Source organism: Streptomyces sp. NPDC037389, assembly GCF_040636475.1.
Taxonomy (GTDB): domain Bacteria; phylum Actinomycetota; class Actinomycetes; order Streptomycetales; family Streptomycetaceae; genus Streptomyces; species Streptomyces hesseae.
Genome location: NZ_JBEZUS010000013.1, coordinates 1 through 54,715 on the forward strand (window position 1 = coordinate 1; position 54,715 = coordinate 54,715).

The window sequence follows — 54,715 nt, forward strand, 5'->3', positions numbered from 1 at the left end:
CACGGCCGTGGTCAGCTCACTGACCGCGGTCCCCGACACGGGAACCTCCAACCGGACCGTCATCGAATACGAGACGCTGGGCGCCGTTGCCATGGGGGTACTTCTTCTTTCTGTTTCTGGAACTTGCGGAACGGGAGAGGAGCGATCCGGCGATCAGCCGTGGACGGCCGCGGAGTGGGGGCGGGCGAGGTTGTCCGGGTGGAGGATCTCTTCGAGCCGCTCCGGGGTGAGCAGGCCCTTGGCCAGGACCAGGTCGCGGACGGAGGCGCCGGTGGTCAGGGCCTCCTGGGCGACGGCGGTGGCCTTCTCGTAGCCGATGTGCGGGTTGAGGGCGGTGGCCAGGCCGATGGACTGCCCGACGAGCTGGGCCAGGTGCTCGCGGTTGGCCGTGATGCCGGTGACGCACCGCTCGGCCAGCGTCAGACAGCCGGAGCGCAGGTGGGTGAGGCTCTTGAGGAGGCTGTGCGCGATGACCGGCTCGAAGGCGTTGAGCTGGAGCTGGCCGGACTCGGCGGCCATGGTGACGGTCACGTCGTTGCCGATCACCTCGAAGGCGACCTGGTTGACGACCTCGGGGATCACCGGGTTGACCTTGCCGGGCATGATGCTCGAACCCGCCTGCACGGGCGGCAGGTTGATCTCGGCGAGGCCGGCGCGCGGGCCGCAGGAGAGCAGACGCAGGTCGTTGCAGGTCTTGGAGAGCTTGACGGCGATCCGCTTGAGCACGCCGGACAGCTGGACGAACGCGCCCATGTCCTGGGTGGCCTCGACGAGGTCACCGGCGACGCTCAGCGGGATGCCCGTGATCGCGCCGAGGTGGCGGCAGGCGAGTTCCGGGTAGTCGGGGTGCGCGTTGAGGCCGGTGCCGATGGCGGTGCCGCCGAGGTTGATCTCCCGGAGCAGGGCCCGGGCCTCCTCCAGGCGCGCCCGGTCCTCGGCCAGCATGACGGCGTACGCGGCGAACTCCTGGCCCAGCGTCATGGGCACCGCGTCCTGGAGCTGGGTGCGGCCCATCTTGAGGACGTCCGCGAACTCCTCCGCCTTGGCGGCGAAGGCCTCGCGGAGGGTCTCCATGGCCTCCAGCAGCCGGTCGGCGGCGAGTTGGAGGGAGAGCCGGACGGCGGTGGGGTAGACGTCGTTGGTGCTCTGCCCCGCGTTGACGTCCTCCAGGGGGTGGAGGCGGCGGTAGTCGCCCTTGGCGTGGCCGAGGTGCTCCAGCGCCCGGTTGGCGATGACCTCGTTGGCGTTCATGTTGGTGGAGGTGCCGGCGCCGCCCTGGATCACGTCGACGACGAAGTGGTCGTGGAGGCGGCCCGCGCGGATCTCCTCACAGGCCCGCACGATGGCGTCGGCCTTGTCACCGGCCAGCAGGCCCAGGTCGCGGTTGGCCTGCGCGGCGGCCTGCTTGACGGCGGCCAGGGCGGTGACGAGGTCGGGGTAGACGGCGATCGGGGTGCCCGTGATGGGGAAGTTCTCCACGGCCCGCAGTGTGTGGACGCCGTAGTACGCGTCGGCGGGGACGTCCCGGTCGCCGAGGAGGTCGTGCTCGCTGCGGAACAGGGTGCTGGCGGGTGCGGTGGCGGGGTGGGGGACGGAGGCCGTCATCAGGGTCCGATCGGGTGCGGTGGCGGTGGGGGGAGACGGTAGGGGTGGGGGATCAGGCGTTCGCGTACGACGCCGCGTGCGCGTCGGCGGCCGCGTCGGCGACCGGCGCGGGGGCGCCGAGGGCCCGGCGCAGGGCCCGGTCGCGCCCGGCCGGGTCGGTGGTGGCGAGCGTCGCGGCGAGGACGGCTATGCGGGCCTGGCCGGCGCGCAGGGTGCCGGTCAGCACGGCTCCGCCGGCGACGAGGTCCACGGCGCCGCCGTGGGTGTAGATCTCGGCGACGGAGCCGCTGGGCACGCGCGTGGTCACGGCGACGAGCACACCGCGCGAGGCGGCGTCGGCGACGGCGGCGGCGACCTCGGGGGTGGCGTTGCCCGCGCCGGTCGCGACCAGGACGACGCCCTGGGCGCCCGCGCCGATCGCGGCATTGAAGAGCAGCGGGTCCGCGTCGCAGTGGTGCATCACGACGTCGACCCGGGGCAGCGGCCCGTCCGCCGCCGGCAGCGGGAGGGGCTCCGGCCGCTCGGGCCGCCGGTGAACGACGACGCCGCTGGGGCCCACGTCGGCGATGCGGCTCCCGGACGGGTCGGCGAAGGCGTCGGCGGCCAGGGTCTGGACCTTGATCGTGCCGCGTGCGGCGTGCACCCGGCCGTCGAAGGCGACGAGCACACCGAGGTCGCGGACGGAGACGGCCGTCAGCAGGGCGTCGTGCAGATTGCGCGGCCCGTCGCCGGCGGGGTCCTCCAGGGGCAGCTGGGCGCCGGTGAAGACCACCGGGCGGGGGTCGGTGTGGTGGAGGTCCACGAAGAAGGCGGACTCCTCCAGGGTGTCCGTGCCGTGGGTGACGACGATGCCGTCCACGTCGGGGTCGGCCAGCACCTCGTGCACCGTGCGCAGGAGCGCGAGCTGGTCGGCGGTGGTCAGCCGGGCGCTGTTGACGCTCATCAGGTCCACGACCCGCACGGTCACGCCGTCGGGTACGGCGGCCGTCGCGAGGACGTCCCCGCCCTTGGCGTCGGCGGCGAAGCCCGACCCCTGCCAGCGGCTGGCGATCGTTCCGCCGGTGCTGATGACGACGACCTGTCCCACGTCGGCTCACTTCTGCTCGTTGTTCATCACCGCTGCGCGCGCCGGGGGCGCACGCCGGTTCTGGCTCGGCAACGATATGACGAATCGGGCGCAATCGGTTTGCCATGTCAGGCGCGGTGACGCGCGTAGTGTGGTGGATAATTGCGCAATGGATCAGATCGACAGGAATATCTTGCGCGAGCTCCAGAGCGACGGCCGGCTGACCATCCAGGATCTCGCCCAGCGCGTGGGGCTCACCTCGTCCCCTTGTATGCGCCGTGTCCGCCAGCTGGAACAGGACGGAGTCATCCAGGGCTACCGGGCGATCATCAACCCGGAGGCCGTGGGACGGGGCTTCGAGGTGCTCGTCTCCATCGAGGTCAAGCGCGACCGGGAAGCGGTGGAGGAGTTCGAGGCCGCGCTCCAGGGCATCCCCGACGTGATCGAGGCGTACCGCCTCTTCGGCAGCCCGGGCTGCCTGCTGCGCATCGCGGTCGCCGACATCACCGCCTACGAGCGGCTGTGGATCGAGCGCCTCACCACGCTGTCGGGCATCACCGAGGTCAACTCGCAGATCATCATGAAGCGGGTCAAGGAGCCGCGAGGCCTTCCGGTCGACGGCTGAAGGCGCACATGATGAGCAGTCATACACCGCTCGACGAAAGAGAACCCAGGGGCATGGCTGTCATCCACCGCACCACCCTCACCCCCACCAAGGACGAGTTGCTCACCTCCTGGCTGCCCTCCCGGCCGTGGTACCGCCCCGGAACCGGCGCGCCGCGGCTGAGCCGGGCGGGCGGCTTCCGGCTGGACGACCCGGCAGGGGAGGTCGGGATCGAGTTCATGGTGACGACCGACACGGCGGGCGCGGAGCCGGTCACCTATCTGGTGCCGCTCACCTACCGGGGCGCCCCGCTGGAGGGGGCGGAGGACGTCCTCGTCGGGACCATGGACCACGGTGTGCTGGGCAAGCGCTGGGCCTATGACGGCTGCCACGACCCGGTGTTCACCACCGAGCTCCTCGCCCTGATCGAGGGCCGGGCCCAGGCCCAGGCCCAGAGCGTCAACGACACCCCCGACCACGAGATCGCCCGTTCCTTCACCGGGCAGGGGCCCGTCGCGGCGGCCTTCACCTCCGTCACCGACGACGCGGAGTCCACCGAGCTGACGGGCGCGCCGCAAGGCGCCGTACTCCGCCTGCACCGCGTCCTGAGTCCCGGCGCGGACACCCCGCCCGAGGGTGCGGCCGGTCACGTCGTGGGCTGGTGGCGCCTGGAGGACGGCACCCGCGCCCGGGGCCTCTTCGCCACGCTGCGCACCGCCTCGCGGGACTGAGCCGCGCCGCCCCGTGCCCGGCCCCGGCCGGGTACGGGGCAGTGCGTCAGTCGCAGAGCGGTGCGTCGTCGAGGTCCGCGCCGTCGAGCGCGAGCGTCAATTTCTCGAGGAGCGCGCGCAGTTCCCCGGCCTCCTGGGCGGTGATGCCCGCGGCCGCCGCGATCCGTACCGGCACGAGGGCCGCCTCCTCGCGCAGCGCCGTGCCCGCCGGGGCGAGGCGGACGAGGACGGACCGTTCGTCCTGCGCACTGCGCTCGCGGTGGACGAGCCCGGCCGCCTCCAGGCGCTTGAGGAGCGGGGAGAGCGTCCCGGAGTCCAGGCGCAGGAGCTCGCCCAGCCGCTTCACGGGCAGCTCGGTGTGCTCCCAGAGGGCGAGCATGACCAGGTACTGCGGGTACGTCAGGCCGAGGTCCTTGAGGAGCGTGCGGTAGACGGCGCCGAACGCGCGGGACGCGGCGTTCAAGGAGAAGCAGAGCTGCCGGTCCAGGCGGAGGTAGTCCTCGTGGGGGGCGTTCCCGTGTGTCGGGGCGGTCGGCGGCTTCGTCATGGGCCCAGGGTATCTCGACGGGCATTTAATTGCGCACAACTTAATTGCGCGCTACCGTGATGGTCGTCAGGCGGTCCGGACCGGCCACCGCCGCGATCTTCGAGAGGGATGGTTCCCATGGAAGCCCTGTACACCGCCGTCGCCACCGCCACCCACGGCCGTGAGGGCCGCGCCGTCAGCTCCGACGGCCTCCTCGACGTCCAGCTGGCCCTCCCGGCGCAGCTGGGCGGCAACGGCGCGGGCACGAACCCGGAGCAGCTGTTCGCCGCCGGGTACGCGGCGTGCTTCGCCAGCGCCCTCGGCCTCGTCGGCCGGCAGGCGAAGGTCGACCTCGGCGACGCCGCGGTGACCGCCGAGGTCGGCATCGGCAAGGAGGGCGAGGGCTTCGCGCTGGCGGTCACGCTGCGCGTGGAGCTGCCCGACGGCCTCGACGCCGCGACGGGCCGCAAGCTGGTCGAGCAGGCCCACCAGGTCTGCCCCTACTCCAACGCGACCCGCGGCAACATCCCGGTCGAGCTCGTCGTCGAGTAACGACACGCGCGAGTGACGACACGCGGCTGAAGCGGGCGCCGGCCGGGGCCCGCCGCCGCGGCGTGGGGCAGACTCGATCACGAGCGCCCGCGCCCGGGCGGCCCCCGGGAGAGTCATGCGCGCACCCAGCCCCGAACCCGCCGACGGCGGCGGTCGCGCCGGTCTGGTGCTGGCCATCTGCTGCACGGGGCTGTTCCTGGAGGAGGCCTGCGGCAGGACGCTGCGCGAGGCCGGCGACCGGCCGCGGGTCGCCCCCGTGGTCGTACGCGCGGACGCCGGCCCGGCGCTGGTCGCCTGCGCGCGGCACGACACCGACCTGCTGGTCGTGGGCACCGGCGGACACGGCCCGCTGCACCGGCTCCGGTACGGCTCGGCACGCCGCCACTGCCTCCGCCACGCGGCGTGCCCGGTGCTGGTGGTCGCGGCCGAGGAGAGTGCCTCCGCCTCGTGGGCCGATCGGCCGATGCCGCGCCCCGCCCGGCGTTCGTAGCGTGGACAGCACGGGATCCAGCCCGTTCCGCGACCGGACGCATGGACAAACGCATGGTCGGACGGGCGGAAACGGAGGAGAAATGAACCGCACAGTACGTCGCGTCGTCGTCGGGGTCGACGGATCGGCCAACAGTCTCGCCGCCCTGCGGAAGGCGGCACAGGAGGCCCGGCGCCACCACGCCACGCTCCGCCCCGTCCTCGTCTACTCGTCCCCCATGGGCGACTACATCGACACCCTCTGGCCGCCGGACCCCCGCACGGCCCGGGAGCTCGACCGCGCGGCGTACCGGCGGCTCGTCGACTCCTGCGAGCGCGCCCTCGGCGGTCTGCCCGCCGACGTCCGGTGCGTTCCCACCACCGCCCTCGGGCCGCCGGCACCCCTGCTGGTGCAGGCGTCCGGCGAGGACGGGGACGTCCTCGTCGTGGGCGACGGCGGGCACGGAGCGCTGCACCGCCTGCTGAAGGGCTCGGTGAGCCGCTACTGCCTCCGGCACTGCGACTGCCCGGTGATGGTCGTCCCGCCCGCCGGGGACTGAACGATGAGATTTCGTCATCCTCGGACACCGCACGCCCCAGTTCCCGCACGACCTCCGAATCATTGACCCGGACATGTCGGTCCCGGGGCCGGAGGTGAGCAACCGGGACTGTACGGCCCAACAGATCGTCCCCCAATGGCCCTTGACACGCCGACCGGTGTGACTCAAGTGGCCACAGGGTCCTCCGATGCGCGAGTGGCGAAAATACGCCGTACCCGGACGGCCCCTTTCGACCGGCGCGGCCCCGGCCTGATTCACTCCCCGCCGGAGCGCCGTCACCGCAGGTCACCGAAGTGGGCACCCGCGCTCCGCAGGCCGTTACGGGCCCCTAGACGGAAGGACCTGGGATGTCGACCGCAGCGCTGCCGGACCAGCCGGAGCAGCAGGAGTACACCGGTGGCCGGGCGCAGCTCAGCCTGGGCGTCGCGGCAGCGCGGAACCTCGCGACCACCACCAAGTCCATGCCGCAGATGCAGGGCGTCAGCTCGCGCTGGCTGATCCGCATGCTGCCCTGGACCCAGGTCAGCGGTGGCACCTACCGGGTCAACCGGCGGCTCGTGTACGAGGTCGGGGACGGCCGCGTCACCTTCGTCCAGGAAGGCGCGAACGTCAGGGTCGTCCCCGCCGAGCTCGGCGAGCTGCCCCTGCTGCGCGGCTTCGCCGACATGGGCGTCCTGCGCGCCCTGGCGGACCGCTTCGAACAGCGCGAGTACGAGCCCGGCCAGATCATCGCCTCGGCCGGCCGGCCCACCGACCACGTCTACCTGATCGCGCACGGCAAGGTGGAGAAACTCGGCACCGGCAGGTACGGCGAGGACACCCGCCGGGGCGTGCTGGCCGACGGCGGCTTCTTCGGCGGGCGGACCGTGGCCCCCGAGCCCGGCGACTGGGACTTCACGGCCCGCGCCCTGACCGCGTGCACCGTACTCGCCCTGCCGCGCCACGCGTACGAGGAGGTGGCCGGACGCAGCGAGTCGCTGCGTTCCCACGTCCGGCGTCGCCGTGACGAGGGCGAGCTCCCCCGCAACAAGCGCGGCGAGGCCGACATCGCCCTCGCCGCCGGACACACCGGCGAGCCGGTGCTGCCGGGCACCTTCGTGGACTACGAGCTCGAACCGCGCGAGTACGAGCTGAGCGTCGCCCAGACCGTCCTGCGGGTGCACAGCAGGGTCGCCGACCTCTACAACGACCCCATGAACCAGGTCGAGCAGCAACTGCGCCTGACCATCGAGGCCCTGCGCGAGCGCCAGGAGCACGAGCTCGTCAACAACCGCGAGTTCGGTCTGCTGCACAACGTCGACTACAGCCAGCGCGTCCAGACCCACTCCGGCCCGCCCACCCCGGACGACATGGACGAGCTGCTGAGCATGCGCCGCCAGACCAAGTTCTTCCTCGCGCACCCGAAGGCCATCGCCGCCTTCGGCCGCGAGTGCAACAAGCGCGGGCTCGCCTTCGACACCGCTGACGTCAACGGCCACAGCGTCCCCGCCTGGCGCGGCGTCCCGATCCTGCCCTGCGGCAAGATCCCCGTCTCTGACGAGGGCACCTCCTCGATCCTCGCCATGCGCACCGGCGAGTCCGCGGGAGGCGTGGTCGGCCTGTGGCAGACCGGCATCCCCGACGAGTACGAGCCCGGCCTGAACGTCCGCTTCATGGGCATCAACGACCAGGCCGTCATCTCCTACCTGGTCAGCACCTACTTCTCCGCCGCCGTGCTCGTGCCCGACGCCCTCGGCGTGCTCGAGAACGTCCAGATCGCCGGCGCGCCTTCCTGACACCGCCGCACCCGAGAACGGAGAGGAACGGAGAGAACCGGTGTCGCTGCTGTCCCGTATGTCCGCACCCTCGGCCACCCACGACGTGGCGAGGCTGGTGGCCACACTGCTGTCCCACCAGAGCGGGGCGGCCCCCCTCGTGCCCGGCGCCCGCGCCGCACACGGTGACGTTTCCCGGCGCGCGGCGTCCGCTTCGGCCCGGACGCCGCGGCCGCGGTACGCCGTGCCCACCGGGCCGACCGGCCTCGGCACCTCCGGCCTCCGGATCCCGGCCACCCGGCCCGCCGCCGGGACGACGACCGGGGCGTCCGGCACGTCCGGCACGTCCGGCGCCTCCGGCACCCCCGTGCCCGAGCTGTACTGCCCGCCGCCGCTCCGCGACGACCGGGCCCTCGGCGAAGAGGTCAACGACCGGCTCATCGCGTGGGCCGAGGAGATCGGCATCTACCCGGAGCGGCTCGACCGCGTCCGGAGCACCGACCTCGGGCGGATGACGATGCTCGTCCACCCCCAGACCGACGACCCGGACCGGCTGCTGGCGGCCGCCCGGTGCGCGCTCGCCGAATGGGCCACGGACGACTACTACTGCGACGACGAGACCATGGGCTCCTCCCCGGCCCACCTCGGCGACCACCTGGGGACCGCCCTCGCGGCCGTCGACCCCGCCCATCTTCCCGAGCCCCACGCCTCGGAACTCGACGAGGCCCTGCGCGCGGACCCCGTCCGCGCCGCCCTCCGCTCCGGCTTCGAGCACCTCGCGCGCTACGCCGACCCCAGCCAGCTGGCCCGGGTGCGCCAGGAGATCGGCGGGCTGTTCGTCGGGTACGGGCAGGAGGGCTCCTGGCGCAGCACGGGCAAGATGCCCGCCGTCTGGGAGTACCTCACCCACCGCCGCTTCAACAGCTTCCTGCCCTGCATCGCACTCGTCGACGTGATGGACGGACGCCCGTTGTCCGCCGCCGAGTACGCCGAGCCGCGCGTGCGCCGTGCCGTCACCATGGCGGGCACCGCCAGCACGCTGGTGAACGACCTCTATTCGATGGCCAAGGAGAAGGACGCCACCGGCCTGCACTTCAACCTTCCCGCGGCGATCGTCGCGGAGGAGAAGTGCTCGCTCCGGGAGGCCGTCGAGCGGAGCGCCGCGATCCACGACGAGCTCGTGCGCTCCTTCGAGAGGGAAGCGGCCGCCCTCAGCCTCACCGGCTCCCCGGCCCTGCGCCGCTTCCTGGCCGGCGTATGGGCCTGGCTCGGCGGCAACAAGGCCTGGCACGCGGGCAGCGCCCGCTATGGCACGCCGTAGGCGGCGAGCCGCAGCCCGCACGCCGTATTTGGCAAACCCTGTCTGCAAACCCTTAAGGAGAACACGAGTTGACCACCACGCCCGCCGCCCCCGCAGTCCTGCGCACCGCGTTCCAGAAGGCGGTGGCCGCGTACTGGAACACCAACCAGCAGGACCCGGTCAACCTGCGCCTGGGCGAGGTCGACGACCTCTACCACCACCACTACGGGCTGGGCGATTACGACCCCTCGGTCCTGGAGGGGCCCGCGGAGACCCGGGAGCAGCGGATGATCGAGGAGATGCACCGTCTGGAGACCGCCCAGGCCGACGTCCTCCTCGACCACCTGGGCGCCGTCACCCCCCAGGACCGCCTCCTGGACGGCGGTTCCGGCCGCGGCGGCACCAGCGTCATGGCCCACCAGCGCTTCGGCTGCGCGGTGGACGGCGTGTCGATCTCGGAGTACCAGGTCGGCTTCGCCAACGAGCAGGCGCGCAAGCGCGGTATCGACGACAGCGTGAAGTTCCACTTCCGCAACATGCTCGACACCGGCTTCGAGACCGGTTCCCGCCGGGCGATCTGGACCAACGAGACCACCATGTACGTGGACCTCTTCGAGCTGTTCGGCGAGTTCTCGCGGCTCCTGGAGTTCGGCGGCCGGTACGTGTGCATCACCGGCTGCTCCAACGACGTCCAGGGCCTGCGCTCCAAGGCGGTCAGCCGCATCGACGAGCACTACACCTGCAACATCCACCCCCGCAGCGCGTACTTCAAGGCCCTGGCCGCGAACGGCCTGACGCCGATCAACGTCGTGGACCTCACCCCCGCGACCATCCCCTACTGGGAGCTGCGCGCGAAGTCGGAGGTGGCCACGGGCATCGAGGAGTCGTTCCTCACCGCGTACAAGGAAGGCAGCTTCCACTACCTGCTCATCGCCGCCGACCGCGTCTGACGCGCGTCGGGGCTACTCCTCCGTGAGGGCGCTCCGCACCTCCTTGCCGGCCTCGTCGAGCTGCTTGGAGGTCCTCTCGCGCAGCGCCTTCTCACGGTCCGCTCTCGGCAATCCGCTCAGGAAGAACCTGGCGTCGTCGGAGAGCTGCTGACGCTTGTCGTCCATGTCCTTGTCCTTGACCACGGGAAGTCCCTCCATCCGGCCGGAACGCTCTTCCTCACAGTGGACAGCCTCCGTGCCGAGTCGGCTTCCGGAGGCGTCCAAGTGGATGAACGCCGCCGGCGCGCGATATCGCCCGGTTGGACAGATCGCGCAGCCCATTCCTGCCCGATTCCGGGCAGGAATATGGATGTTCCGCGGTTCCCCGACCTAGGGTGATCGCTCGTGATCGCGCCCGGACGGTGAGGTGCCGGGTGGCGCGACCGCGAGGCCGTCAACCCCGGCGAAAGGACAGCCGCATGCGTCCGCTTCCCACCGGCGCCGAGGCCGTGGTCTTCGACTGCGACGGCCTGCTGGTCGACACCGAACCCTGCTGGACCGTCGCGGAGACGGCCGTCTTCGCGGCGCACGGCCATCCCTTCGGCCCCGAACAGAAGGCCCTGGTCGCCGGCCGCTCGCTGGAGGCCGCCGGCGAGGCCATGGCCCAGTACTTCGGACGTCCTGACTCCGGCGCGGAAATCGCCGCCGGACTCCTCGAAAGGGTCCGCAAGGAGCTTGCCCGGGGAGCCGCGGCCCTCCCCGGGGCGGCGGAGCTCGTGCGTGCCTGCCGGGCGTCCGTCCCCGTCGCCGTGGCCGGCAACAGCCCCCGGGAACTGCTGGACGCGGCACTGTGGTCGGCCGGCCTCGCCGAGTACTTCCCCCACTCGTTCGCCGCCGACGAGGTGCGTTCCCCCAAGCCCGCGCCGGAGCTCTACCTCACGGCGTGCGCGGCACTCGGCGCGGCTCCCACGCGTTCCGTCGCCTTCGAGGACTCGGCGACGGGCATCGCCTCGGCGCGTGCCGCCGGGCTCTACGTCGCGGTCGTGCCGTCCCTCCCGGGGGCCGACCTCGACCACGACTGGCTGGGCGCCGGCCTGGCCGCACCCGAAGTGCAGGACTGGGCCAGGGGCCTGGGGCGGTCCGATCGGCGACCGTGACCCAACTCCCTTGGTGCGCGTCGCTGTTGAGGACGGGGAACACCCACAAGGGGTCAAGCGCGAGCATGTGATCATCAGAGGGGATGAACATATAGCCCTCGGTCGCGTTAGCGGTTTTTCATACGCAAGACTCTCTCTTGCCAGAGCTTTTGCACTGCCTCCCCCCACAACCAAGGAGAAACAGCATGAGCATCCGCAACGCCGCCGCCGTCACCGTGATGGCCGCCGCCGCGATCGGCGCCGGTGCCACCGCCGCCACCGCCGACCAGGCCCACGGCGCCGCCTCCAACTCCCCGGGCGTCGCCGCCGGGAACGTCGCCCAGGTCGCGCCCCGCGTCTCCCCGAACGTCGGCGGCAACGTCATCTCGGTCGTCGGCGTCCTCAACAGCTCCCACGGCAACGCGCTCATCAACAAGTAAGTCACCCACAGCACGTCCTCCCACCTGAGCAGAGGTGGCCGGCACCGTCGCACCCGGACGGCACCGGCCACCTCTGTGGCGTTTGAGGGGCGGGGGCGTCGGCCTCGTCGGCCGCAACGGCGCGGGCAAGACCACCCTCCTGACCGCCCTCGCCGGACAGGCGCGCCCCGCCGCCGGCACCGTCACGCACACCGGCCCCGTCGGTTTCCTGGCCCAGGACTCCCGTACCGCCGATCCCGCCGTCACCGTCACCGACCGCATCCTCTCCGCCCGCGGCCTCGACCGGACCCTGCACCGGCTGCGCGCGGCCGAGACCGCCATGGCCGAGGCCACCGGCCCCGGCGCGCTGGACCGGGCGATGAACGCCTACGCCCGCGCCGAGGCCGCCTTCCAGGCGGCGGGCGGATACGCGGCCGAAGCCGAGGCCGCCCGCGTCGCCGCCGGGGTCGGACTGCCCGACCGCCTCCTGCTCCTGCCGGACGCGGACGAGGACCTGTGGAACGAGGACTACCGGGACCTCGTCTCCCTCGCCTGACACCGCCGACGTCACCCGGGCCACCCGCGCCGTCCACCCGGGCGGCGCGGGCGGCTACCCTTCTCCACCTGACGATCCATCGAACTCGAGTACGGGGGAAGAGAACTGTGCGCGACGCCGTCGTGACGACCGAAGGCGACCGGATCCGCTGGGCCGAACTGCCGGGCCGGGAACCCACACGCGTCTACGTGCACGGCCTGGGTGCCACGTCACCCGCCTACTTCGCGGGCGTCGCGGCCCACCCGCTGCTGGCCGGTCACCGGTCCCTGCTCGTCGACCTGCTCGGTCACGGCATCAGCGACCGGCCGGTCACCTTCGACTACACCCTGGAGGCGCACGCCGACGCGCTCGCGGAGGCGCTGACCGCCGCGGGCGCCGACGGCGCGGAGGTGATCGCGCACAGCATGGGCGGCTCGGTCGCCGTCGTCCTGGCCGCCCGCCACCCGCACCTGGTCTCCCGGCTGGTCCTCGTGGACGCGAACCTCGACCCGATCCCGCCCACACCCGGCGCCGGTGGCAGCCGCGGCATCGCCGCCTGCACGGAGGAGGAGTTCCTGGCCGGCGGCTGGCGGGAGGTCCGCGACCGGGCCGGCGCGCACTGGTGGTCCACCATGCGGCTGGCCGGCCTCGAAGCGCTGCACCGCAGCGCGGTCCACCTCACCCGGGGGAGCGTGCCCACCATGCGCGAACTCCTCATGGAACTCACGATTCCGCGCACCTTTCTGCTGCCGGAGGCGGACGGTCCGCTCCACGGCGCCGACGCGCTCGCCGAGGCCGGGGTGGCCGTGACACCGATTCCGGACTGCGGGCACAACATCATGCTGGACAACCCCGAAGCCTTCGCCCGCGCCACCGCGAACGCGCTGGCGTCGCCGGAGCCTCAGCCCCTGGGAACCCCTGTTCGTTGAGTCACTGCCGGGAGCCGATCGCGGCCCCGGTACGGCCAAGGGGAGAGGGACGAGCGATGACCACCGGGGAGAACGAGGAGAACACGCCGCCCGACGGGCCGCCGGCGGACGGGCGGACCTCGCGCGCCACGCGGAAGAAGCGTTCGGGATGGCGGGAGATACCCCTCCTGATCGGCGCGGCCCTCGTCCTCGCACTCGTGATCAAGACCTTCCTCGTGCAGCCGTTCTCCATCCCCTCCGGCTCGATGGAGAACACCCTCCGGACGGACGACCGGGTCCTGGTCGACAAGCTCACGCCCTGGTTCGGGGCGACACCGCACCGGGGTGAGGTCGTGGTCTTCCGGGACCCGGGCGGCTGGCTGTCCAACCAGCCCCCGCAGCACGGCAACGCCTTTCAGCGAGGAGCGCGAAAAGCGCTGACCTTCATCGGCCTGATGCCCTCGGCGGACGAGAAGGACCTGATCAAGCGGGTGATCGGGGTCGGCGGCGACACGGTGGAGTGCAAGCGCGGGGAGCCGGTGAAGGTCAACGGCAAGCCCCTGGACGAGCCGTACATCCACCCGGGCGCCACCCCGTGCGACGACATGCCGGTCGGTACGGTGAAGGTGCCCAAGGACCATCTGTGGGTGATGGGCGACCACCGCGACGACTCACGGGACTCCCGCGCCCATGCCCACGAGCCGGGCGGCGGGTTCGTGCCCGTGGACGATGTGATCGGCAGGGCCGTCGTCGTCGCCTGGCCCGTCTCCCGGTGGGCCACCCTGCCTGCACCCGACACGTATCGCACCCCGTAAGGGGCGCGGGACAGTGCCGATATGCGACTACCGCCGCGTGGGCGCGACCAGCCCCCACCGGCCCGCGGCGACCGAATCGGCACGCTAGGTCCGGCACGGCGTCAGCAGCACCGGCTTCTCGGGGCCGGTGGCCGTCAGGCACCGCCCGCTGGCCTGACTGCGGATGTCCGGGCCCTGGACGGAGAACCGCTGACCGGCGGAACCGTTGCAGGGACGCATCACCGTCGGCTTGTCGAGACCGGTGGCCGTGAGGCACAGGCCACTGGACTGATTGCGGACGTCCCCTCCCTCCAGGACGAAACGCTGCCCCGGCGCGTTGTTGCAACCCCGCGTCGTCACGGCACCGTCGGCGCCGCCCGGGGACGTCAGGCAGTGCCCGCTGGTCCGTTGCACGATGACGGCGCGCGGGTTGTTCACCACCCACTCCTGGGCCGGGGACGCGGCGATGGCGGAGGCGGGGGTGCCGAGGAACCCGCCACCGGCGAGGGCGAGTGCCATGGTGGCGACGACAGCGCGCGTACGCATGAAGCGACCTTTCAGAACCTGGACGCGGGCATGGACACTGGCACCGTTTCCGGGAACCGGCCCGTGCACACCCCACCTCACTCGTACGGGTACCGGGGTGCGCCGAGGCGCGGTGGGTCAGGTCGCCTCGACGAAGAGCACGGCCAGACCGTCGAGGAGTCGCTGCAGGCCGAACTCGAACAGGGCGTCGAGGTCGAAGTCGTACCCGGTCATGGCGAGGTGCCTGAGCCTCGGGAACCGGTCGGTGGCCAGGATCGCGTGGAGCGCGGGCTCCTGACCGGCCATCCACTCCTCGCTGTCCAGGCCGCTGAGCGCCTCCGCTTCCGCTTCCGTCTCGACGTTGACGGCGGTGCCGCGCACGTAGTTGAACAGCATGAGATGGGCGGTGAACGTGGTCGAGGGGTCGAGACCGCGCCCGTCCAGGGCCGCGAGCGTCCACTCGCTGAACGGCAGCGCGCTGGCCACCATCTGCGGCCGGGTGACCGACAGGGCCGACGCCAGCCAGGGGTGACGGCGGAACATCCCCCACAGCGTCCGGGCGATGAGCTCCAGCCGCTCCCGCCAGCTCCCCGAGGGGTTCTCGGGGAGCGCCCACCGGCGGAACGCCGCGTCCATCATCTCCAGCAACAGGGCTTCCTTGTCGGCCACGTGCCGGTACAGCGACATGGTCGCCACCTCGAGCTCGGCGGCGACCCGCCGCATCGAGGCGGCCGCCAGCCCTTCCACGTCGGCCACCGCGACGGCCACTTCGACGATCCGCTCAAGCGTGAGCGCCTGGTCCGCGGTACTCCTGCGCCGCGCGGGCACCGCCGGGGCGAGGGGCGCGCCCGGGCGGCGCGTGGCGGCCGGCGGCCGGTGGGCGGGAGCCGGCCGTTCCGGGTGCTCCGGCCGCCCGGGTCGTATGCCGGGCTCGACGACCGTTCCGACGCCCGGGACGGCGCGGACCAGACCCTGGTGGCGGAGCTCGGTGAGCACCTTGGTCGCGGTCGCCATGGCGACCCCCCACTCGCGGGTGATCTCGCGGGTCGAGGGCACCCGGTCGCCCGGCGCCAGCTCGCCCGACTCGATCCGCTGCCGCAGTTCGGCGACGATCCGGGTGTAGCGGGGCGCTGCCTGTCGGTTCACCGTTTCCACCTCCGCACTAGTGCACCTCGACGCGCGTCATCCTAGCCTTCGCGCCCGCGCAGCGCCCCGGGAGTGCTCCCGAGCCGCCGGAGCACTAGTGCGCAGGTGAGTAAAGTGCCTGGTCAGATGGGCAATTGGTCCTTGCGTAGTGCGGTGCGTACGTCGTACATTCGGTCTCATGCGGAACACCGACATACTCATCTCCGGTGCCGGTATCGGCGGCACCGCCCTGGCCTACTGGCTTCGCGCGGCGGGCTTCGCCGTCACCGTCGTCGAGCGCGCGCCGGGACCCCGCCCGGGCGGCCAGACCGTGGACCTGCGGGGCGCGGGCCGCACCGTGATCACACGGATGGGCCTGATGGAACAGGCGCGGGCGCTCAGCGTCGACCAGCGCGGACTCGCGTGCGTCAACGGGGCCGGCCGTGTCACCGCCCGGATGCCGGCGGACAGCTTCGGCGGCGAGGGGATCATCTCCGAGATCGAGATCCTGCGCGGTGACCTCGCCCGTCTGCTGTACGACGCCACCGTGCCGGAGACCGAGTACCTCTTCGACGACACGGTCACCGCGCTCGACGAGGACGACGACGGGGTCACCGTCACCTTCGAGAAGGCCGCCCCGCGCCGGTTCGCGCTGGTCGTCGGCGCGGACGGGCTGCACTCCGCCGTCCGTGCCCTGGCCTTCGGGCCGGAGCGGGACTGCGTCCGGCCGCTGAACGTCCACACCGCCTGGTTCACGGTCACCGAGGACCTGGGGCTCGACGGCTGGATGCGGATGTACAACGAGCCCGGCGGACTCGTCGCCTCGGCCCGCCCGGGCCGGCTCCCCGGTGAGATCAAGGCGGGCCTCAGCTTCCGGTCGGAACCCCTCACCTACGACCGGCGTGACGTCTCCGCGCAACAGGACCTGATAGCCCGGCGTTTCGCCGGCGCCGGATGGGAGGTGCCGCGGCTGCTGAAGGCGATGCGCACCGCGCCCGACTTCTTCCTCGACTCCATGGGCCAGGTCCGCCTCGACCGCTGGTCCAGGGGCCGGGAGGTGCTCGTCGGGGACGCCGGCTACTGCGCCACGCCGCTGACGGGCCTGGGCACCAGTCTGGCCCTGGTCGGCGCCTATGTGCTGGCCGGTGAACTCGCCTCCGCCGACGGTGACCACCGGATCGCCTTCCGGAAGTACGACGAGGTCATGCGCCCGTACGTCGGCCGGGCCCAGCAGCTGCCCCCCGGCGGCGCCTCGGGGTACGCGCCCTCCAGCGCGCTGGCCATCGGGCTGCGGAACCTCTCGATGCGCGCGATGAACCACTGGCCGATGAAGAACCTGCTGGCCGCGCAGTTCGCCAAGGCCGGGGATATCGCCCTGCCCGAGTACGGCCGCCTCGCCGGCGCCGGTAGCGGTGCGACCGACAGGGGGTAGGCGGCCGACGGGTCAGTCGCCGGGCGGGGCCGCCTCGACGCGGTGGACGAGCTCGGCGATCAGAGTGGCGATTACCGGCCACAGTTCGCGGGGGAAGTTGTGGCCCAGACCGTCGAAGATCTCGAGCGTGGCGCCGGGGACGGCCGCGGCGGTGGCCCGCCCGCCGCTGACGTCACACATGACGTCCTCCGCGCCGTGGATCACCAGGGTGGGGAGCCGGAGCGACCGCAGACGCTCGGTGCGGTCCCCGGAGGCCAGGACGGCGATGGCCTGGCGCAGCATGCCGACGCGGTCGTGGCCCCGGTCGTAGGCGCGACCGGCCCGTTCGGCCACCCCGGCGTCGTCGGGTTTGTACCCGGGGGAGCCGATCGTCCTCATGGCCCGGACCTGCCAGCCGATGAAGGAGTGACGGTCCTCCGGCGGCGCCCCCAGCCCGCCCAGGACCGCGAAGTCGGGCTGGCCCACGGCCCGGTCGCCGGTGGTGGACATCATCGAGGTCAGCGAACGGATCCGGTCCGGGTGCTCGACGGCGATCATCTGGGCGATCATGCCGCCCAGGGAGGCGCCGACGACATGGGCGCTGCCGAAACCGAGGACGTCGAGCAGCCCGACGGCGTCGGCCGCCATATCCGACAGGGTGTAGGAGGCCGACGAGTAATCCCCGGCCATCGCGGCCTGGACGTCCGGCGGTGGCGCGTCATGGAAATGCGACGACCGGCCGGAGTCCCGGTTGTCGAACCGGACCACTTGCACATCACGGTCGACGAGTTCGGCGCAGAACCCCTCCGGCCAGTGGATCATTTGTGCCCCGCCGCCCATCACCAGCAGTACGAGCGGTGCCTTGGGGTCGCCGAAGCGCTCGTAGGCCACTTCGATGGCTGACGGGCCGACATTCAGAGCTTTCTCTTCACTCACAGCCGCAACGTCTCCTCGGTCGAGTGGAGACATGAACATACCTGCATTTAAGGCAACTGAAAATATGAACGGGTGGAATTTTTACAAAATGGACAATAGTGAAGGAAAGTTATAGGCAGAATTCGGGGAGGGGATTTCCGTCGACGCTCTTCCGGGATACGGGCCCCGGTTGCGGATGCCGCGGACGGGGAGTGAGCTGGAGGGACAAGGGCGCCCCCAGGAGGTGGCGATCATGGGCAGGGCGAAGGCCGGGGCCGGACGGGCATGACCGGCACGAGATACGCGTGTCTGCCGGGCGTTCCCTCATGGGTGGGCCTGGCCACGCGGGACCTGGACGGGGCGAAGGACTTCTACGGGCCGCTGCTGGGCTGGCGGTTCCAGGCCGTGCCCGGTCGGCGGGGCTCCTACGCCCACGCGCTGGCGGGGGAGACGGTGGTCGCCGGCATCAACGCGACCGCCCACGAATGGGAGCTCCCCGTCACCTGGACCACCTACTTCGGCACGGAGAGCGCCGACGCCGCCGCCAGTCGCGTACAGGAACGCGGCGGCACCGTCGCCGTCGGGCCGCTGTCGGCCGACGAAGGACGCCTCGCGCTCGCGGCCGATCCGGCCGGGGCCTCCTTCGGCGTGCTGGAGTGCCAGGCCGAGCCCGGGCGGCTCCGGCCGTCCGGCGTGGGAGGAAACGCCGTATGGGTGGAGCTGCGCACCCGGGACGCGTTCGAGGCGGCGATGTTCTACGGAGGCGTCTTCGACTGGGACCGCAGGCCCTCCCCGCCCTACACCGTCCGGTGGGAGGAGGACCGCGTCATCCTCGACATCGACGACCGGACGGTGGCGACGTTGTACGGCGGAGCCGTGGAGGGGACGGTCGATCCCCGGCTGCGGCCCCGGTGGCATGTGTTCTTCTCCGTCGCCGACGTCGCCGCCGCGGTGGAGACGGCGGAAAAACTGGGCGGGCAGGCCATCGGCGAGCCCAGCCCGACCCACTTCGGCCGTACGGCCACGCTGCGCGACCCGGAGGGCGGCCTGTTCTGCGTGGTCAGCGGCCACGACTGAGCGGTACGACGCCCACCGCCCGCTCCGTCAGACTGCCCAGATACAGACGGCCGTCGTGCTCGCACACACTGGTCACCATGCGGAAGTCCCTGCCGGGGCGTTGGAGGTCGTGCACCAGGCGGCCGGAGGAGTCCAGGGCGATCACCCAGGCGGTGGCCGCCGGGCCCGGCCGGAGCGCGTCCGGCAGCGCCCATGCCGCCCGGCGCAGCGCGGGGTGGGTACGGTGCAGCAGATCGAGCGCCGGCTGCCGCGGAGCGGCCATGGCCACCCAGATCAGCCCGCCGGGACCGGTGGAAAGGTTGTCCGGAAAACCGGGCAGGCCGTCGGCGAAGACATCGCGCCGGCCCGCCCCGGGACCGGTGAGCCACAGCCGCGTCAGCCGGTACGCACCGGTCTCGGCGACCACGAGGAACGAGCCGTCGGGCGCGAGAGCCACACCGTTGGCGAACTGGAGCCCGTCGAACACCACTTCCGCCGTGTCCGCGCCCGGCTCGTACCGGATGAGCCGGCCGGTACCGGAGTGCTCCAGCAGATCACCCATCCAATGACGCAGCGGGAAGCGGCCGCTGGCGTCGGTGACGTACACGGCGCCGTCCGGCGCCACGACCGCGTTGCTGCACACACGGAGAGGACGGCCCGCCGCCTCCCGCAGGAGCGTCTCGACGCGGCCGGAGGCGGGATCCACCCGTAGCAGCCCGCGCTCGGCGTCGCACACCAGCAGCCGGCCGTCCGGCAGCGGGCACAGGCCCAGCGGCCGCCCGCCCGTGTCGGCGATCGCGCTCGCACGGTGCCCGGCCGGGTCCAGACGCAGGATCCGCCCGTCCGCGACACCCGTCAGGATCCGCCCCTCGGCGTCGACCCGTACGTCCTCCGGCCCCGTACCGTCGAGCGGAACACGGTGGACGGGCGGCAGCGGAATACGGCTGTACGCGGCCCGGGCCCGCGCGGGGCGGCGCGGAGGCCGCCAGACGACGGGCCGCAGAGCGGGCTTTCCCCGGGTCGTTCCCCGGGTCGTTCCCTGGGCTTGTCCCTCGTGCATGGCGAACCTTTCCGTCCTTTCCGTACAGGTGAGCCGGGACGCTACCCAGAGCGGCGCGGACGAGCCACCGCCGACGGGACCGGGCATCCGCATCCGGCCACGGACGACCCGTCAGACCGCCTTGTCGAACAGCGTCTCCGCCTCGGCCAGCGCCGACGCCAAGGTCTCGGGATCCGGCCGCAGCCCGCCGGCGATCGCGTCGACGCCTCGCAGCCCCGCCCGCTGGAGGAGCCGCTTCTCGTTGGTGACCCACTCGCCGCGCGCCGCCAGTACCGCGTGCGCCGTTTCCATGGCGGCGGTGGCCACCGCGCCCGCGGTCTCCGTGACCTGCCCGCGCGGGATGTACGCGGCCTTGGCGTACTGGAGCGTCAGGGCCGCCCGGCCGCGCCACACCCGTGGTGCGGCCTCGCGCAGCGCCTCCGGGTACGCGGGCCGGGGCAGGGCACCGCGCAGCACGCGATTGAGGGCGAGTTCGGCGACCACGAGGTAGCTGGGGATGCCCGCGAGGTGGAACATCAGCGGCTCCCAGTGGAAACGGCCCTGTCGTGACTCGTCGAGTTCGTGTTCCACCACGTCGAGATCGCGGTAGTGGACGTCGACGCGCCGGCCCTCGACGGTGAGCCAGGCCCCTCCGTTGAAGACACCGCCGCCCCAGTCGCCGACGCCGGACACCTCGCCGTCCCACCCGCCGGCGCGGGCGAGGGCACGCAGGTCGTCCGGGTCGAAGGCGCCCCGGTAGTACAGGGCCAGGTCCCAGTCGCTGTCCGGGGTTCCGGTGCCCTGGGCGCGCGAGCCGCCGAGCGTGACGGCTCGTACGGAGGGCAGGGCGGCGAGCCGGTCGGCGGCGAGGTCGAGGAACGTGTCGTCGGTCATGGGGTTCCGATCGTGTGAAGTGATCGTGCGAAGTGGCGGAGGGGCCGGTTCCGGGCCTTGTCGGAGGGTGGTCCTATGCTCTCGGCGGAGGTACGGAATGACGATTGAACGGCCGGGACGGCCCGGTGACCTGCCGTCGGCGGAACTGCTGTGGGCGAGGTGGGCGCTGGTCGCCGTCCTCGAGGCGTCGACGGAGCAGGAGGGGCGGGGCGTCCACCGCACCGGGCACTGGATCGACGACGAGGGGTTGCACCTCGACGACTGCGGCTGCACGTGGTGGACGTTCGCGCGGATGGGCGAGGGGCGGTTCGTGCTCTTCGGCGAGGACGAGTCGAGCGAAGTGAAGTGGCACGAACCGGCCGTCGACATGCTGGCCGGGGCCCCGGACTGGCTCCCGTACGGGGAGCTGCGCGACCGGCTCCGGGGGTACGAGCTCGGCTGCGTGTACTGGTACGAGAACGGTTCCTGGGCCCGCGCGCCGTACCCCGACGGCCTCGGCGACGACGGGCTCGACTGCGGCATGAGCCGTTTCACGGACCGGCGCGAGGTGCTGGACCTGCTGGCCGACGACTGCGACCGCGGCCCGGTGCCGGACGCCGACGCCGAGACGCTCCTCCGGGCCGCCGAGGAGTACCGCCTCGCGCCGCGGTCGCTGGAGGAGCTGGTGGCCGCCGGCGACCCGGGGGAGTGGGACCTGCCCGCCATGCGGCGGGCCCTGGCCCTCGCGGGACTGACCGGAGAGGACGCTCCCGTTCGGGCGGCCCTGTCCTGAACGCCGGTACGCGCCGGCGGTCGCTCAGGCGCCGGCCGTCTCATCCCGGACCTCCTCCGCCGTCGTCTCCCGGAGCTCGCCGTCCAGGCGCAGCCAGCGTGTCACGCCGATGGACTCGAGGAACGGGATGTCGTGGCCGGCCACGATCAGCGCTCCCTCGTACGACTCCAGGGCTGTGGCCAGTTGGCGGACGCTCGCCATGTCCAGGTTGTTGGTCGGCTCGTCGAGGAGCAGCAGCTGGGGGGCGGGCTCGGCGAGCATCAGGGCCGCCAGGGTGGCCCGGAAGCGCTCGCCGCCCGAGAGGGTCGCGACCCGCTGTCCGGCCCGGTCGCCCTTGAACAGGAAGCGGGCCAGGCGGGCCCGGATCCTGTTGTCGCCGGCTTCCGGGGCGAACCGCGCCACGTTCTCGGCGATGGTGGCCTCCTCGTCGAGCACGTCGAGGCGCTGCGGCAGGAACCGCAGCGGCACATGGGCCGCGGCCTCGCCCGAGAGCGCTTCCAGCTCTCCCGCGAGGGTGCGCAGGAGCGTCGTCTTGCCCGCGCCGTTGCGGCCGACGAGCGCGATCCGCTCGGGGCCGCGCAGCTCGAACTCGCCCTCCACCCGGGCCCCGTACGCGAGGACGAGGTCGCGCAGGGTCAGGACGGACCGGCCCGGCGGCACCGCGGTGTGCGGGAGGTCGACGCGGATCTCGTCGTCGTCGCGCACGGCCTCCACCGCCTCGTCGAGCCGTTCCCTCGCCTGGGCGAGCCTCTCCTCGTGGAGGATGCGGTGCTTGCCCGCGGCGACCTGGGCCTGCCGTTTGCGCTCTCCCATGACGACCTTGGGTTCGCGTTTGGAGTCCCACATCTTCTGCCCGTACCGCTTGCGGCGGGCCAGCTTGACCTGGGCGTCGGCCAGTTCGCGCCGCTGCTTGCGCAGATCGGCCCCGGCCACCCGGACCATCCGCTCGGCCGCCTCCTGCTCGGCGGCCAGCGCCTCCTGGTACGCCGAGAAGTTGCCCCCGTACCAGGTGACCTCGCCTCCCCGTAGATCGGCGATCTGGTCGACGCGGTCGAGGAGTTCACGGTCGTGGCTGACCACGACCATGACGACCGGCCACGCGTCGACGGCGGCGTACAGCCGTCGGCGCGCGTACAGGTCGAGGTTGTTGGTGGGCTCGTCGAGGAGGAGGACGTCGGGGCGCCCCAGCAGCAGTGCCGCCAGGCGCAGCAGCACCGACTCCCCGCCGGAGAGCTCGCCGAGGGTGCGGTCCAGGCCGATGCGGCCCAGGCCCAGTCCGTCGAGCGCCGCGAGAGCGCGTTCCTCGACGTCCCAGTCGTCGCCTACCGTGGTGAAGTGCTCCTCGCGCGCGTCGCCCGCCTCGATGGCGTGGAGCGCCGCGCGCGTGGCGGCTATGCCGAGGGCCTCGTCGACGCGGAGCGCGGTGCCGAGCGTGACGTTCTGCGGCAGGTACCCGATGTCACCGGTGACGCGCACGGCGCCCTCGACCGGGGTGAGTTCCCCGGCGATCAGCCTCAGCAGCGTCGACTTGCCCGAGCCGTTGAGGCCGACGACCCCGGACCTGCCCGGGCCGAAGGAGACCTGGAGGCCGTCGAAGACGGCGGTGCCGTCCGGCCAGGCGTAGGAAAGCGAAGTGCAGGTGATGAAGGAAGACGAAACGGTCATGCGGGCCTCCGGCGGTCGCTGGAAAAGGTGGTGAGGGGCGACGCGTGGGGACACCAGGAGGCGACCAGGGCCGGCGGGGGAACGGTCGAGGAACCCGGGACCGGCGGGGGGACGGCTCAAGCGTCGAGGTCGCACACGGAACGCGGGCAGCGGCGGCACTGTGGCGGCGCGGCTGCGTGGCGCGGTGTCTCCGGACCTCAGACGAGCAACGTCCTACTCCGATCGGCGGCAACAAGGAACAGGAGCAACGTACGGGGAACCGGTGGAGGCGGCAACGGAATTACGGAGGAGGCGGCTCGCCACCGTGGGGGCGTCAAGCTTGAGTCAATTACTTGCGTAAGCATGCAAGTAACGCGCTATGCTGCTCCACGTTCGCGATGGTTCGACGTCGAAAGACGCCCTTGCCGCGTTCGTCACGGCGCCCGCGTGCGCCCCGGCCGGGAGGAGGCGAGAGACATGGACGGCAGTAGCCACAGTCCGGGTCACAGTAGGCCCCGCATCCGTATGTCCTCGTTGACCTCCGGTACGCGGTAACCACCTTCCCTGCGCGCGCCACGCGCCACAGCCTCGCAGTCGGTACCCGTGCGGCGATCCGCCGCCTCGGGCCCTCGTGCTGCCCGCTCGCAGGGAGGATCGCTGCCGCGTGCCCCAAATCTCCCCCGGACGGGGGACCGGGAGGCTGTCATGACCGATCTGACCACCGCCACCGCAGGCACCGCCACCACTGCCACCACCACGGGCACCACCACCGTGGGCATCACCACACCGACCGTCCCCGCACCGCGCACCGCCGTGCTCGACGACGCCCACATAGGCGACATCCGCGGCGCCCTCGGCACCATCAAAAGCGACGACACGGCATCCCGCCGGGGTCTGTCCGCCAAGCTGAAGACACTCCTCGCGATCATCGGGCCGGGCCTGATCGTGATGGTCGGCGACAACGACGCCGGCGCCTTCGGCACCTACAGCCAGGCCGGGCAGAACTACGGCACCAGCCTGCTGTGGACGCTGCTCCTGCTCATACCCGTCCTCTACGTCAACCAGGAAATGGTGCTGCGCCTGGGCGCGGTGACCGGCGTCGGGCACGCGCGGCTGATCCTGGAGAGGTTCGGCAGGTTCTGGGGCGCGTTCTCCGTCATCGACCTCTTCCTCCTCAACGCGCTGACGATCGTCACCGAGTTCATCGGCATCACCCTGGCCGTCGGCTACCTCGGGCTGCCGAAGGTGCCGAGCGTCCTGCTGGCCGCCGTGATCGTCGTCGCCGCCGCGTCGACCGGCTCGTTCCGCCGGTTCGAGCGCACCGCGATCCTCCTGTGCGCGGGCTCGCTGCTGCTGATCCCCATCTACTTCATCGTCCACCCGCCGGCCGGACAGATGGCACACGACTTCGTCGTGCCGGGCATGCCGCACCACGGCCGGCTCTCCGACGTCATGCTGCTGATCATCGCGATCGTTGGCACCACCGTCGCCCCCTGGCAGCTGTTCTTCCAGCAGTCGTACGTCATCGACAAGCGCATCACCCCCCGCTTCATGCGCTACGAGAAGGCCGACCTGTGGCTCGGCATCGGCATCGTCGTCATCGGCGCCGCCGCCATGATGGGCTTCTGTGCCGCCGCGTTCGCCGGTCACGCCGAATCCGGGGGCTTCACCGACGCCGCCGGTGTCGCCGACGGACTGGAGAAGTACGCGGGCAGGACGGCGGGCGTGCTGTTCGCGGTCGCGCTGCTCGACGCCTCGATCATCGGTGCCAGCGCCGTCTCCCTGTCGACGGCCTATGCCATCGGCGACGTCATGGGGCTCAAGCACTCGCTGCACCGCGGCATCCGGGGTGCCAAGGGGTTCTACGCGGTCTTCGCCGGCCTGATCCTCACCGCCGCCGTCGTCGTGGTCATCCCCGGCTCACCGCTGGGCCTGCTCACCGAGGGGGTCCAGACCCTCGCCGGTGTCCTGCTCCCCTCCGCCTCGGTCTTCCTGCTCCTGCTCTGCAACGACAAGTCCGTCCTGGGCCCCTGGGTCAACGGGCGCGCGACCAACATCTTCACGTCCGTCGTCGTCGCCGTCCTCGTCACCCTGTCCGTCATCCTGACCGCCGCCGTCGTCTTCCCCGACATCACCTCGGAGGCGATCCTCGACATCATGGGCATCTGCGGCGTCGCCGGCATCCTCGCCCTCGGCTACGCCGAGACGCGCCGCCGCCGCAAGGGCTGGGCCCTGGCCGGGCCCGTCGACCGCGCGGGCAAGGAGAACTGGCGGATGCCGCCGCTGGACGAACTGCCCAGGCCCATCGTCTCCACCGGCCGCAAGGTCGGCCTCACCGCCCTGCGCGTCTATCTGCTCGCCGCGATGATCCTGGTGATCGTCCGCATCGCGCAGCTCGCCCTCGGCCACTGAGGCCCCGCGTATGTCTCCGGGGCGGCGTGGCCCGTCCGCCGCCCCGGAGACCCCGGTCCCGCTCCTTCGCCCCGGACGGCCCCGAGCCAACGAGGCCGTCCGGCGCCCCCGTTCACCGCGATCGGCCCGAAAGGTGCGTCATGAGACTGCTGCCCCGTTCCCCCTCCCGTCGCCCCCTGCCGCCGCGACCGGCGACGACCACCGGCACCCTCCACGCCCGGTGCGACCGGCGCGTGGAGAACAAGGTCCGCGCCCTGTGCGTCCTCGGACTCTCCGGCCCCGGCGCCCGGCTGAGCAGCCTCCACATCGTCGACCCGGACGACACCGCCGACGTCGTCGTGACCGTCCGGCTGACCTTCGCGGAGGGCGCCCCGGCGCTCGTCGCCCTGGAACGCCTGGTGGAGCAACTGTCGCGGGAACCCGGCGTGCGCGACCTCCACTGGCGCCTCGACACCCCGGGCGAAAGCGGTGATCTTCCCCCTCGCCGGTGAACACGAGGGCCTCTAGACTCCTCGCATGGACGCGCATGGTTCACCCGACGTCGGCCCGGCGTTCGAGCAGGCGGTCTCCGTGCTGAAGGCCGTGGCCGACCCGACGCGTTTCCATGTGCTGTGGGCGCTGGCCCAACGGGAGCACTCCGTGGGGCAGCTGGCCGAGATGGCGGGTGCCCATGTGGCCGCGGTCTCGCAGCACCTGGCCCGGCTGAGGGCCGCGGGCCTGGTCGTATCGCGCCGTGAGGGCACGCGCATCTTCTACCGCGTCGCCGGTGACCATGTACGGACCCTGCTGGAGGGCGCGATGCTGGTCGCCCGGGCCGGACCGGCGGCCGGAGCCGAAGAGGTTCCGGCCCCCGCGGAGACCGCCCCCGCGCGCGAGACCGCCCTGGCGAAGCGCGCGGTACGCCGCCTGCGGCCGCGGGCGACGGGCGGCTGAGCACGGGTCCGGGCACCGGCCCGGCCGCGCTCCCGGGCGACCGCGTTCAGCCGGCCGGTGGCGCGGGGTCGCCGAGTCCGGCGGCGCCTTCGTCGAGCGCGTACTGCTCGGGACCGGCGTCATAGGAGTACAGCTCGGCGTAACGGCCCCAGTCGGTGGCCGTCTCGAGCTGCTGGACGACCTGTTCGCTGGTGTAGTGGTGGGCGAGCAGGTCGCGGAAGAAACCGGCGCGCAGCCTGCCGTCGCCGCGCTGAAGACTCGTCAGGATCAGCCGGACCAGCGGCGCGGTCTCCAGGACGGCCCGGGCGAAGATCCTCTTGGCCTCCTGGACGTCCGCCTCCGCGAAGCCCCGGCCTGCGGGGGTGAGCATCAGGTCGCCGTCGCGGACGACGGCGAAGCCGAGCAGGTCCAGGGCGTCGACCAGGGGCAGCAGGTCGTCTATCTCCAGGCCGAGGTCCTCGGCCAGGTCGGCGAGGTCGCAGCGGTCGCCGTGCCGGGCCAGGATCCCGGCGAGACCGGAGAGCCCGTCGACGCCGGCCCTCGGCAGCGGGGTGGTGGCGACGGTGCGTTTCGCGGGTCCGCCCGCCTCGTGCCCGGCCCGCCCCAGCAGGGCGGGGGCGGTGGCCTTCTCACGCCCCGTCATGACGCGGTAGACGCCGTCGACGAGGGCCTCGAACCCGGGCGCGCCCCGGTCCCGGGGGTGGTCCATGGGCACGTCGAAGGCGGCCTTGAGGGAGCCGGGGCGGGAACCGAGCACCACGACGCGGTCGGCCATCAGCACGGCCTCCTCGATGTTGTGGGTGACCAGCACGACGGCGCGGGTGGGGAACTGGCCCGAGGCCCACAGCTCCATCAGCTCGCCGCGCAGGTTCTCGGCGGTGAGCACGTCCAGGGCGGAGAACGGCTCGTCCATCATCAGGACGTCCGGCTCGACGACCAGGGCGCGGGCGAAGCCGACGCGCTGCCGCATGCCGCCCGACAGCTCCTTGGGGTAGGCCGACTCGAAGCCGTCGAGCCCGATGAGGTCGATGGCCTGGAGCGCGGCGGTCGCCCGGGCGCGGGCGGGCATCCCACGGGCTTCCAGGCCGAGTTCGACGTTCTGCTGGACGGTGAGCCAGGGCAGCAGCGCGAAGGTCTGGAAGACCATGGCGGTGCCGGGGTTGGCGCCGTCCAGGGCCCTGCCGCGATAGGTGACGGTGCCGGAGCTGGCGGGTATCAGGCCCGCCAGACAGCGCAGCAGGGTGGACTTCCCGGAGCCGGACCGCCCGAGCAGGGCGACGATCTCCCCGGCCCGTACCTCCAGGTCGATGCCGGCCAGGACGGGCAGCTCGCCGTCGGCCCCGGCGTAGGACTTGGTCAGCCCCCGGGCGGCGAGCAGCACCTCGCCGTCGGCGGGTCTGGCGTCGGATGCCATGGCGAGGCTCCTTTCCAAAGGGGATTCGTCGGGGTCAGAGCGAGTAGCGGGTCTCGGCGAGGCGGTAGAGCCTGCGCCACAGCAGCCGGTTGAGGCCGACGACGTACACGGCCATCACCGCGATGCCCGCGATCAGATGCGGGTAGTCGCCATCCGACGTGGCCCGGGAGATATAGGCGCCCAGGCCGGTGGCGCTCAGTGTGGTGCCGCCGAAGGTGACGGTCTCGGAGACGATCGAGGCGTTCCAGGCGCCGCCGGAGGCGGTGATCCCACCGGTGACGAAGGAGGGGAGGATGCCCGGGATGATCAGGCGTCTCCACCGCTGCCGGCCGTGGACGCCCAGGTCGTCCATGGCCTCGCGCAGATCGGTGGGGATGGCGGACGCCCCGGCGATGGTGTTGAACAGGATGTACCACTGGGCGCCCAGCGCCATCAGCAGCATGCCGCCGACGTTCAGCGGCAGCCCCGTCCTGAGGAAGAACCAGGTCGCCAGCGGAAAGAGGAAGTTGGCGGGGAAGCTCGCCAGGACCTGCACCACCGGCTGGGCGATCCGGGCCAGCCGCGGCGAGAAGCCGATCCGTACGCCGATGGGCACCCAGACGAGCGTCGCCACCGCCACCAGCACCACGACGCGCGCCAGCGTCGCCAGGCCGAGCAGGAACGGCTCCCCGAAGACGCCCAGGCCGGTGCGGTCCCGGAGATACCAGAGAAGATCGGCCAGCCCCCAGGCGATCAGCCCACCCGCCACCACGGCGAAGAGCAGATCGCCGCCGCGCCGGCGGCCGGCCGTCAGCGGCCGGTCGTCGACGCCGAGGATCCGCCCGGCCCGCCCCAGCAGTTCGGCCACCGGCCGGAGCAGCCGCCCCAGCAGGGCCGGCCAGGACGAGCGGCGTACGAAGTCCAGCACCAGCGACCGCTGGACATCGGCCGCCTCGGACTGCTCGTTCTTGAACCGCTCCGTCCACGCGGTCAGCGGCCGCCAGAAGAAGAAGTTCACCCCGACGACCATGACGGCCATGGTGACCACCGCCCAGCCGACCTTGCCCAGGTCGCCGTCGGCGATGGCCGTGCCCGCGAACGACCCCACCCCCGGCAGGGCCTGCTTGTGGCCGGAGACGCTGATGGCCTCGGACGCCACGAGGAAGAACCAGCCGCCGCCGAAGCTCATCATCCCGTTCCACACCAGCCCGATCGCCCCGGCGGGCAGCTCCACCTTCCAGAACCGCATCCAGCGGGTGAACCGGAACGACCGGGACACCTCGTCGAGCTCACGGGGGAGGGTGATGAGCGAGTGGTAGAAGCCGAAGGCCATGTTCCACGCCTGCGATGTGAAGATCGCGAAGATCGACGCACACTCCAGAGCGGGCGTGGAACCGGGGAAGAGCGAGACGAAACCGGCCACCGCCACGGTCAGGAAGCCCAGCACCGGCACGGACTGGAGGATGTCCAGCGCCGGGATCAGCACCCGCTCCAGCCGCCGGCTGTGCGCCGCCGCGTACGCGTAGCCCAGGGCGAAGGCCACCGAGACCGCCAGCGCGGCGAACATCCGCAGCAGGCTCCGCGCCGCGTAATAGGGCAGCTCCGCCGGGGAGGTGTCCACCTTCACCACGTGGGCCGGGTCGAAGGAGACGGTGGCCTTCTCGCCGACGCGCAGCAGGAGGTACATCCCCACCAGCACCGCCGCCGCGACCGCGACGTCCACCCAGGACGGCCTCCACGGCCGGCCCGCCGCGCGGGCGGGCGACGACGCCCGCGACACGGTGGAGCGCGACGGAAACGTCATGGGAGAACCCCCGGAACACGGCAGCTTGCGGTCCGACGATAGGACAGCCGTGGCGGGATCAGTGCTCCGGGGCGGCCTCGGGGGCAGTTCCGGCGGTCGTTTCCGGGGCCGCGAGCAGGCTCCGCACCTCGGCGGCGATCACCTCGGGCTCGGCCGTCGGGACCATGTGGTCGGCCCGCCGGGCGAGGACGTGCCGCCCGCGCGGCGACTGCCGGGCCCGGTGGGCGTGGGAGGCGTTGACGGACGCCCGGGCCCTCGCGCTCATACCGGGGGTGCGCCGCGTGGCGGAGATGACCGTCAGCGGGATGTCGCCGAGGGCCGGCGGGTGCTCCAGCAGGTACCGCAAGTCGGCCTCGATTGCCGCCTGTTCGGCGCCCATGGCGCGCACCGCCGCGACGCCGAAGGCCTCCGCGCGCATGTCGGCCGCGGCGTCCGGCGGCAGGGCGGCGGTGACCTTGCGGAAGAGGAGCCCGAACACCTTGAGGCGCGCCAGTAGCAGGGCCACCCGCAGACGGGTCTTCTCCAGCCTGCGGATGGACTGGTCGAGGAGCAGCTCGCACGCCTCGTCGGTGGGGTCGACGAGCAGCAGCCCGGCGATCCGCTCGGGCCGGTCCGCGGCGGCGAGGCGGACGACCGGCCCGCCCCAGCTGTGCCCGACGAGCACGAAGGGTCCCGGGCCGAGGTGGTCGAGGAGATCGCCCAGATCGTCGGTGAGCCGCCGCAGGTCGCGCGCTCCCGACGGGTCGGGGGCGCTGCGGCCGAGGCCGCTCCGGTCGTAGACCACGGTGCGCGCCGAGCGGGCCACGTCCCGCTGGACGAGTGCCCAGTACGAGCGGGTCGCCGCCAGTCCGCCTTCGAACACCACCGTCACCGGGCCGGTGCCGGCGGGGCCCGTGTGCTCCATGTAGAAGAGTTCGCGGCCGTCGCGGGTGCGCGCGGTACCGGGTGTGCCCTGGCTGTGCTGTCGCTGCATGCTGTCCGTCCTCACAAGCGGATCCGGCGAGCCGTTCGACCGAAAGAGAGCTTAGGCTAACCTAAGTTCACCTTCGGTGGGTGGCTCGGGTGCGTCCAAGAGCGAACGGTCCGTCGGCGCCGAAGACCAGCTCGGCGAAGCGTTCGCCGATGCGGCGGTGGCCCGCGGAGTCCGGGTGGAGCCGGTCGGGGAGCGGGAGCTCGGCGAAGTCCGCCTCGCCGTAGAGGGCGCGGCCGTCGAGGTAGTGGAGATTCGGGTCGTCGGCCGCCCGTCGCGCGGTGATCCGCGCGAGCTCGGCGCGGACGACGGCGAGGGTCAGCCGCCCGGAGGCGCGGTCCTCGGGGTCGCCGAGGGCCCGGAACACCACCTTTCCGTCGTCGGATTCCGGCACGACGGGCCCCGGGGTGTCCTCCTGGATGGGGCAGAGGACGGGGGAGACGACCAGCAGTGGTGTGCAGGGGTGCCCTTCGCGGACGGTGTCGAGGAAACCGTGGACCGCCGGGCCGAAGGCGCGCAGGCGCATCGCGTCGGAGTTGACCGGATTGATGCCGACCTTGAGGCTGATCAGGTCGGCGGGGGTGTCACGCATGGTCCGCGCGGTGAACGGGTCGAGCAGGGCGTTGCCGCTCAGACCGAGGTTGACGAGTTCCGCGTCGCCGGCGGAGGCGGCCAGCGCCGGCCAGGTCGCCGTGGGGCTCTCGGCGTTGGGGCCGTGGCTGATCGAGCTGCCGTGGTGCAGCCACACCCTGCGGCCGCGGTCCGGCGCGGCCTCGACCGGGGCGTCGGTGCGCAGGGCGATCAGCTCGGTCATCTCCGCCTGTGGCAACCAGATCTCGATGTCCTTGTCGTAGGCGGGCAGTCCGGCGAACCGTACGGTGCCGGCCGGTCCGGGCCGGAGCGTCATGGCCCAGGTGGTCGTGTCGACGCTGAGGAGGTTGCCGCCCGGGACGGTGGCCCGCCCGCCGGGCCGGCCGTCGACGAGCAGGTCGTACACGCCGGCCGGGAGGGGCGGAGTGCCCTGGAAGACGGTCCTGGTGGGCAGGACGTCCAGCTCGACGGCCGTGGCGGCGGTCCGGAAGACCAGCCGCACTCCGGAGGGCTGGGCCTCGACCAGCGACAGGAACGGATCGGGGAACTGCTTTCGCGCCCAGGCGGGCAGCCGGTGCGGCCGTACACCGGCCGCGGTGTGCTCCAGGTCGAGCGCGCCGCGCAGGACGCGGGAGTCGAGGGGAGTGGAGATCCAGTCGGTCACGGGGACTCCCTGATGGGGGAGGGGGTGGGATGGCCGCTACTGGCATGAAGTGGTGGGTCGGAGATCGAAACCGACCTTGACCGTGCCCGGATTTGAGAATTTTTCGCTCGTTCGGGCAACGCTGCCCATTACGGTTCGTAATGTTGGCGTATCGAAGTGATGGCCCGGTAGCGTCCGTGGAAACGAGGGAGCCCTGATGGCCGTCAAGCAGTGCCGGAGCCTCTTTTCTTGTTCGCTTCGATCCCGGAGGGCGTCATGCCTCCTGACCACATGCCGCGACGAGCCGTTCACGGCGCGGCGCGGCACTCGACCGACGGTAACACCCCGCGCTCCGGCGTCGCCGGAGTCCGGGAAGTCCGTGACCTGACGGTGGACCTCCAGGCAAGCGCGTTCGTGGCGTTGGTGGTGACCGGACACGTGCTCATCTTCTCGCCCGACGCCCTGCCCGCCGCTGCGGCGGCCGTGCTCACGGCGCTGCCGTACGCGGGCCGCTCCTTCCTCCGGTACCGGCGGCTGAGTGCGGTATGAGCAATATGTGAGACACCATCAGCCGCCCGGGCCGGCGGGAGGGGACGCACGGTCCGGGCGGCACCGCGCACCGCCATCGGCGCCGCCCGTGACAGAACTCCACAGGACAGCACCCCGAAAGGGCTACCCCCCAGATGACCAACGGCGCGGACAGTACGGCGATCTGCCGCAACCCGGCGTGCTCCGACCCCGTACCCTCCACCCGGCACGGCAGGCCCCGGATATATTGCAGCGACGCCTGCCGAAGGGCGTATTACCGCATCAGCCCCGCACGCCGAGTCTCCCCCGACGCCGAGCGCCACGACCGGTACGTCCAGCAGATCCTCGACGAACTCTGGCAGCGGATCGACCGGCTGCGCGACCTCGCCCACGCCGACCGCACCGGACTCACCGGAGCCGACTCCCCGCGCTCCCAGGCCCTCGCCCTCCTCAAGGGCAGCGCGGAGGCCTGCAAGGACCTCCAGGACCTGGACGCCGCCATCGTCCAGCAGGCCCGCGACCGGGGCGTCAAGGTCGCCGACATCGCGGCGGCCCGCAACATCTCCGCCGACAAGGCCGGCCGCGACTGGCCCGCCGACAGCATCGACCGCCGGATGAATCAGCGTCAGCAACGCCGCAGCGTCGTCCACCGCCCGCCCGGCTCCCCGGACGCCGCGAACGAGCCCCTGCACCTCCCCGGCCGCTACCTTCCCGGGGAAGGACTCGGCCCGGGCCTCTCCGGATACGGCCGCGACTCCACCGAAGGCCCCCCGCCCACGGGCGGAACGTGCCCGTACGCGGCCGACCGCCGCCCGGCTCGCCGCCCCCGCCGCGCCTCCGCGTCCCTCATGGGCCCCGCGGTGTGCCGGGGATGCCGTAACGTGACACCGTTTTGACGCCGGACATGAGGGAGTCCCGCCATGAGGGAGCTGTATCCGCCGATCGAGCCGCACGACAAGGGCATGCTCGACGTGGGTGACGGCAACCTCGTGTACTGGGAGGCCTGTGGCGACCCGGAAGGCCGGCCCGCGCTCGTCGTGCACGGCGGCCCGGGCTCCGGATGCGGCCCGGGGGCACGCCGGTACTTCGATCCGGACCGGTACCGCGTCGTGCTGTTCGACCAGCGAGGATGCGGCCGCAGCACCCCGCACGCCGCCGACCCCGCGACCGACATGCGGCACAACACCACCGAGCATCTCATCGCCGACATGGAACGGCTCCGCCGGCACCTCGGCATCGACCGCTGGCTGCTGTACGGCGGCTCATGGGGGTCGACGCTCATCCTGGCCTACGCCCAGCGGTACCCCGAGCGGGTCTCGGAGATCGTCATCTCCAGTGTCACCACCACCCGTCGCTCGGAGATCGACTGGCTCTACCGGGGCGCCGCCCGGTTCTTCCCCGAGGCGTGGGAACGCTTCCTCGCCGGCGCCCCGGGCACCCCGCGCGACGGGGACGTCGTCGGGGCGTACGCACGGCTGATGGAGCACCCCGACACCGCGATACGCGAGAAGGCGACGGCCGACTGGTGCGCGTGGGAGGACGCGGTCCTGTCGGGGGAGACGCGAGGCACCGCCGCCCGCCCCTACGGCGACCGGCCGCCCGGGGCGCGGATCGCGCTGGTGCGCATCTGCTCCCACTACTTCTCCCACGGCGCGTGGCTGGAGGAGGGCGCGCTGCTGCGCGACGCGCACCGACTGGCCGGAATCCCGGGCGTCCTGATCCACGGCCGGCTCGACCTGGCCGGCCCCCTCGCCACGGCCTGGGAACTCGCCCGGGCCTGGCCCGGCGCGGAGCTGACCGTCGTCGACGACGCGGGCCACCTGGGCGGCGCCACGACGAGCGACCACGTGCTCACGGCCCTCGACCGGTTCGCCGCGACCGACCGGGCCTGACCTTATGGGAGCGGCCGCCGGACGCGGCTACGCGTCGAGGCGCCCCGCCTCGTCGGCGCGCGCGGGCCCGGTGATGAGGGGGAGGGTCAGCGCCGAGTCCGTGTGCAGCGTGACCACGACCGGTACGAACACGGAGGCGTCGAGCGGCGACTCGCCGGTGCCCGGGTCGCGGGCGTAGCGGGGGTGGGCGCCCGCGCCGATCTGCCAGCGGAGGCGGTGCCCGGCGGGGAAGCGGTGGGCGGTGGCGCTCATCGGCACGGTGACCTCGGCGGACGTGTGCCCGGTGGTCCGTATCCGGGCGACCCCGTCGCAGACGTTCACGGAACGGCCTTGCGCGTCCACGTCGCACAGGCGGGTGAAGACGACGGTGTGCCCCGTGTCCGAGGAGACGGTCAGCCGTGCGGAGACCGGGCCGAGGACGTCCAGGGGCTCCGTCAGCGGTGGACCGGTGAAGGTCAGGACGTCGTCCCGGGCTTCGAGGGCGCCGTTGTCGCGGGGGCCGGCGGTGGGGGAGAGGAGAGGGCCGCCGAGGGACGGGGTGGGCGCGGCAGGGTCGTAGCGGAAGGACGCCAGCGGCGCGGAGTCCGTGGGGGCCCGGCCGATGAGCCGGCCGCCCGGGGAGGGGAACCATGACGCGGCGGCCGTGGACGGCGGCCAGGCGTCGAGATCGCGCCAGGCGTCCTCGCCGCCGACGTGCACGCGCACGGGTGCGGGCCGCAGGCCGGAGCGGTCGGCGCACAGGTGGGCGCGCAGCCAGGCCAGGGTCTCGGTGAACACCTCGGTCCAGCCCTGCCGGAACGCGGAGTTGTGCGTCCAGGGGCCGACGAGCAGGGCGGTCTCGCACCCGGCCCGGCGCAGCCGCGCGTACTGCTCGAAGGACTGGTCGGCCAGGACGTCGTGCCACCCCGCGATCAGACCGGTGGGCACGCTCAGCCGGTCCAGGACCTCGCCCAGGCGCGCGCCCGACCAGTACGGGTCGTCGGCGTCCGGATGCGTCAACGCGTCGTCCAGCCAGGACGCTTCGTCCCCGAGGGCGGGTATGTACGCGCCGCGCAGTGGCTGGGCGGTGGTGACGCGGCGCGTATGGCGCTGGAGCCGCAGCACGGCCTTGACGAAGGGGACGGGGCCCCGGTGCTGGTGGGTCATGCCGAGGCAGGTGATGAGGGCGTTCTCCAGGTGGAGCGCGCCGTGGGCGTGGAAATAGGCATGGGGGTCGTGGAGGCCCGACTGCACCACCATCGCCTTGAGCTCCGGCGGCGGGTCCAGGGCGAGGGCCCACTGGGTGTAGCCCAGGTAGCTGGGGCCGACCGTGCCCAGTGTTCCGTCGAACCAGGGACGTTCCCGTAGCCACGCCACCGTGGCCAGGCCGTCCGCCGCCTCGTTGCGCCACAGGTGGAACCGGCCGCCCGAACCGCCGGTGCCGCGACAGCTCTGGATCACGACGTGGAAGCCCTGTTCGGCGAGGGGCACGCCGTACAGGGACGACCACGGCAGGCCCCTGCCATAGGGGGATCGCACGAGGACGGTGGGGAAGTCGCCCTCGGCGCGGGGGAAGTAATGGTCCGTGAGCAACGGGCTGCCGTCGGCGGCCGGGACCACCAGGCCCGGCTCCCATCCGGCCCGGTACCGCCCGGCCGGGAGACGCCGCGAGGTCGCCCTCATCATCCGTGAGGACAGCGGAGGCCGTCCGGTGGGCGGCGTCCAGGCAGGCCTCGGAACGGTGGTGTGCGCGGGTGTTGTCATCGCTCCCCCTCGGAATGATTGCCGTGGATATGCTTCTCGTACGTTGTACCAGAATGGAGCCCGTGCCCGGACACCCGGGCCCGGCCAGGGCTTTCGCGAGGGCTGCCGGACCGGCCCGGCGGGGCGGCCGGACGCGTGGCCAGGGGCGTAGGGTGAGGGTGCCTCCGCAAAGCGGCGGCGACCATGGGAGCGGGGAGGCGTTTGTGAGCATGGACCAGCAGTGGGACGTGGTCTCGGGAGTCGGCGTCACGGCGCTGGCGGTGGCGGCCGCCCGGGCCGTCGAGACCAGCCGTCCCGACGCCCTGATCGAGGATCCGTACGCGCTCGGCTTCGTCGAGGCGGCGGGGGCGCCGGTGGAGATGCCGACGACCCAGGCCGAAGCGGCGGCGTTCGACGACCAGGGGTACTGGTCGGAGGTGAGCACCTACGTCGCCGTGCGGACCAGGGCCTTCGACGACTATTTCCGGCGGGCCGCCGAAGCCGGTGTCACCCAGGCGGTGTTGCTGGCCTCGGGGCTGGACGCCCGGGCGTTCCGGCTCCCCTGGCCCGAGGGCGCCGTCATTCACGAGATCGACCAGCCCCTCGTCCTGGACTTCAAACTGCGGGTCCTGCGCGAGCACGGGGCGACCGCCGGGGGCGTCCACCGGCCGGTGGGAGCGGACCTCCGGGAGGACTGGCCGGCGGCGCTGGAAGCGGCGGGCTTCGACCGCGCGCGGCCCACCGCCTGGCTCGCCGAGGGCCTGCTGCCCTACCTCCCCCCGGAGGCCGAGGAAAGGCTCTTCCAGGAGATCCACCGGCTCTCCGCCCCCGGAAGCCGGCTCGCGGTGGAGATCATCGGCAATATGTCGGGGGCCCTGACGTACACCTCGGCGGACGACAGCGTCCGCACCCTGGGCGTCAACGCCCTCGACCTGATCCACACCGAACAACGGCCCGCGCCGGCGGACCACTTGACCGGCCTCGGCTGGAGCGCGCGCAGCGTGGCGGCCACCGAGGCCGCCGCGGACTACGAGCGCCCGCTGTCACCCTCGCTCGCCGAACGGGACGCGCACTACGTCTTCGCGCACCGGCCGTAGACCCGACACGTTTACCCTGCTTGCCCAGCACATATTTCAAGGATTCGAAGGAGCGGCATGTCTGTTTTCGATGTGGAGATCGACGCCCTGACCGGCGGCCCGGCCGACCTCGCCCAGTACCAGGGCAAGGCCGTCCTGCTGGTGAACGTCGCCTCCCGGTGCGGCCTGACCCCGCAGTACGCCGCACTGGAGAAGCTCCAGCAGCAGTACGCCTCGCGCGGTTTCACCGTCCTGGGCGTGCCCTGCAACCAGTTCATGGGGCAGGAGCCCGGCACCCCGGAGGAGATCGTCAACTTCTGCTCCGCCACCTACGGTGTCACCTTCCCCATGACGGAGAAGACCGACGTCAACGGTGAGGGACGCCACGCCCTGTACGCCGGGCTCGTCGGCACCGCGGACGCCGAGGGACACACCGGGGACATCCGCTGGAACTTCGAGAAGTTCCTCATCGCCCCCGACGGCACGGTCGCCGCCCGTTTCTCGCCCCGGACCGAGCCGGACGCGGCCGAGGTCACCACCGCCATCGAAGCGGTCCTGCCCGCCTGAGCCGCCCCTGTTCACCGCCCACGCGATCGTCACCGCCCGGGCCCGGGCCCGGGGCCCCGAGGGCCCCGCACCCGGGTGATCGCCAGCAGCGCCATGTCATCGGTGATACGGCCGCCCGTGTGATGGCCGACATCGGCCAGCAGGGTGTCGAGCAGGTCCTCCGGGCCCGAGAACGCGTGCCCGGTCAGGGCCGCGACGGGGTCGTAGAAGGCCCCTGAACGGTTCTTGGCCTCGGTGAGGCCGTCCGTGTACAGCAGCAGACAGGACCCCGGCGGGAACGGCACCGTATCGGTCACGCCCTCGCCGGGGCCCAGCTCCGACAGGCACAGGGGCAGAGCCGGAACGGAAGGCTCCGCGCCGCGCACCTCACCCGTGGGGCGCAGCACCAACGGCGGCGGGTGGCCGCGGTTGAACAGGCGCAGTTCGTCACCGGAGTGGGGAATCTCCGCGAGTACACCGGTGACGAACCCCTCCGCGCGCTCGAGCCCCGCCCGTCGCGCCGCCTCCCGGATCAGCCCCCTCTCCAGCCTGGCCGCGATGTCGGCGAGCGTGGGCTCCTCCTCGGCGGCCTCCCGGAACACCCCCAGCGCCACGTCCACCGCCTTGACCGCCCCCATGCCCTTGCCCCGCACGTCGCCGACCAGACAGCGCACGCCGTACGGGGTGTCCTGCACGCCGTACAGATCGCCACCGATCTGCGCCTCCTTCACGGCCGACTGGTAGCGCACGGCGATCCGCAGCGATCCGATGGAGGTCGGCGGGTGGGGGAGCACGGCACGCTGCACGGCGAGAGCGACCTCCCGCGCCGACTCCAGCCGTACGTTCCGGTAGTGCATCAGGCGGTTGACGACGACGGCGAACGCCGACACGGTCGTCACCGTGGCCAGCTCGCTCCACCCGCTGGCATCCCCGATGAAGCCGAAATGGGCGAGCAGGGCGAAGTCGGCGGCGATGGCGCCGATGCCCGCCAGGATCGTCGCGCGCAGTGACAGCAGCGCGGCGGCCGACATCGGCGCGGCGGTGTAGAAGGCCTCGGCGCTGAACCGGGGAGGGGTGTTGTAGTCGAGTGCGGCACCACCGATCAGCAGGAGGAGGGGCAGCGACTGGGGGTGGCGCAGAAACCACCGCAGCGCCTCCGTGCGCCCCGCGCTCGGTGCCTTCACGTGGCCGCTCCGCTCTCCCACGAGTACGAGCCGTACGTCACGCTCCAGCATCCTCGGGTCCGATCATGGCTGCCAGCCGTGGGGCGGCCGTATGGGGGCGCGTCCGGGGTGTGCCGTCGCGGTCACGTCGCCGGGGCGTACCCGCGGCTGCGCACGAGGTCGTGGGTGAGCCGGGTGAAGGCCTCCGCCGCCGCGCTGCGGTAGGTGCCCTCGCGGGTGAGCAGGGCGACGGTGCGCGTGGGCAGGGGAGGGACGAGGGGGACGGGGGCCAGGTGCGGGTGGTCGTGGGTGATGGCGTCCGGGAGGACGGTGGCCAGGGGAGTGCGCTGGACGATCTCGGTGAGGGCCTGGATCGAGTTGGCCTCCACGGCGATACGGGGGTGGACGCGGTGGTGGGTGAAGTAGGCGTCGATATGGCCCCGGGTCGCGAAATCGCTGCTGAGCAGGGCAAGGTGACGGTTATTCAGTTCCCCGGCCGGCATGGGTGCGGGGGGAGCGGCGGGCGCGCCGCCGGTGACGAGGACGAGGGTTTCGGTGAACAGGGGAGCGGCGGTGACACCGGGCAGATGGGAGCCGGTGAAGGCGATGCCCAGATCGATGTCGTCGGCGAGCAGCGCGGACTCGATCCGGTCCTGGGGCGCCTCCGTCACGGACAGGGTGATACCGGGATGGCGGGCGTGGAGTCCGGCGGTGAGCGGGCCGACGAGATAGGCGGTGAAGGTGGGGGTGACGCCCAGGCGGAGGTGGCCCCGGGAGAGGTCGTGCACATCGTGCACGGCGCGTTCGGCGGCGGCGAGATCGCGTAGCGCCCGCCGGGCGTGGTGCAGATAGGCCTCACCCGCGTCGGTGGGTCGCACGGTGCGGCCGGTGCGGTCCAGCAGCTGCACGCCCAGCGTGCGCTCCAGCTGTTTGACCTGCTGGGAGAGGGTGGGCTGGGAGATGTGCAGCTCCTCGGCGGCACGGGTGAAGTTGCCGTGCTCGGCGACGGCGAGCAGATAGCGCAGGTGGCGGAGTTCCAGGGCCATGGGAACAACTATAGATGTGGCCAATGGAAGTCATGGTCAATGACTCTTGGACTCTATAGGTGCAGGTCGTGCATGGTGGATCCCGTCGGCCCCACGGGGTCGGCCACACCGAAGGGAGTGACCCATGCCAGACCTCGTCGAAGGCGTCGCGCGTTTCCAGCGGAACGTCTTCCCGGCCAAGGCGGAGCTGTTCGCCCACCTGGCCGCGCACCACACACCGCACACGTTGTTCATCGGCTGCTCAGACGCCCGCGTCGTACCCGAGCTGATCACCGGCTGCGAGCCGGGCGAACTGTTCGTCGTCCGCACCGCCGGAAACCTCGTACCCGCCCACACTCCCGGCACCGACGGGGTCGCGGCCGGCATCGAGTACGCGGTCGCCGTCCTGGGCGTCTCCGACATCGTCGTGTGCGGGCACTCCGCGTGCGGCGCGATGACCGCCCTCGCCCAGGGCCAAGACCTGAGCGCCGTCCCGGCGGTCGCCGACTGGCTCCGGCACGCCGACGCCTCCCGGGCCCGTACGACCGCCCCGGCGGCCTCGGCGGCCCCGGACGTGGACGCGCTGGTGCGCGAGAACGTCCGCGCCCAGCTCGCGAACCTGGCCACTCACCCGTCGGTCGCCCGCGCCCTGGCCGCCAAGGCCGTCACCCTGCACGGCTGGGTCTTCGACATCGCCACCGGCCGCGTCGAAGCACTCGAGACCACGGGCTCCGGCAGCGCCCTCGCGGCCTGACCCGGGCCCCGCACACGGCCCCACCCGCAGCGCACACATCGCGCCGCGCCGGGGACCGTCACCCACCCCAAGATCCCGCCGTTCCGCCGCGCCCCGTGCGTACGGACCGGCACACCCCGAAAAGGAGCCCTCTCATGGTGCACGCCCAGTTCGACCCCACCGCCCGTCAGGCCCTGGCCAACGCCGCTGTCGAGGCCAAGACCCGCAAGAACCTCACCTGGCAGCGGATCGCCGACGCCGCCGGCCTGTCGGTCGCCTTCGTCACCGCCGCCGTGCTCGGCCAGCACGCCCTGCCGGAGCGGTCCGCGAAGGCCGTGGCCGAGCTGCTGGGCCTCGACGAGGACGCGGTGATGCTGCTCCAGACCGTCCCCACGCGCGGCTCGATCCCCGGCGGCATCCCCACCGACCCGACGATCTACCGCTTCCACGAGATGCTCCAGGTCTACGGCACCACCCTCAAGGCCCTGGTCCACGAGCAGTTCGGTGACGGCATCATCTCCGCGATCAACTTCAAGCTGGACGTGAAGAAGGTCGCCGACCCCGAGGGCGGCGAGCGCGCCGTCATCACCCTGGACGGCAAGTACCTGCCGACCAAGCCCTTCTGACCCGGCCTCTTCCCCAGTGACGTCCTCCCCAAGGAGCCCCATGGACTTCGCACAACGCACCATCGACCTCGCCCGCCGGAACGTCGCCGAGGGCGGCCGCCCCTTCGCGACCGTCATCGTCAAGGACGGTGAGATCCTCGCCGAGAGCGCCAACAAGGTGGCGCAGACCAACGACCCCACCGCGCACGCCGAGATCCTCGCCGTCCGCGAGGCCTGTACGAAGCTCGGCACCGAGCACCTGACCGGCACCACCATCTATGTGCTGGCCCACCCCTGCCCGATGTGCCTGGGCTCGCTGTACTACTGCTCGCCGGACGAGGTCGTCTTCCTGACGACCCGCGACGCCTACGAGCCGTACTACGTCGACGACCGCAAGTACTTCGAGCTGAGCACCTTCTACGACGAGTTCGCCAAGAGCTGGGACGAGCGCCGGCTGCCCCTGCGGTACGAGCCCCGCGAGGACGCGGTGGAGGTCTACCGCTCCTGGCACGAGCGCAACGACGGCCAGAGCCGCCGGTAGAGCCGCCTGGCCGATAGAGCGCCTATGCGACGTCAGGGGCCCCGATGGGCCCCTGACGGAGGGGCTTCTCGACCCAGGCGACGTCCCAGTACGTGCCGAACTTGCGCCCCACTTCGTGGAGGACGCCCGCCGGGCGGAAGCCGAAGCGCTCGTGGAGCCGCATCGACGCCTCGTTGGGCTGGGTGATGCCCGCGTAGGCGCGGTGGACGTCCTCCGCGGCCAGGGCCTCGAAGAGCGCGTGGTACAGCATGCCGCCGAGGCCGCGTCCGGTGTGTTCCGGAGCGAGGTAGACACTCGTCTCGACCGACGTCTCGTAGGCCTGCTTGGCACGGAACGGGCCGCTGGTGGCATACCCCAGCACGGTGCCGGATTCCTCGGCGACCAGCAGCCTGTGACGCCCGGTGGCGGGGTGGTCGGCCAGCCACTGCCGCCGCTCCTCGACGGTGACGGGCTCGATGTCGAAAGTGACGGGGGTGCTGGTCACATAGTGGTTGTAGATGTCGGTGAGCTGCTTCAGATGACTTTCGGTCCCCGGCCGGATCCGCGTTCCGGCCGTCACCGCGGTGCTCTGGTCCATATGTCGCTCCGTTCTGGAGGGAGGGACTGTACTCGAGGTGTGTTACAGGAAAGAGGGCGGCGCCGCGACGGTCGAGTTCGGCGAAGACCGGCTCGGCGGAGTGGGGTGTGACTGGTCCGCGGTGTCGGTCTTCCCATGGCCTCGGGCAGGTCGAGACACTCGTCGGTCCACGCGCATGGGTGTCCGTCCGTTCGCCGCTGAGGGTGGTTTCCGGGAAAGCCCGCACACGGCCGCACAGGCCGTGGAACTCTCGCTAGCCAAGAAATCACCGGCGATGTCACGGAGGTTCCTATGTTCAGCTCCAAGCGCGCGAGCCGCATCCGCGCGCTGGCCCTCACCGCGCTCACGGCCGGCCTGCTGTGCGGCGGCATGACCACAAGCGCCGGCGCGGCCGACGGGTCCTCGACGTCCACCGACGGCGCGGGGAAGAACCGTGAGGTCCAGCCCGGGGACCGCGTGCTCGCCGGGCTCACGCACACGGTCACCGGACTGATGGGCGATCCCACCGCGATCACCCGGATCCTGCCCGCCCCCGGGGCCCTCGGCGGCTGACGCGGGCGGGGGAGGGGCCCACCGCGACGCGGTGGGCCCCTCCCCCGGCATTCGGTGCCACGTATTTCCGCCATATTTCACGCCGGCCGGAACCTCACCGGTCATTGCCCCGATGTTCGAAGGTAAACGGCCATGTCCGAGATGGCTTGATTACCGATTCGCAGACGATTCCCGGCCCTGGAGGTTGTGTCCCGCCGATCCGGAGACCCAGGAGCACAAGCGAGTGCGGCCATGACCGCTGTCATCACCCCGCAAGAACTCCACACACGCGCTATCAGAAGACCTTCGGCCGGGCCGGTGGCTGTCTGCCGAGAAACCCGCTGGCGATCGACGAATTCCATGGGGGCATCGCCCGGCGGGCAGCGACGGTCCGACGGTCTTCGCGCGATCGCAGATCGCCCGCGCCTACTGAGGCGCGAACCACGGCGAGACGGCCGCACCGGGATCCGGTGCGGCCGTCATGGCTGTCAGGGCCCGGTACGCGCGGCGGCCCGCTCCCGGAGGGCGGCGGCAGCGCGTTCGCACCAGTCGCGGTTGCCCTGCTCGAAGGCGAGACCGCGCAGACACGTCAGATAGGGGCCGACGCGCTCGCCGTGACGCAGGAACTCCTCCTCGTCGCGATCGCCCCGCATCGCGCGCAGCAGCTCTCCGAACAGGTCGATCCTGGCCCGGGCGAACGCGGCGCGCTCGGCGAGCCGCTCGATCAGGGCCCGGCTGTCGACGTGATCGGCGGCCTGGACCTTGACGAGAAGGTCGTCACGGATGAAGGACGGCTTGGTGGCGGTGGCCGTGAAGCGCTCCAGCTCGGCGGCGCCGGCGTCCGTGACCCGGAACAGGCGCTTGGTGGGCCGGGTGTCCTGGACCACCTCGCGCCCCGTGATCAGCCCCTCCTTCTCCAGCCGCGCCAGCTCGGCGTACAGCTGCTGGGGCTGGGCGTGCCAGAAGTTCGCCACACCGAGGTCGAACACCTTCGTCAGCTGGTACCCGCTGAGCTCCTCGTCGAGCAGGGCCGCCAGGACCGCGTGCCGCAACGCCACCGGATCGCCTCCTTGTTCCGTCCGCCTCTTTCCACCGGCGTCCCCGCATGCTACTACTCATGAACCTGATTACTCATCAACATGGGTATCGCACCCGGTATCGAGGAGGAGCAGTGACCACCGCAGACCGCTTCCGCGTCGCCGTCGACAATCGTGACCTCGCCGCGCTGGACGACCTGTTCACGGACGACATCCGCTTCTACAGCCCCGTGAAGTTCCGCCCGTTCGAGGGCAAGCCGACGGTGCTCGCCCTGTTCAAGGTCCTCCTGCGCACCTTCGAGGACTTCCGCTACGTCGGCCATTACGCCGGTGAGGCGGAGACGAGCGCCGACGGGACGACCCGCCCCTCCGCGGTCCTGCTCTTCCGGGCCACCGTGGAGGGCAAACAGATCCACGGCATCGACCTGCTGCACTTCGACGACGACGGCAGGATCGGGGAGTTCACGGTCATGGTCCGTCCGCGCTCGGCCGTCCACACCATGGGCGAGGCGGTCCTGGCGGGGCTGGTGGCCGACGGCGTGGTCCCGGCGCCCACCGGTCAGTGAGTGAACTCGACCGAGACCCGCGGGGCGAGCGACACCAGGAAGTCCCGCGCGTCGGACAGTTCCCCCGGGGAAGCCGCCCCGGCCGTCCTCGCCCGCCCGTCGAGGACACGGTGGACCGCCTTCCACCGCCAGGGGCGCGCTGACGGCGTAGATGTCCCGGCCCCGGGCCGGGGCGCGGCGTCCGGTGCCGCCGGACCGTACGACCGTCTCGGACGCTGCGCGCGCACCGTATCCACCGCGCCCAGGAGCTCCCGGAGACCACCGACGACAGCGTCGAGGCCATCGCCGAGGCCACCGGCATGGGCACGGCCGCCTCACTGCGCCGGCACTTCAACCGGACGGTCGGCGCCCCCCGGACGCCTGTCGCCGCGCATTCCGCGGCAAACGACCGCACGACCGGGTGCGAAACGAACTGTCTGGTTGAAAGTGGTACTTACTTTCTGTCGCCCTCCGAGGAGCGCGGGGCGGCCCGACAGGGGAGACTGGAGGTGTGCCGTAGTCCCGGGAGCGCGCGGGAGGAGGAAGGGTAGGGGAGCATGTCCGACGACGTGATGGGTGACGAGGTCTACCAGCCGGCCCGTTCGGACCGCCGGGACAACCCCGGTGACCTGGACCTTCAGAACGCCCTCGACGGTGACCTCCTCGACGAGGTGCTCGACGAGGGCTACTCGCCCCCCGAGAAGCCCCTCGGCGTGGGCCACCACGGCACCACGGCCCGGGAGCAGCGGGAGCGCGAGAGTCTCGACCAGCGGCTCGCCGAGGAGGTCCCCGACATCGCGATGCCCGACGGGGACGGCATCGGCGATCAGCCCGGCGGCGACGGCGAGCCGATCGACGACGAGGTCGGTGACGCGCGGGCCGGGCGGCTCACCGCCACCATCGACGCCATGCCGCCCCGGCGCAACGACGTCTTCGCCCGGGACGTGGGCATCGACGGCGGCGCGGCCTCCGCGGAGGAGGCGGCGATGCACATCGTGCCCGACGAGCCCGTGATCGAGTTCGGCGAGGACATCGGGGCATGAGCCGCCGGCGCGCTAGATCGTGAAGCCGGGCAGCAGCGAGATCTGGTGCAGCACCCCGTCACCGCCACCCAGCTGCGGGAAGGCCTTCATCAGCTCCGGCTGGGCGCACAGGTCCAGCAGGGTCTCCTTGGGCTTCGAGCCCAGGTCGTAGTACCCGAACGTGGGGCCCGCGTTCTTCCCGTCACCGACGGGCGTAGAGACCAGCAGGCCGGCCACGGGGGAGAGGACGCCCTGCATGGCGGCGACGAACCCGCGTTCGAGGCCGTAGCGCACGGACTCCGGTCCCGGCTCGTCGTCCGCCGGGGTCCGGTAGAGCTTGTCGAGCAGTGCCAGCACGTAGCAGTAGGCGGCGTCGGAGAGCTGCGCCAGCGTCCGCACCGGCCCGGTGAAGTCCGTCGCCTTCGGGTCCGTCACCACCGGCCAGACGGCTTCTTCCCCGCTGTCGATGGTGTACTTCTGCTTTCCGGAGTCGTCGTACACGACACCGATGCCGTCCACGTGATCGCGGACGCGGGTGAACTTCTGATAGTGGGAGTCCTCTTGCTCGTCCGGGGCGCCCTCGCCCTGCTCGACGATGATGTAGAGGGCGTCCAGAGCGCTGCCCTGGTCCACGACCGGGAGGGGCTTGGGCGGCCCGCCCCACTGGTTCCAGTACCCGCGCCGGTACTGCTGCTGCCAACGGGTGTTCTCCAGCCCCCACTCGATCTGACCGCTCAGCGCGACGATGCCCTTGCCGATCGCTTCGTACAGCTCGCCGAGCGTGTGGTACTCGTCGGAGGGCTTTCGGGCCTGCTGCTGCCTGCTCTCGGGGAGTTCGACCTCCATGAACCCCTCGACGGCGGCCGTCGAGATGCGCTGCGTGTGCAGCGTCAGCGGCGGAACGCGGTGGAGCATGTCACCGGGGTAGACGGGGATGGTGTCCTTGTCGTAGAAGCGGAACTCCTTCCCGCCGACCGTCTCGCACTTGGTCGCGACCATCACGTTGCGCACCAGGGCCATGTGCAGCATCTCCTCGATGGCGATGCCGATGAGGGTGCGCTGCGCCGACGCGCCCTGGGCCCACTGCGAGTAGCCGGAGGTCTTGATGGAGTAGGCGGCGTAGAGGTAGGGCGGAATGGTGGACAGCTCGATGCGCGCCGCGTCGGCCAGGTGCTGGGCCAGTTCGTCGAGGGTGGTGATGCCGTCGCCCGTCCGGACGGCCGAGCGGGTGGTCAGGTGGGGCATGTGTTCCTCCGATTCGGACGGAGCGCTGTCAGTCGGCCTGCGGGGACCGGTGCGCGGTCAGGTCGTGGACGACGACGGTGCCGTCGCGGCGGGTGAGCGAGAGGCGGACCGGTTCGGCCTCGGGCGGCTCCGGCTCCTCGCCGCGCCGGACGGCGGCCGCGTAGCGGTGGACGGGAAACCGGGCCTCGAAGAACCGTGCGCGGGAACCAGTGCCGGCGTCGGTGTCGGGTGCGTCGAAGGTGGCCGCGAAGTCCCGTTCGAACCGGGCCAGGTCGATCAGAAGGTCGACCCAGGACCCGGGCGGTGTGTCACCCGCGATGGCGTCCGGCCGGGTGCGGGCCAGGTGACCGGGAAAGCCGGCGCCGAGATCGTCCAGGGTGGGGGAGCGGGACGGATGCGCGTCCAGGTACTCCATGGCGAACCCGTCGAAGAGCTCGCGCCCCAGGAGGTGCACCATCGCGGGGTACTGGCCGCGCATGCACCCCAGCAGCCGGAGCCGGTAGCCCCGGTAGTAGACGCGGAAGCGCTCCTCGGCCGACATACGGCCCGACGCGGTGATCACCTCCTCCACGTGCGCCGCCCCGCCGGGTGCCAGCAGGGCGGTTTGCATCCACTGCTGGATCGCGTCGAGCGATCGCGGTACGTCAGCCACGACGGCCGCCCTCCGGGGTGGCGCGTTCCGTCGCCAGGGCCCTGGCCTTGTCGAGTTCGGCCTGGAGGACGGGGAAGGGTGGCAGGCTGTCGTCCCGTTCGATGACCGTGGCGGCGCCCCCGGTGAGCGCCACGGCGAGCCGGTAGAGGTCCCAGACCGGGTCGGGCACCTCGGCGTCGTGGGTGTCGACCAGGTGGGTGCCGTAGTCCGTGTGCCCGGCCAGGTGCATCTGCGTCACCCGGTCGTGCGGGAGGGCCTTGAGGTACACCTCGGGGTCGTAGCCGTGGTTGACGGCGGAGACGTGGACGTTGTTGACGTCGAGGAGCAGCCCGCAGTCCGCTTCCTCGGCCAGCCGGCTGAGGAACTCCCACTCGGTGAGGGTGGAGGCGCGGAACTCGACGTAGCTGCTGGGGTTCTCCAGGACGAGCGGGCGTTCCAGCGCCTCCTGCACGGTGCGGGCGCGGCGTACGACGTGCCGCAGTGATTCCTCGGTGAAGGGCAGCGGCAGCAGGTCGTGGGTGTGCACGCCGAGCACCCCGGTCCAGCACACGTGGTCCGACACCCACGGGGTGTCCACCGCGTCCGCCAGTCGCTTCAGCCGGCGCAGGTAGCCGAGGTCGAGCGGGTCGGTGCTGCCGATGGACAGCGACACCCCGTGCAGGACGATCGGGTAGTGCTCGGCGATCTCGTCCAGGACGCGACGGCGGTCGGTGCCGGGGCGGAGGTAGTTCTCGGAGATGATCTCGAAGAAGTCGACGGGCGGCCGGTGCGCGCGGATGTAGGGGATGTGCGGCCCCCGCAGCCCGAGCCCGAACCCCAGGTGGGGGGTCGGGCGTCGGGCCGCGGCGTCCGTCCGCGTCGCCGTGCCGGCTGCCTCTCCCGGCTCTATCGCTGCCCCTCGGGCGACAGGACCGTCACATGGAACTCGCACTGGGCGGACGCGTCGGGGTCCGTGGCGGTGACGGTCACCCATTGGTCGCCGGTGGCCGTGTGCCCGGCGTGGAGCGGGACGGCCGTGGCGGTCCCCTGGTCGTCGCTGGTGACCGTGCACGTGGCGCTCTGCTGCCCGCCGTCCGGCTTGAAGTACAGCAGGGTGGCGGCTTCGGCGGGGATGGTGAAGGTGATCGACGCGTCGGGGAGGTGTCGGCCGGCGCTGTTGCGGGCGATGGCTTGCAGGTCCGGGAACCGTACGCCCTCGTGCCGGCGAGGGTTGTCGGCGGAGGCGCGGAACAGGACGGTGACCTGGGCGGATGCCCCGGGCGTCGGGGTGGTGAGGTGGTCGTAGTCGGGGATGCGGTCGTCCGGGATGCCCTGCCCGGGGGAGGGGCCGAACGCCTTGCCCGCCGCGTACATGCGTGCCTCGAAGAGGCGGCGCGCCTGCTGCCAGACGCTCCTGCCCTTCATCGGGCCGCCGGAGAAGACGCGGCTCTCGTTGATGGGGCTGGCGCAGCTGCCGTTGTAGCGGCAGGCCTGTTCGCCGGGGTGGAACTGCTCGAAGTCGTCCCCGGCGTAACCGCATCCGCCCTGTCCGCGGCAGGCTCCCTCGCCGTGGCACACGTGTTGCACGGTGGCGCACCGGCCGGTGCCGGCCATGGTGGCGCTCTTGTCGACGTCCTGGCCCGCGCAGGAGTTGAGGCCCATGCAGACGTGGAGTTCCTCGCCCGTGGTCGGTTGGCCGCAGCCGTTCGTTTCCATTGGCCGTCTCCTTTCCCGTCCGCTCTCAGGCCTTGCCGATGCTGCCGGTGGTGCGGGCGATCTTGGCGTTGACCTTGATCGGATCGCCCTTCTCCATGTCGCCGGTGGTGTTGTCCCGCACGAGGAACTCGCCGATGGCCCCCTTCTGGAAGAGCAGGCACATGCTGGAGCCGCCGTAGCTGAAGTAGCCGAGCTGGTCGCCCTTGGTGACCCGGTCACCGGGGCGCACGGTGAGCGTGACCGAGGAGATCTCGGTCATGCCCAGGGGCATGACGCACACCATGCCGATCGGCGCGGGGGCCTCGATGAACACCAGCCCCCGGGTGTTGACCGAGGCGCCGTAGACCTGCGACTGCGTACCGGCGTTGGGCTCGTCCACCCCTTCCAGCTCCGTGAACATCAGGGCCTCGACGACACGGGCGCTGCGGACGACGCCGGTGACGGGCGCGTGCCAGCGGTGGTAGTCGCCGCCGGAGAGGAACGACTGGAAGACGTCGCCGCCGATGAACGAGTCGGTCAGATCGCTGCCGTCGAGCATGTCGGCGAGGGAGTAGAGCTGCCCCTTGGCCCAGAACTGTTCGTCGCGGTGCTGGATGTTCCGCCGGATCCGCACCACCTTGCCGTCGTTCGCCGCCACCACGATGCGCGGGTCGTCCTTGCCGTCGACGGGCCGGGCGCCGTCCTTGAGCTCGCGGCGGAAGAACGCGTTGTAGGAGGGGAACCCGCCGTGGGGGTCGTCCGGGTCGATCCGGAACTGGTCGAGGCCGAGTTCGGCCCAGGCGGCCGGCGACAGCCAGCCGTCCGTGCGGTTGAGCACCTCCTGGCTGTCGTCGCTGTCGAGGTGCGCGCACCACTCGCGCAGGATGCCGAGCAGCGCCCTGTTGAACCCCTGGTCGCGGAAGACCGCGTACCCGGCGTCCGTCATCATCATGTAGACGAACAGGGACGACATGGGGAAGAAGTTGCGGTCCGGGTCGCCCTGAGGGTGGTACTCGGGAGTGGACGTGACGATACAGTCCAGGTGATCGAGCAGGTCGGGGATGTCGTTCACCTTGTGCTTGGCGTCGGGGTGGAGCTCGTCGGCCTTTTCGATCATCCGGCTCACATACATGCGGACGATCCCGTCCCGCTCGATCAGCCGGGCCAGGTCGTCGACGGAACGGCGCCGTACGATCGCGTTCCGGGCGCGCTTCTCGTGGACGCCGCGGCTGAAGCCCTCCAGCCACGCGTCGAGCGCCGCCCGGTTCTTCGGCAGATAGCCGGCGGCCCGGCCGAACGAATTCTGATAGCGGGTTTCGAGCTGCTGTGCGGTGAAGGTCGTACCGGTGTCACGGGGCATGGATGCCTCCTCCTTCGGCTGCGGCGGCCCAGGTTCCCGGTTCCGCCGGTACGGCTCAACCCCGCGCTGTGGGCATGGCGCAGGGAACAGGACACCGCCGTCGTGGCGTGAACCGTCGTGCCGGAGGAGCGTCGCCGTGCGTCGAGCGGGGCCGCGGCGCGGGAGAGCGCGGAGGGGGCGGGGACACGCGCGGAGAAGGAGTCAGCCACGGGTGCCGCAGCTTGGCCTATTCTCAACTACCTTGAAAAAACCTCCAGTCGACGTGAAAACAGTGAGGGCGGGGTCCGTTCGGACCCCGCCCTCACTGTTCGCCGTCGGCTACATCAGGCCGCCGCGGTCGCCGGCACGGCGTCGTCGGCCGGCTCGGTGGGGCGGGGGACACGGTGGAGGCCCTTGCGGTCGTAGAACCGGGTGACACCGAAGCCGAAGAGCAGGGCGACGACCAGGGCGGCGCCCATGGAGATCCAGGCGCGGGTCAGACCGGCGTCGGCCTGGGCGCCGTAGTAGAGGATGGAGCGCATGCCGCCGGTGATCTGCCGGAGCGGCTCGAACTCGGAGAGCCAACGGAAGAACCCGGGCAGCGCCTCCAGCGGCACGGTCGCGCCGGAGGAGGGGACGGCCATGGCGACGAAGACGATGGCCGAGAGCAGCATGCCGGGTACGCCGAACGCGGCGAGGAGCGTCAGGGCGCTGATGCCGACGACGGCGATCGTGGCCACGGAGTAGACCCACAGCAGGCCGAGGTGGGAGGCGTCCATGCCGAGGATGCCGACGGTGGCGCCCTCGACGATGGAGCCCATCACCACCGAGAAGGCGAGCATGAGGATCGAGCCGATGGCCAGCGTGCGCACGCGGCTGGTGTGCTGGAGGGGGTTGCGCAGGCGGAAGGGGCCGAAGTCGGAGTGGAGGTAGCCGAGCGCGGTGTCGACCTGGTTGGTGATCGCGTTGGCGCCGAGCATGCCGCAGACGACCAGGACCAGCGCGTAGTAGAAGGCGCTCAGACCCATGGCGCTGTGCGTGCCGAGCGGGTGGCCGTCGGCGACCTGGACGGACACGGGGTCGGCGAGCATCAGCTTGGCGGCCGGGGCGAGCGGGGCCTTCTGGGCGGCGGCGCGGTCGAGGAGCTGCTTGCCGAGCTGCGCGGAGGCGGCGTGCGCGGCCTTCTGCGTGGCCTGGCTGGCCATGGAGGAGCCGAAGCTGCCCGCCGACTGGTTGGTGAGCACCGACAGGGCCGGACGGACCGGCTGGGCCTGCTGCTGCGGGCTGGTCAGCCCGGTCACCGCGGCGGTGAAGTTCTGCGGAACGACGATCGCGCCGTAGAGCTTGCCCTGGCCGAGCTTCTTGTCGGCCTCCTGGCGGCTGAGGACCTGCCAGTCGAAGCTGTCGTTGCCCGCGGTGGACTTCTTGATACCGGAGACGACCTGCTCGCCGAAGTTCAGGTGCTTGCCGTTGGCGTCGAGTCCCTTGTCGCTGTTGACGAGGGCGACGGGAAGGTCGCGCAGGTTGCCCTTGGGGTTGACGTTGCCGCCCACGTACAGCAGGGCGAACAAGGCGGAGACCACCGCGAGGATGAGGCCCGAGCCGATCCACAGCCGTGGGCTGCGGAGCACGGACGAGGACGGGAGGGAAGACATGATCGCTCCGGGGTGATGACGCAGAGTAGCTAGATATCGAAGGTATCCAGGCGCTAGATAGTGGCAGTATCTAACAGGGGTGTCCAATCGTTGAATGCGGATACCCGGTTCGCACCACCAGCGAGGAAGCCGCATGAAGATCTCGGAGCTCAGCCGCAGAGCCGGCGTGCCGGTCGCCAGCATCAAGTACTTCCGGCGCGAAGGCTTGCTGCCCGCCGGCCGGGCGACGGCCGCGAGGCTGGCCGAGTACGGGGAGGAGCACGTCCAGCGACTGCGGCTGATCAAGGCGCTGACCACGCTCGGAGGACTGTCCATCGCCGCCACCCGGGACGTGCTGGCGGCCGTCGGCGAGGCCCACACCACCGACGGGAAGATGGGTGCGATCAGCTACGCCCTGCCGGTGCCCGTCGCCGGGTCGCTCGTCGCCGACTCCGGTCAGGAGGCGGCGGACCAGGCGGCCGCCGAAGCGGAGGTGGCGGACCTGATCGCGGCCATGGGCTGGCAGACGCCCGACACCTCCCCGCATGTACAGGGGCTGACCGAGGCGCTGAAGGCGCTCGGGCGGGTCGACGCGGACTACCGGCCGGGCGAGCTCGCCGCCTACGCGGCGCTGGCCAACTCCATCGCCCGTCTGGACCTCGAGCGGGCGGCCACCTTCGGTGACGATCCGGAGGCCGTGGCCGAACGGGCGGTCATCGTCTTCGCCCTCTCCGCCCCGGTGCTGGAGCTGCTGCGCCGGCTCGCGCAGGAGGACCAGGTCCGCCGCCGCGTAGCGGAGCGCGGCGAGCTCGGCGAATAGCTTTTCTTGAACGTTCAACGACGTCGGCCCAGAGTGAGAGGCGGTCAGGGCTAGCGGTCGGTCGGCGAAGAACGCGGCGGCCGCACCCGGGGCATGAGGGTGCGGCCCTTTCCGCGTCCCGGGAATGCGACACAACCAACACTGGTTACGCCTATGTCATCGATGTGACGTACCGAGTGGAGGACGATCCCCCCATGACCACGACGACACCCACCACCTCCGGCGCGACCGAGCTGCCCTCGCGCGCCGCGCGCCTGCTGGGCCGCCCCCTCTCCCTGGGCGATGTCACCCTGGCCAACCGCATGGTGATGGCACCTATGACGCGACGCTTCTCGCCGGGCGGCGTGCCGGGTGAGGACGTCGCCGCGTATTACGCCCGGCGGGCGGCCGGCGGCGTGGGCCTGATCATCACCGAAGGCACGTACGTGGCCCGCGACGCCGCCGCGGCCTACGACAGCGTGCCCCACTTCCACGGCGAGGAGGCCCTGGCGGGCTGGGCCCGGGTGGCCGAGTGGGTGCACGAGGCCGGCGGCCGCATCATGCCCCAGCTGTGGCACACCGGCGTGGCGCGCCCCGACGGCGCCGCACCGCTGGGCGTACCGGCCGACACCCCGTCCGGGACCGACCTCGACGGCCGCCCGCACGGCAAGGAGATGACGCAGGCCGACATCGACGCGGTGGTCGGAGCCTTCGCGCGGGCCGCCGCCGATGCCGAACGCGCCGGTTTCGACGGCGTCGAGCTCCACGGCGCCCACGGCTACCTGATCGACACCTTCCTCTGGCGCGGCACCAACAAGCGCACCGACGCCTACGGCGGCGACCAGGCCTCCCGCGCCCGCTTCGCGTCCGAGATCGTCGCTGCGGTGCGCGCCGCCGTCTCGCCCGGCTTCCCCGTCGTCCTCCGCCTCTCGCAGTGGAAGGCCGAACACTACGACGCCCGGATCGCCGAGACCCCGCAGGAGCTCGAGCGGCTGCTCGCCCCTCTCGCGGCGGCGGGCGTGGACGCCTTCCACGCCTCCACCCGGCGCTACTGGCTGCCCGAATTCGAGGACAGCGACCTGAACTTCGCGGGCTGGACGAAGAAGCTCACCGGCAAGCCCACCATCACCGTCGGCTCGGTGGGCCTGGACCAGGAGTTCAGGGGCGTGCGCAGCGGCGGACCCGACCACGCGGGAGTGACCGGCATCGAGCCGCTCCTGGACCGCCTCGAGCGCGACGAGTTCGACGCCGTCGCCATCGGCCGGGCCCTCATCTCCGACGCCGAGTGGCCCGCCAAGGCCCTCACGGACCGGCTCCACGAGGCCGTTCCCTACGACGTGGCGCAGCTCGGCACACTGGTCTGACCCGGCGCCCCCGGCGCACCGGCTTCCCGGAAGGACGGTTCACACGATGACCTGGCCCGCGACGGCACGTTACGGCCTGGAAGCGGCTCCCGGCGGCCTCGGCTTCGTCCAGGACCTGCTCAACACGGCCGCCGTCGAGGCGCCCGGCTCCGTGGACCTCCTCGCCGCCCCCGACGACGCGCGGGCGTGGGCCGACGCGGCCGTCGCGCGGTGGGCGGCCGTCACCGGGCAGCCGGTGCCCCCGGTGCGCCTCGACGCCGAGGAGGCCGAGAAGCTGCGGGCGTTCCGTGACGACCTGCGGCGGCTGATCACGGAAGGTGCCGGGGACGGGCCCGGTGCGGGCCTCCGCGCGGCGGTCCCGCACCGCGGCTCGGCGGCGCTGCGGCTCGGTGAGGACGGCGTCGTCCGCCTGGAGCCGTGCGGCTCGGGCCGGCGGCTCCTGGCCGCCCTC

57 protein-coding genes and 3 pseudogenes (1 of these 60 cut by a window edge) are annotated in these 54,715 nt (G+C 71.9%); 34 read left to right on the forward strand and 26 right to left on the reverse strand.

Translation table 11 applies throughout. The features are described from left to right. Positions 1-153: 153 nt before the first annotated feature. Positions 154-1,605, reverse strand: a complete 1,452-nt coding sequence (gene aspA / locus AB0E98_RS25970; RefSeq protein ID WP_361706883.1) for an aspartate ammonia-lyase — start codon at positions 1,603-1,605, stop codon at positions 154-156. A gap of 52 nt (positions 1,606-1,657) precedes the next feature. Beyond that, positions 1,658-2,692, reverse strand: a complete 1,035-nt coding sequence (locus tag AB0E98_RS25975; RefSeq protein ID WP_361706885.1) for an asparaginase — start codon at positions 2,690-2,692, stop codon at positions 1,658-1,660. A gap of 148 nt (positions 2,693-2,840) precedes the next feature. Here AB0E98_RS25975 and AB0E98_RS25980 point away from each other — a divergent pair, with 148 nt between their 5' ends. Together AB0E98_RS25980 and AB0E98_RS25985 are read left to right on the forward strand one after the other, a co-directional pair. Next, positions 2,841-3,296: an Lrp/AsnC family transcriptional regulator gene (locus tag AB0E98_RS25980; RefSeq protein ID WP_361706887.1), complete on the forward strand. Its 456-nt coding sequence runs from the start codon at positions 2,841-2,843 to the stop codon at positions 3,294-3,296. 53 nt (positions 3,297-3,349) lie between these two features. After that, positions 3,350-4,006: a 1,4-alpha-glucan branching protein gene (locus AB0E98_RS25985; protein ID WP_361706889.1), complete on the forward strand. Its 657-nt coding sequence runs from the start codon at positions 3,350-3,352 to the stop codon at positions 4,004-4,006. Positions 4,007-4,052: 46 nt separating this feature from the next. On the opposite strand, the gene AB0E98_RS25990 is transcribed toward AB0E98_RS25985, so the two are convergent. Further along, positions 4,053-4,553 carry a MarR family transcriptional regulator gene (locus AB0E98_RS25990; RefSeq protein WP_361706892.1) on the reverse strand — a complete coding sequence of 167 codons (501 nt, stop codon included), beginning with the start codon at positions 4,551-4,553 and terminating at the stop codon, positions 4,053-4,055. A 117-nt stretch (positions 4,554-4,670) separates the two neighbouring features. Between AB0E98_RS25990 and AB0E98_RS25995 the strand changes: the two genes are divergently transcribed. From AB0E98_RS25995 to AB0E98_RS26020, 6 genes are all read left to right on the forward strand, one after another. After that, on the forward strand, positions 4,671-5,084 hold the full coding sequence (locus tag AB0E98_RS25995) for an organic hydroperoxide resistance protein (protein WP_311610216.1): 414 nt from the start codon (positions 4,671-4,673) through the stop codon (positions 5,082-5,084). Between the two features lie 115 nt (positions 5,085-5,199). Further along, entirely contained in the window at positions 5,200-5,574 is a 375-nt protein-coding gene (locus AB0E98_RS26000; protein ID WP_361706894.1) for a universal stress protein, read from the forward strand. An 82-nt stretch (positions 5,575-5,656) separates the two neighbouring features. Continuing rightward, entirely contained in the window at positions 5,657-6,112 is a 456-nt protein-coding gene (locus tag AB0E98_RS26005; protein ID WP_361706897.1) for a universal stress protein, read from the forward strand. A gap of 347 nt (positions 6,113-6,459) precedes the next feature. Further along, the gene (locus AB0E98_RS26010) at positions 6,460-7,887 is read left to right on the forward strand and encodes a family 2B encapsulin nanocompartment shell protein (protein WP_361706899.1); all 1,428 of its coding nucleotides are present in this window, start codon (positions 6,460-6,462) and stop codon (positions 7,885-7,887) included. Positions 7,888-7,927: 40 nt separating this feature from the next. Next, positions 7,928-9,187: a family 2 encapsulin nanocompartment cargo protein terpene cyclase gene (locus tag AB0E98_RS26015; protein ID WP_361706901.1), complete on the forward strand. Its 1,260-nt coding sequence runs from the start codon at positions 7,928-7,930 to the stop codon at positions 9,185-9,187. A 68-nt stretch (positions 9,188-9,255) separates the two neighbouring features. Next, a complete protein-coding gene (locus AB0E98_RS26020) occupies positions 9,256-10,116 on the forward strand; it encodes a geranyl diphosphate 2-C-methyltransferase (protein ID WP_361706904.1) in 861 nt (286 codons plus the stop codon). A gap of 12 nt (positions 10,117-10,128) precedes the next feature. Here the strand turns inward: AB0E98_RS26020 and AB0E98_RS26025 are convergent, their stop codons facing one another. Beyond that, complete coding sequence (locus AB0E98_RS26025; protein ID WP_361706907.1) at positions 10,129-10,299, reverse strand: hypothetical protein; 171 nt, start codon at positions 10,297-10,299, stop codon at positions 10,129-10,131. Positions 10,300-10,574: 275 nt separating this feature from the next. Here AB0E98_RS26025 and AB0E98_RS26030 point away from each other — a divergent pair, with 275 nt between their 5' ends. The 5 genes and pseudogenes from AB0E98_RS26030 to lepB all read left to right on the forward strand — a co-directional run bounded on the left by AB0E98_RS26030 (position 10,575) and on the right by lepB (position 13,908). After that, positions 10,575-11,252, forward strand: coding sequence for an HAD family phosphatase (locus tag AB0E98_RS26030; protein WP_361706909.1), 678 nt, complete (start codon positions 10,575-10,577; stop codon positions 11,250-11,252). 185 nt (positions 11,253-11,437) lie between these two features. Continuing rightward, positions 11,438-11,671, forward strand: coding sequence for a chaplin (locus AB0E98_RS26035; protein ID WP_361706911.1), 234 nt, complete (start codon positions 11,438-11,440; stop codon positions 11,669-11,671). A gap of 73 nt (positions 11,672-11,744) precedes the next feature. Further along, positions 11,745-12,140 (forward strand): annotated as a pseudogene (locus tag AB0E98_RS26040) (ATP-binding cassette domain-containing protein); the annotation flags it as partial. A gap of 173 nt (positions 12,141-12,313) precedes the next feature. Further along, complete coding sequence (locus AB0E98_RS26045; RefSeq protein WP_361706913.1) at positions 12,314-13,114, forward strand: alpha/beta hydrolase; 801 nt, start codon at positions 12,314-12,316, stop codon at positions 13,112-13,114. A gap of 56 nt (positions 13,115-13,170) precedes the next feature. Next, complete coding sequence (gene lepB / locus AB0E98_RS26050; protein ID WP_361706915.1) at positions 13,171-13,908, forward strand: signal peptidase I; 738 nt, start codon at positions 13,171-13,173, stop codon at positions 13,906-13,908. Positions 13,909-13,992: 84 nt separating this feature from the next. Here lepB and AB0E98_RS26055 read toward each other — a convergent pair whose 3' ends face one another. After that, positions 13,993-14,433 (reverse strand): RICIN domain-containing protein, encoded by a 441-nt coding sequence (locus AB0E98_RS26055; RefSeq protein WP_361706918.1) that lies wholly within the window; start codon positions 14,431-14,433, stop codon positions 13,993-13,995. Positions 14,434-14,550: 117 nt separating this feature from the next. Then, positions 14,551-15,558 carry a TetR/AcrR family transcriptional regulator C-terminal domain-containing protein gene (locus tag AB0E98_RS26060; RefSeq protein ID WP_361706920.1) on the reverse strand — a complete coding sequence of 336 codons (1,008 nt, stop codon included), beginning with the start codon at positions 15,556-15,558 and terminating at the stop codon, positions 14,551-14,553. A 178-nt stretch (positions 15,559-15,736) separates the two neighbouring features. Between AB0E98_RS26060 and AB0E98_RS26065 the strand changes: the two genes are divergently transcribed. Then, complete coding sequence (locus AB0E98_RS26065; RefSeq protein WP_361706923.1) at positions 15,737-16,969, forward strand: FAD-dependent monooxygenase; 1,233 nt, start codon at positions 15,737-15,739, stop codon at positions 16,967-16,969. A gap of 12 nt (positions 16,970-16,981) precedes the next feature. Here the strand turns inward: AB0E98_RS26065 and AB0E98_RS26070 are convergent, their stop codons facing one another. After that, entirely contained in the window at positions 16,982-17,884 is a 903-nt protein-coding gene (locus tag AB0E98_RS26070; RefSeq protein WP_361706926.1) for an alpha/beta hydrolase, read from the reverse strand. Positions 17,885-18,148: 264 nt separating this feature from the next. On the opposite strand from AB0E98_RS26070, the gene AB0E98_RS26075 reads away from it, so the two are divergent. Further along, positions 18,149-18,940, forward strand: coding sequence for a VOC family protein (locus tag AB0E98_RS26075; protein ID WP_361706929.1), 792 nt, complete (start codon positions 18,149-18,151; stop codon positions 18,938-18,940). On the opposite strand, the gene AB0E98_RS26080 is transcribed toward AB0E98_RS26075, so the two are convergent. Together AB0E98_RS26080 and AB0E98_RS26085 are read right to left on the reverse strand one after the other, a co-directional pair. Further along, entirely contained in the window at positions 18,924-19,979 is a 1,056-nt protein-coding gene (locus AB0E98_RS26080) for an SMP-30/gluconolactonase/LRE family protein (RefSeq protein ID WP_361706932.1), read from the reverse strand. The two genes, AB0E98_RS26075 and AB0E98_RS26080, sit on opposite strands and share 17 nt — an antisense overlap. A gap of 111 nt (positions 19,980-20,090) precedes the next feature. Further along, positions 20,091-20,852 (reverse strand): nucleotidyltransferase domain-containing protein, encoded by a 762-nt coding sequence (locus tag AB0E98_RS26085; protein ID WP_361706934.1) that lies wholly within the window; start codon positions 20,850-20,852, stop codon positions 20,091-20,093. 97 nt (positions 20,853-20,949) lie between these two features. Here AB0E98_RS26085 and AB0E98_RS26090 point away from each other — a divergent pair, with 97 nt between their 5' ends. Further along, positions 20,950-21,624 carry a hypothetical protein gene (locus AB0E98_RS26090; RefSeq protein WP_361706936.1) on the forward strand — a complete coding sequence of 225 codons (675 nt, stop codon included), beginning with the start codon at positions 20,950-20,952 and terminating at the stop codon, positions 21,622-21,624. A 24-nt stretch (positions 21,625-21,648) separates the two neighbouring features. Here AB0E98_RS26090 and AB0E98_RS26095 read toward each other — a convergent pair whose 3' ends face one another. Continuing rightward, entirely contained in the window at positions 21,649-23,289 is a 1,641-nt protein-coding gene (locus AB0E98_RS26095) for an ABC-F family ATP-binding cassette domain-containing protein (RefSeq protein WP_361706939.1), read from the reverse strand. Positions 23,290-23,973: 684 nt separating this feature from the next. Here AB0E98_RS26095 and AB0E98_RS26100 point away from each other — a divergent pair. The 3 genes from AB0E98_RS26100 to AB0E98_RS26110 all read left to right on the forward strand — a co-directional run bounded on the left by AB0E98_RS26100 (position 23,974) and on the right by AB0E98_RS26110 (position 26,613). Next, on the forward strand, positions 23,974-25,680 hold the full coding sequence (locus tag AB0E98_RS26100; protein WP_361706941.1) for an NRAMP family divalent metal transporter: 1,707 nt from the start codon (positions 23,974-23,976) through the stop codon (positions 25,678-25,680). 140 nt (positions 25,681-25,820) lie between these two features. Further along, the gene (locus tag AB0E98_RS26105) at positions 25,821-26,171 is read left to right on the forward strand and encodes a hypothetical protein (RefSeq protein ID WP_361706943.1); all 351 of its coding nucleotides are present in this window, start codon (positions 25,821-25,823) and stop codon (positions 26,169-26,171) included. A 25-nt stretch (positions 26,172-26,196) separates the two neighbouring features. Further along, complete coding sequence (locus tag AB0E98_RS26110) at positions 26,197-26,613, forward strand: metalloregulator ArsR/SmtB family transcription factor (RefSeq protein ID WP_361706946.1); 417 nt, start codon at positions 26,197-26,199, stop codon at positions 26,611-26,613. A 46-nt stretch (positions 26,614-26,659) separates the two neighbouring features. Here the strand turns inward: AB0E98_RS26110 and AB0E98_RS26115 are convergent, their stop codons facing one another. The 4 genes from AB0E98_RS26115 to AB0E98_RS26130 all read right to left on the reverse strand — a co-directional run bounded on the left by AB0E98_RS26115 (position 26,660) and on the right by AB0E98_RS26130 (position 32,035). Further along, positions 26,660-28,027, reverse strand: a complete 1,368-nt coding sequence (locus tag AB0E98_RS26115) for a nitrate/sulfonate/bicarbonate ABC transporter ATP-binding protein (RefSeq protein ID WP_361706949.1) — start codon at positions 28,025-28,027, stop codon at positions 26,660-26,662. A 34-nt stretch (positions 28,028-28,061) separates the two neighbouring features. Then, positions 28,062-29,810, reverse strand: a complete 1,749-nt coding sequence (locus AB0E98_RS26120; protein WP_361706951.1) for an ABC transporter permease subunit — start codon at positions 29,808-29,810, stop codon at positions 28,062-28,064. Between the two features lie 58 nt (positions 29,811-29,868). After that, positions 29,869-30,783 (reverse strand): alpha/beta hydrolase, encoded by a 915-nt coding sequence (locus AB0E98_RS26125; protein WP_361706953.1) that lies wholly within the window; start codon positions 30,781-30,783, stop codon positions 29,869-29,871. Between the two features lie 67 nt (positions 30,784-30,850). Then, positions 30,851-32,035: a GDSL-type esterase/lipase family protein gene (locus AB0E98_RS26130; protein ID WP_361706956.1), complete on the reverse strand. Its 1,185-nt coding sequence runs from the start codon at positions 32,033-32,035 to the stop codon at positions 30,851-30,853. A gap of 255 nt (positions 32,036-32,290) precedes the next feature. On the opposite strand from AB0E98_RS26130, the gene AB0E98_RS26135 reads away from it, so the two are divergent. The 3 genes from AB0E98_RS26135 to pip all read left to right on the forward strand — a co-directional run bounded on the left by AB0E98_RS26135 (position 32,291) and on the right by pip (position 34,434). After that, entirely contained in the window at positions 32,291-32,563 is a 273-nt protein-coding gene (locus AB0E98_RS26135) for a hypothetical protein (RefSeq protein ID WP_361706958.1), read from the forward strand. Between the two features lie 134 nt (positions 32,564-32,697). Continuing rightward, positions 32,698-33,438 (forward strand): hypothetical protein, encoded by a 741-nt coding sequence (locus AB0E98_RS26140; protein ID WP_361706960.1) that lies wholly within the window; start codon positions 32,698-32,700, stop codon positions 33,436-33,438. Between the two features lie 24 nt (positions 33,439-33,462). Beyond that, entirely contained in the window at positions 33,463-34,434 is a 972-nt protein-coding gene (gene pip / locus AB0E98_RS26145) for a prolyl aminopeptidase (RefSeq protein WP_361706963.1), read from the forward strand. Between the two features lie 27 nt (positions 34,435-34,461). On the opposite strand, the gene AB0E98_RS26150 is transcribed toward pip, so the two are convergent. Then, entirely contained in the window at positions 34,462-36,096 is a 1,635-nt protein-coding gene (locus AB0E98_RS26150; protein WP_361706966.1) for a CocE/NonD family hydrolase, read from the reverse strand. A gap of 290 nt (positions 36,097-36,386) precedes the next feature. On the opposite strand from AB0E98_RS26150, the gene AB0E98_RS26155 reads away from it, so the two are divergent. Both AB0E98_RS26155 and AB0E98_RS26160 read left to right on the forward strand, forming a co-directional pair. Beyond that, positions 36,387-37,253, forward strand: coding sequence for an SAM-dependent methyltransferase (locus AB0E98_RS26155; protein WP_361707300.1), 867 nt, complete (start codon positions 36,387-36,389; stop codon positions 37,251-37,253). Between the two features lie 57 nt (positions 37,254-37,310). Next, positions 37,311-37,799, forward strand: a complete 489-nt coding sequence (locus AB0E98_RS26160; RefSeq protein WP_361706968.1) for a glutathione peroxidase — start codon at positions 37,311-37,313, stop codon at positions 37,797-37,799. A gap of 29 nt (positions 37,800-37,828) precedes the next feature. Here the strand turns inward: AB0E98_RS26160 and AB0E98_RS26165 are convergent, their stop codons facing one another. Continuing rightward, complete coding sequence (locus AB0E98_RS26165) at positions 37,829-38,962, reverse strand: PP2C family protein-serine/threonine phosphatase (protein ID WP_361706971.1); 1,134 nt, start codon at positions 38,960-38,962, stop codon at positions 37,829-37,831. A 122-nt stretch (positions 38,963-39,084) separates the two neighbouring features. Then, positions 39,085-39,987, reverse strand: a complete 903-nt coding sequence (cynR, locus tag AB0E98_RS26170; protein WP_361706973.1) for a transcriptional regulator CynR — start codon at positions 39,985-39,987, stop codon at positions 39,085-39,087. A 124-nt stretch (positions 39,988-40,111) separates the two neighbouring features. Here cynR and AB0E98_RS26175 point away from each other — a divergent pair, with 124 nt between their 5' ends. From AB0E98_RS26175 to AB0E98_RS26185, 3 genes are all read left to right on the forward strand, one after another. After that, positions 40,112-40,720: a carbonic anhydrase gene (locus tag AB0E98_RS26175; protein ID WP_361706976.1), complete on the forward strand. Its 609-nt coding sequence runs from the start codon at positions 40,112-40,114 to the stop codon at positions 40,718-40,720. Between the two features lie 134 nt (positions 40,721-40,854). Then, complete coding sequence (gene cynS, locus AB0E98_RS26180; protein ID WP_361706978.1) at positions 40,855-41,325, forward strand: cyanase; 471 nt, start codon at positions 40,855-40,857, stop codon at positions 41,323-41,325. A gap of 40 nt (positions 41,326-41,365) precedes the next feature. Beyond that, positions 41,366-41,845, forward strand: coding sequence for a nucleoside deaminase (locus tag AB0E98_RS26185; RefSeq protein ID WP_361706980.1), 480 nt, complete (start codon positions 41,366-41,368; stop codon positions 41,843-41,845). A 22-nt stretch (positions 41,846-41,867) separates the two neighbouring features. On the opposite strand, the gene AB0E98_RS26190 is transcribed toward AB0E98_RS26185, so the two are convergent. Continuing rightward, a complete protein-coding gene (locus tag AB0E98_RS26190; RefSeq protein ID WP_361706983.1) occupies positions 41,868-42,422 on the reverse strand; it encodes an N-acetyltransferase family protein in 555 nt (184 codons plus the stop codon). A 291-nt stretch (positions 42,423-42,713) separates the two neighbouring features. Between AB0E98_RS26190 and AB0E98_RS26195 the strand changes: the two genes are divergently transcribed. After that, a complete protein-coding gene (locus tag AB0E98_RS26195; protein ID WP_361706986.1) occupies positions 42,714-42,974 on the forward strand; it encodes a hypothetical protein in 261 nt (86 codons plus the stop codon). A 467-nt stretch (positions 42,975-43,441) separates the two neighbouring features. On the opposite strand, the gene AB0E98_RS26200 is transcribed toward AB0E98_RS26195, so the two are convergent. Beyond that, the gene (locus AB0E98_RS26200; RefSeq protein WP_361706989.1) at positions 43,442-44,011 is read right to left on the reverse strand and encodes a PadR family transcriptional regulator; all 570 of its coding nucleotides are present in this window, start codon (positions 44,009-44,011) and stop codon (positions 43,442-43,444) included. Between the two features lie 113 nt (positions 44,012-44,124). Here AB0E98_RS26200 and AB0E98_RS26205 point away from each other — a divergent pair, with 113 nt between their 5' ends. Then, positions 44,125-44,556 (forward strand): nuclear transport factor 2 family protein, encoded by a 432-nt coding sequence (locus tag AB0E98_RS26205; protein ID WP_361706991.1) that lies wholly within the window; start codon positions 44,125-44,127, stop codon positions 44,554-44,556. Here AB0E98_RS26205 and AB0E98_RS26210 read toward each other — a convergent pair. Continuing rightward, positions 44,550-44,766, reverse strand: a pseudogene (locus AB0E98_RS26210) (saccharopine dehydrogenase); the annotation flags it as partial. The gene AB0E98_RS26205 and the pseudogene AB0E98_RS26210 overlap by 7 nt on opposite strands. A gap of 17 nt (positions 44,767-44,783) precedes the next feature. Between AB0E98_RS26210 and AB0E98_RS26215 the strand changes: the two are divergent. Then, positions 44,784-44,980 (forward strand): annotated as a pseudogene (locus AB0E98_RS26215) (helix-turn-helix domain-containing protein); the annotation flags it as partial. A gap of 112 nt (positions 44,981-45,092) precedes the next feature. Then, complete coding sequence (locus AB0E98_RS26220; RefSeq protein ID WP_361706993.1) at positions 45,093-45,578, forward strand: DUF5709 domain-containing protein; 486 nt, start codon at positions 45,093-45,095, stop codon at positions 45,576-45,578. Positions 45,579-45,590: 12 nt separating this feature from the next. Here AB0E98_RS26220 and AB0E98_RS26225 read toward each other — a convergent pair whose 3' ends face one another. The 6 genes from AB0E98_RS26225 to AB0E98_RS26250 form a co-directional block, all read right to left on the reverse strand. After that, positions 45,591-46,802 carry a ferritin-like protein gene (locus AB0E98_RS26225; protein ID WP_361706996.1) on the reverse strand — a complete coding sequence of 404 codons (1,212 nt, stop codon included), beginning with the start codon at positions 46,800-46,802 and terminating at the stop codon, positions 45,591-45,593. 28 nt (positions 46,803-46,830) lie between these two features. Continuing rightward, a complete protein-coding gene (locus AB0E98_RS26230) occupies positions 46,831-47,454 on the reverse strand; it encodes a DNA-binding domain-containing protein (protein WP_361706998.1) in 624 nt (207 codons plus the stop codon). Beyond that, positions 47,447-48,385, reverse strand: coding sequence for a DUF692 domain-containing protein (locus tag AB0E98_RS26235; protein ID WP_361707000.1), 939 nt, complete (start codon positions 48,383-48,385; stop codon positions 47,447-47,449). Before AB0E98_RS26235 ends, AB0E98_RS26230 begins: the two co-directional genes overlap by 8 nt. After that, positions 48,340-49,149 (reverse strand): hypothetical protein, encoded by an 810-nt coding sequence (locus AB0E98_RS26240; RefSeq protein ID WP_361707002.1) that lies wholly within the window; start codon positions 49,147-49,149, stop codon positions 48,340-48,342. Before AB0E98_RS26240 ends, AB0E98_RS26235 begins: the two co-directional genes overlap by 46 nt. A gap of 25 nt (positions 49,150-49,174) precedes the next feature. Then, on the reverse strand, positions 49,175-50,488 hold the full coding sequence (locus AB0E98_RS26245) for a phophatidylserine decarboxylase associated domain-containing protein (protein ID WP_361707004.1): 1,314 nt from the start codon (positions 50,486-50,488) through the stop codon (positions 49,175-49,177). Between the two features lie 323 nt (positions 50,489-50,811). Beyond that, positions 50,812-52,122: a YhgE/Pip family protein gene (locus AB0E98_RS26250; RefSeq protein WP_361707007.1), complete on the reverse strand. Its 1,311-nt coding sequence runs from the start codon at positions 52,120-52,122 to the stop codon at positions 50,812-50,814. 133 nt (positions 52,123-52,255) lie between these two features. On the opposite strand from AB0E98_RS26250, the gene AB0E98_RS26255 reads away from it, so the two are divergent. The 3 genes from AB0E98_RS26255 to AB0E98_RS26265 form a co-directional block, all read left to right on the forward strand. Next, positions 52,256-52,921, forward strand: coding sequence for a MerR family transcriptional regulator (locus tag AB0E98_RS26255; RefSeq protein ID WP_361707009.1), 666 nt, complete (start codon positions 52,256-52,258; stop codon positions 52,919-52,921). Positions 52,922-53,115: 194 nt separating this feature from the next. Next, a complete protein-coding gene (locus AB0E98_RS26260) occupies positions 53,116-54,264 on the forward strand; it encodes an NADH:flavin oxidoreductase (protein WP_361707011.1) in 1,149 nt (382 codons plus the stop codon). Positions 54,265-54,310: 46 nt separating this feature from the next. After that, on the forward strand, positions 54,311-54,715 hold the 5' portion of the coding sequence (locus AB0E98_RS26265; RefSeq protein WP_361707014.1) for a CGNR zinc finger domain-containing protein. The gene runs 240 nt beyond the window's last position; 405 of the gene's 645 nt are visible here — the first part of the coding sequence; its start codon is at positions 54,311-54,313; the stop codon falls past the right edge of the window.

Coding starts and splice junctions, on each gene's coding strand:
- AB0E98_RS26115 (WP_361706949.1), bottom strand. CDS start 28,027: ATGGCATCCGACGCCAGACCCGCCGACGGCGAGGTGCTGCTCGCCGCC.
- AB0E98_RS26055 (WP_361706918.1), bottom strand. CDS start 14,433: ATGCGTACGCGCGCTGTCGTCGCCACCATGGCACTCGCCCTCGCCGGT.
- AB0E98_RS26030 (WP_361706909.1), top strand. CDS start 10,575: ATGCGTCCGCTTCCCACCGGCGCCGAGGCCGTGGTCTTCGACTGCGAC.
- AB0E98_RS26100 (WP_361706941.1), top strand. CDS start 23,974: ATGACCGATCTGACCACCGCCACCGCAGGCACCGCCACCACTGCCACC.
- AB0E98_RS26075 (WP_361706929.1), top strand. CDS start 18,149: ATGACCGGCACGAGATACGCGTGTCTGCCGGGCGTTCCCTCATGGGTG.
- AB0E98_RS26080 (WP_361706932.1), bottom strand. CDS start 19,979: ATGCACGAGGGACAAGCCCAGGGAACGACCCGGGGAACGACCCGGGGA.
- AB0E98_RS26225 (WP_361706996.1), bottom strand. CDS start 46,802: ATGCCCCACCTGACCACCCGCTCGGCCGTCCGGACGGGCGACGGCATC.
- AB0E98_RS25980 (WP_361706887.1), top strand. CDS start 2,841: ATGGATCAGATCGACAGGAATATCTTGCGCGAGCTCCAGAGCGACGGC.
- AB0E98_RS26110 (WP_361706946.1), top strand. CDS start 26,197: ATGGACGCGCATGGTTCACCCGACGTCGGCCCGGCGTTCGAGCAGGCG.
- cynS (WP_361706978.1), top strand. CDS start 40,855: ATGGTGCACGCCCAGTTCGACCCCACCGCCCGTCAGGCCCTGGCCAAC.
- cynR (WP_361706973.1), bottom strand. CDS start 39,987: ATGGCCCTGGAACTCCGCCACCTGCGCTATCTGCTCGCCGTCGCCGAG.
- AB0E98_RS26105 (WP_361706943.1), top strand. CDS start 25,821: ATGAGACTGCTGCCCCGTTCCCCCTCCCGTCGCCCCCTGCCGCCGCGA.
- AB0E98_RS26175 (WP_361706976.1), top strand. CDS start 40,112: ATGCCAGACCTCGTCGAAGGCGTCGCGCGTTTCCAGCGGAACGTCTTC.
- pip (WP_361706963.1), top strand. CDS start 33,463: ATGAGGGAGCTGTATCCGCCGATCGAGCCGCACGACAAGGGCATGCTC.
- aspA (WP_361706883.1), bottom strand. CDS start 1,605: ATGACGGCCTCCGTCCCCCACCCCGCCACCGCACCCGCCAGCACCCTG.
- AB0E98_RS26035 (WP_361706911.1), top strand. CDS start 11,438: ATGAGCATCCGCAACGCCGCCGCCGTCACCGTGATGGCCGCCGCCGCG.
- lepB (WP_361706915.1), top strand. CDS start 13,171: ATGACCACCGGGGAGAACGAGGAGAACACGCCGCCCGACGGGCCGCCG.
- AB0E98_RS26135 (WP_361706958.1), top strand. CDS start 32,291: ATGCCTCCTGACCACATGCCGCGACGAGCCGTTCACGGCGCGGCGCGG.
- AB0E98_RS26260 (WP_361707011.1), top strand. CDS start 53,116: ATGACCACGACGACACCCACCACCTCCGGCGCGACCGAGCTGCCCTCG.
- AB0E98_RS26085 (WP_361706934.1), bottom strand. CDS start 20,852: ATGACCGACGACACGTTCCTCGACCTCGCCGCCGACCGGCTCGCCGCC.
- AB0E98_RS25985 (WP_361706889.1), top strand. CDS start 3,350: ATGGCTGTCATCCACCGCACCACCCTCACCCCCACCAAGGACGAGTTG.
- AB0E98_RS25995 (WP_311610216.1), top strand. CDS start 4,671: ATGGAAGCCCTGTACACCGCCGTCGCCACCGCCACCCACGGCCGTGAG.
- AB0E98_RS26185 (WP_361706980.1), top strand. CDS start 41,366: ATGGACTTCGCACAACGCACCATCGACCTCGCCCGCCGGAACGTCGCC.
- AB0E98_RS26255 (WP_361707009.1), top strand. CDS start 52,256: ATGAAGATCTCGGAGCTCAGCCGCAGAGCCGGCGTGCCGGTCGCCAGC.
- AB0E98_RS26120 (WP_361706951.1), bottom strand. CDS start 29,810: ATGACGTTTCCGTCGCGCTCCACCGTGTCGCGGGCGTCGTCGCCCGCC.
- AB0E98_RS25990 (WP_361706892.1), bottom strand. CDS start 4,553: ATGACGAAGCCGCCGACCGCCCCGACACACGGGAACGCCCCCCACGAG.
- AB0E98_RS26245 (WP_361707004.1), bottom strand. CDS start 50,488: ATGCCCCGTGACACCGGTACGACCTTCACCGCACAGCAGCTCGAAACC.
- AB0E98_RS26090 (WP_361706936.1), top strand. CDS start 20,950: ATGACGATTGAACGGCCGGGACGGCCCGGTGACCTGCCGTCGGCGGAA.
- AB0E98_RS26190 (WP_361706983.1), bottom strand. CDS start 42,422: ATGGACCAGAGCACCGCGGTGACGGCCGGAACGCGGATCCGGCCGGGG.
- AB0E98_RS26155 (WP_361707300.1), top strand. CDS start 36,387: ATGGACCAGCAGTGGGACGTGGTCTCGGGAGTCGGCGTCACGGCGCTG.
- AB0E98_RS26220 (WP_361706993.1), top strand. CDS start 45,093: ATGTCCGACGACGTGATGGGTGACGAGGTCTACCAGCCGGCCCGTTCG.
- AB0E98_RS26160 (WP_361706968.1), top strand. CDS start 37,311: ATGTCTGTTTTCGATGTGGAGATCGACGCCCTGACCGGCGGCCCGGCC.
- AB0E98_RS26150 (WP_361706966.1), bottom strand. CDS start 36,096: ATGAGGGCGACCTCGCGGCGTCTCCCGGCCGGGCGGTACCGGGCCGGA.
- AB0E98_RS26000 (WP_361706894.1), top strand. CDS start 5,200: ATGCGCGCACCCAGCCCCGAACCCGCCGACGGCGGCGGTCGCGCCGGT.
- AB0E98_RS26240 (WP_361707002.1), bottom strand. CDS start 49,149: ATGGAAACGAACGGCTGCGGCCAACCGACCACGGGCGAGGAACTCCAC.
- AB0E98_RS26005 (WP_361706897.1), top strand. CDS start 5,657: ATGAACCGCACAGTACGTCGCGTCGTCGTCGGGGTCGACGGATCGGCC.
- AB0E98_RS26010 (WP_361706899.1), top strand. CDS start 6,460: ATGTCGACCGCAGCGCTGCCGGACCAGCCGGAGCAGCAGGAGTACACC.
- AB0E98_RS26065 (WP_361706923.1), top strand. CDS start 15,737: ATGCGGAACACCGACATACTCATCTCCGGTGCCGGTATCGGCGGCACC.
- AB0E98_RS26140 (WP_361706960.1), top strand. CDS start 32,698: ATGACCAACGGCGCGGACAGTACGGCGATCTGCCGCAACCCGGCGTGC.
- AB0E98_RS26250 (WP_361707007.1), bottom strand. CDS start 52,122: ATGTCTTCCCTCCCGTCCTCGTCCGTGCTCCGCAGCCCACGGCTGTGG.
- AB0E98_RS26095 (WP_361706939.1), bottom strand. CDS start 23,289: ATGACCGTTTCGTCTTCCTTCATCACCTGCACTTCGCTTTCCTACGCC.
- AB0E98_RS26125 (WP_361706953.1), bottom strand. CDS start 30,783: ATGCAGCGACAGCACAGCCAGGGCACACCCGGTACCGCGCGCACCCGC.
- AB0E98_RS26195 (WP_361706986.1), top strand. CDS start 42,714: ATGTTCAGCTCCAAGCGCGCGAGCCGCATCCGCGCGCTGGCCCTCACC.